Here is a 57671-nt window from a genome sequence, read left to right on the forward strand (position 1 = left end):
CCTGGCTCCACACCTACAATCACCACCGGCAACACACCGCCATCGGCAGGAAGGCCCCCATCAGCCGGTTGACCAACCTGCCTGGGCAGTACACCTAGGACAGCGAGAGGAAGTGTGGACGATGAGCGACGATCCTCGACCCCTCAGCGGCTATACGGCCACGATCCTGGTCTATGCCGGGTCGGTCGGCGCCGTAACGCTGCTGGGCGGTCTCACCGGCCGTCGGCTCCCCGACTCCATGAGTACCCGTGACCTCGTCGTCACAGCTCTTGCCGCACACAAGCTGTCGCGGCTGATGACGAAGGGCACCGTCACCGCTCCCGTCCGCGCCCCGTTCACCCGGCCCACCGGCGACGGCGGTCCCGGGGAGGTCATGGAGCAGCCGCGAGCCGAGGACGGCGTCGGTCACAGCATCGGGGAACTGCTCACCTGCCCCTTCTGCTTCGATGTCTGGCTCATCACCGCCATGACCATCGGCCACGTCTTCGCACCGCGCGCGACCCGACTGGTGACCGAGGCGACGGCGGCACTGGCCGGCGCCGACTTCCTGCACCTCGCGTACGCGACCGCCCAGCAGATAGCCGAAGGGGAATATCCGGCGATCGTCCCGACCGGCGCCCCCGGTGAACCCGGGCGGGCATAGCGCTCGCGCTGATTGCCCGCGCCCGGTCCGCATGCCAGGCTGTTCGACGTGCTGCTAGCCGAGGTCGCCGCCGCATCCGCCGATATCGCGTCGGCGTCGGCGCGGCGTGCCAAGACCGACCGTCTCGCCACGCTGTTGAGTCGCGCCGCGGCAGACGGCGACGCGCACCTGGTCGCGGTGACGGCGTCCTGGCTTTCCGGGGAATTGCCGCAGCGCCAGATCGGCGTGGGCTGGGCCGCGCTGCGGTCGCTGCCACCCCCTGCCGGGACGCCGACGCTCACGGTCGCCGATGTCGACGCGCGGTTCACCCGGATCGGTGCGGTCGCCGGGAAGGGCGCCCGGACCGTGCGCGCCGAACTCGTGCGTGATCTGTTCGAGACGGCCTCCGGCCTCGAGCAGATATTCCTGCGCCGGCTGCTCAGCGGCGAACTACGTCAGGGCGCGCTGGCCGGAGTGATGGCCGACGCGATCGCCGGAGCCGCCGGAATACCCGCCGCCGAGGTCCGGCGCGCGGCGATGCTGACCGGCGCGCTGCCCACCGTCGCGGCCGCGGCTCTCACCGGGGGCCGGCCGGCGCTGGCGGAGTTCCGGTTACGCGCGGGGCAGCCGGTCGGGCCGATGCTCGCCCAGACCGCGACCGGAGTTGCCGACGCCCTCCAACGACTCGGCGGCACCGCCGTTCTCGAAGCCAAGCTGGATGGCGCGCGGGTGCAGATCCATCGCGCCGGATCGGCGGTCTCGATCTATACCCGCAGCCTCGACGAGGTCACCGAGCGGCTTCCCGAAGTCGTCGCGGCCACACTCGCGCTTCCCGCCGCCGATCTCATCGCCGATGCCGAGGCCATCGCGTTGCGACCCGATGGGCGGCCGGATCGCTTCCAGGTCACCGCCGCCCGGTTCGGCCGCAAAAATCCGGGCGATCTCGAACCGCTGTCGGTGTTCTTCTTCGACCTCCTGCATCTCGACGGCCGAGACCTCCTCGATCTACCCACCCGGGACAGGCTCGCCGCCCTCGACGCGCTCGTTCCCCGCGCCCAGCGGGTCGACCGCCTGGTGACCGACGACCCCGGGGCGGCACAACAGTTCCTGGACCGCACCCTGGCCGCCGGCCACGAAGGGGTGATGGCGAAGTCACCGTCGGCGCCGTACGAAGCGGGCCGCCGCGGCGCCGGGTGGCTCAAGGTCAAACCCGTGCACACCGTGGACCTGGTGGTCCTCGCGGTCGAATGGGGTTCGGGCCGGCGCACCGGCATGCTGTCCAATATCCACCTGGGCGCTCGCGATCCGGCCACCGGCGGGTTCGTGATGCTGGGTAAGACCTTCAAAGGGATGACCGACGCCATGCTGGAGTGGCAGACCAGGCGCTTCACCGAACTCGCCGACGGCTCGACCGAAGGCTACGTCGTGCGATTGCGGCCGGAACAGGTCGTCGAGATCGCGTTCGACGGAGTGCAGGGGTCGACGCGCTATCCCGGCGGCCTGGCGCTCCGGTTCGCCCGTGTCGTGCGCTACCGCGACGACAAATCCCCGGCCGAGGCCGATACGGTCGACACTGTCCGCGCGCTCTACGAACGGGGCGGTTGAGCCGCCCGCGGCAGCTGCTTCGAATACCGGCCGATGTCACGTCGTCTCGGCTGCCCGGGCCGGACCGATTCAGCTCCCCACCAACAGAAATTCCGTGACACGGTCGCCGACGGCCGGGAACTCGTCGAAGAAGCCGTGCCTGCCACCGGGAAAGATCTCGACGGCGGCATCCGGGACGGCCGCGGCGAGCAGCTCTGCATTCCGAGTAGGCACCATCTGGTCCTCGCTGCCGTGGAGTACCAGGGTCTGCGCGCGGATCTCGCCCAGCACCGCGGACGCGTCGTGCCGGTTGCTGGCACGCAGATGCCCTCGCGCCGCCCGGGCGCTCATGCGCGGATCCCCCAGCAGGGTCGACCGGCGCGGCGGCGCGGCCAGCCACGCCGGGGTGTACATCAGTTCGAGTAGCACCGTGTGTCTCCCGCGCGGGTCCGGGTCGGCGAGCAGACGGCGGATCTCGGGGCCCCGCTCCCGCGCGAGGCTCCCGCCCGGGGAGGTACAGGCCAACACCAGGCGTTGCACACGCTCCGGATGCCGGGCCGCGAGCCACTGCGCGACCCGGCCGCCCATCGAGGTGGCATAGACGTGGGCGGACGGGTAGCCCAGCGCGTCCAGGACCGCGGCGGCGTCGGCGGCGAAGAGCCGGGTGGTCCAGGCCGCGGCGTCCGTGTCGTCCGCCCGAGTGTTCCCCGTACCGCGGTAGTCGAAGGTGATCGTCCGGAAATTCCGGTCGAGGCCGGGCCGGACGCCGTCCCACCACCGGTGCGAATTGGCCTGGCCCGGGAGGAGCAGTAGCGGCGGAGCGGTGGCAGGTCCGCTCACCTGGCATACGAGAGCGGTCCCGTCGGGACGTACCGCCACCGGGCCGGCCGCGGCGGTGTGGACGGTCTCGCTCATCGCGGCCGCACCGGGACTCGCACCCGGCACCTCATGAGGACCACTCCCGGCCGCGTTCCTCGAGAATGTCCACCAGCCTGTCTCGCTCGCCGAGGATGACCTCCCGTGAGGCGATCACCCCGACGGCGGCGACCGTTCTGCCGTTCTCGCGCACCGCGATGGATACGCCGTCCCCCTGCTCCGAAGCGCCGGGGGCGGCGCAGATCCCGGTGTGCTGGATATCGGGTAGCAGCGCGAAGAACCGGTCCGCGAGAGATTGTTCCGCCGCGGGGAGCGCCTGGATATAGGCCCAGAGGTCGCGTTTTTCCATTCCCGCGAGCAGGACCCAGCCACCGGAGGTGCGCAGCAGCGACCGGCGGACGTAGTTCTCCGCGAGGTAGGCGAACCGGGGATCCGATGAGCAGTAGTCGACATAGAAGATATCCGGGCCGACGGCGATGGAGAGCACGGTGGTCAAACCGGTCCGGCGGTGGATCTCGTCGAGGTCGGCATGCGTCACCGAGGAGACCGGTTGCCGCCCGGCCAGGCGGTTGAGCAGATACGGCGCGCTGCCCAGCGAGTAGCGGCGCTCGCGCTCGTCGAGATACCCGGCCGCGACCAGCCCGTTCACCAGCGACTGTATCGAACTGACCGGTGCCTCGAGCTCCTTGGCGAGGGCACTCAAGGTGATGCCGCCGCGGGTCCGGGCCGCGCTCTCCAGAATCGCGGCAATGCGATCCACGGTGCGATGACGGGTCCGGGCACGCGCGTGCGCAGCGCCTTCCGGTTGCGCCATGACTCCCCTTCCTGTTCGTGCGGAAATCTACGCCACCGACGATATTACATATATACGTAGCTCTTTCCTCTATTGCGTAAATGCAGGCGGAGCTGTCATAGTTCACGGGGTGCTGCCCGTCACAGCGAGGAGAAGTACGCATGCCACTCACCCCTGACGCCCTGGCCGGATTCCGGGTCATCGACCTGACCACGGTGATCATGGGTCCGTTCGCCACCGTCACCCTGGCCGACCTCGGCGCGGACGTGATCAAGATCGAGAACCTCGACGGGGACATGAGCCGCGGAATCGGGTCCCGGCGCCACGAGGGTATGAGCGCGCTGTCGATGAACCTGCAGCGCAACAAGCGCAGCGTCGCTCTCGATCTCGCCTCGGCGGCGGGCCGCCGGATCCTCGACGACCTGGTGCGAGACGCGGATGTGCTGGTCACCAACCTGCGTCCGCGCTCCCGCGACAAACTGGGCCTCACCTACGACCGCCTGTCCGGGATCAATCCGGGCCTCATCCTGTGCACCGCCCAGGCCTACGGCTCGGATACGTCGTATCGGGATCAGCCCGCCTACGACGACATCGTGCAGGCCGCCTCGGGAGCGGCCAAGCTCAATGAACTGGTCGACGGCACGCCTCGCTACGCGCCCTATGTGATCGCGGACAAGGTGGTCGGCCTCTACATCGTCATCGCGATACTCGCCGCCGCCATGGCCAAGAAAGCGACCGGCCTCGGCCAGGCCGTCGATGTGCCGATGGTCGACTCGATGATCGCCTTCAACCTCGTCGAACATTTCGGCGGCCACACCTTCGCCCCCGCGACAGGCGATTTCGGCTGGGCGCGGGTGCTCACCCCGGAGCGGGTGCCGCACCGCACCGCCGACGGCTGGATCTGCATCATGCCGTACTCGGCGCGGAACTGGAACGATTTCTTCGCCTTCGCCGGACGGTCCGACATGGTGGACAACCCCCGGTACACCACCGTCGACGATCGCCACCGGCACATGGGCGAGCTGCTCTCGGCAGTCGGCGAGGCGGCGCCCGCGCACACCACGGCCGAATGGCTGGCCTTCTGCGCGGAGCACGGGATTCCCGCCGCCGATCTGCTCGATCTCGCGGACGCACACCGGAACTCCTATGTGCGTGATCAGGCCCTGATCACCAAATACGAGCACCCCACCGAGGGTGAGTACTACGCCACGCGGACCCCTTTCACCATGTCACGCACCCCGGTCTCGCTGAGACGGCACGCTCCGCTGCTCGGCGCCGACACCGCCGCGGTACTGGCCGACCTCGGTTATTCCGCACAGCGGATCCGGGGTCTGACCGACGCCGGTGTCGTCGCCACCACGGCCCCCGAAACCGCTTCCGCCTGAAGGAATGAACGCCATGACACCGAACCGGCTCGTCCCGCCGGCCGCCGGCGACCCCACCGCGTCGGCCCCGCTGCGCGCGCAGGTGCGCGCATTCCTCGCCGCCCAGTACGCCGAGGGAAGAATCGGCCGCACCGCCGACTCCTGGCTCACCGGCTGGGACGAGGACTTCTCCCGCGCACTCGCCGAACACGGGTGGCTCGGGATGACGGTGCCCGTCGAATACGGCGGTCACGGCCGCACCCATCTCGAACGCTTCGTCGTCACCGAGGAACTGCTGGCCGCCGGCGCACCCGTCGCCGCGCACTGGATCGCCGACCGGCAGATCGTGCCGTCGCTGCTGAAATACGGCACCGAGGAACAGAAGCACACCTATCTGCCCGCGATCGCACGCGGCGAATGCTATTTCGGCATCGGGATGAGCGAACCGGATTCGGGTTCGGACCTGGCCAGCGTGCGCACCCGGGCGACGCGCACCGACGGGGGCTGGTCGATCACCGGCACCAAAGTGTGGACCTCCGGCGCCCATCGCGCCGACGCGTTCATCTGCCTGGCCCGCACCGAACCCGTCGACCCCGCCCACCGGCACGACGGACTCAGCCAGTTCCTCGTCGACCTCCGGTCACCGGGCGTCGATATCCGGCCCATCGTGTCGATGAACGGCGAGCACCATTTCAACGAGGTCGTCCTCGAGGAGGTCTTCGTCGCCGACGACAGGGTGTTCGGCACCCTCGGTAACGGCTGGCAGCAGGTGACCTCCGAACTGAGCTTCGAGCGCAGCGGCCCGGAACGCTTCCTGTCCACCTTCCCACTGCTCACCGCGACCGCGGCGCAGATGGCCGCCGGCACGCTCCCCCGGCATACCGATCTCGGCCGCTATCTCGCCCGGATCACCGGCCTGCACGAGATGTCCACCGCGGTAGCGGGCGCCCTGGAACGCCGCGAGCCCGCGGACACCGCCGCGGCCGTGGTCAAGGTCCTCGGCACCACCACCGAGGGAGATATCGCCGATTTCGCCGACCTCCTGGCCGGGGACGGTACCCCGGTGGGCTCCGAGTACCGCGCGATGCTCGGCCACGCCGTCGTCCAACGTCCCGGGTTCACCCTCCGTGGCGGCACCAACGAGGTTCTGCGCGGTGTTATCGCGCGGGGATTGGGAATGCGCTGATGAACACCCCGACCGCTGTCGACAAGGATCTGGCCGACATGATGTCCGCGGTGTTCGCGGACCACCGGGCAAAGGACGCGCCCGGGGACGGTGCCGCCGCCTGGGACCTGCCGCTGTGGCAGCAGCTCACCGAACTCGGTCTCGTCCGGCTCACCGGCCGCGAAGAGTCGGGCGGCAGCGGCGCCGGCTGGTCCGAGGCGGCCGAACTCCTCCGTGCGGCAGCCTGGCACGGTGTCCGGTTACCGCTCGCCGAACACGATTTGCTGGCCTGCTGGTTGCTGGAGTCCGCCGGTCTGCCCGTCGATTCCGCGCGCCGCACGGTATGCCTGCTCGACGACTCGGGGACCGCGCACGGGGTGCCGTGGGCGAGTGCCGCCGAGCGAATCGTCGTGCTGTGGCAGCAGGACGGGATCTTCCGAGCCGCCGACGCGGAGATTTCGGCACTGACGATCGAAGCGGGTACCAATCTCGCCGGTGAACCACGGGATACGGTCACCGCCGACCCGGCCCGGCTGTCCGGAACACCGGTACCGGACAGCGTCGTCGACGGCGTGCGGCTGCGCGCGGCTCTGGTCCGGGGCCTGCAGGTCTGCGCCGTCCTGGATCGTATTCTCGATCTCACCACCACCCACGCGACCCAGCGGGTGCAGTTCGGACGTCCGCTCGCCCGGTTCCAGGCCGTCCAGCAGCTGGTCGCCGATATCGCGGCCGAAGCCACCCTGGCCCGCGCCGCCACCGAAGCCGCGCTCGCCACCGCCGTGCGCACCGGTTGGTCCGGCGCCGAGGCCGAATTCCGGATCGCCGTCGCCCGCTCCTGCGCCGGGCACGCGGCCTCGGTCGTGGTGCGCAATGCCCACCAGGTGCACGGCGCCATCGGCACCACCAGGGAACACCGGCTGCACGAATTCACCCGGCCCGCCCTGGCCTGGCGCGCGGAATACGGCTCCGTCCACTTCTGGGACGACGCCCTCACCACCACCGCGCTCACCGCCGGACCGGACCTCTGGGCGCTCATCACCTCCTGACCCCTGCCTGCTTCATCCCCGTGCTACGAGCACTGCTTCGCCAACACCTGATCCCCGAGGAGTCCGCCATGCCGGCCACACCCTCCCTCGGCGCCGACGACGTCGCCGATCCCAGAACCCGCGGCTACTACATCAAATCGGTCTTCGCCGGCTCCATCGGCAATATGATCGAATGGTTCGACTGGTTCGTCTACACCACCTTCGCGATCTACTTCGCCGGCCAGTTCTTCCCCAAGGGCGATGCCACCGCCCAATTGCTCAATACCGCCGCGATTTTCGCCGTCGGATTCCTTGCCCGGCCCTTGGGCGGCTGGCTGCTCGGCCGGCTCTCCGACCGGCAGGGCCGCAAGGCGGGCCTCACGATCACCGTCACGATGATGTCGTTCAGCGCGCTGCTCATCGCCGTCGCGCCCGGTTTCGACACGGCCGGCTACCTCGGCGCCGGCATGCTCGTCGTCGCCCGCATCCTGCAGGGTCTGTCGGTCGGTGGTGAATACGCCACCTCCGCGGCCTATCTCACCGAGATGTCCAAGAAGGGCTGGCGGGGACTCGGTGGCAGTTTCCAATATGTGTCGGTCACCCTGGGCCAGATCGCCGGGGTGCTGCTGCTGATCGTTCTGCAGTTCCTGCTCACCGAACAGCAACTGGACTCCTGGGGCTGGCGTATCCCGTTCGTCCTCGGCGCGGTCGCGGCCGTCGCGGTGTTCTATCTCCGCCGCGGTATGCACGAGACCGAGGCCTACGCGGCGGTCGAGCAGGACGACGTCCGGGGCCGCCGCGGCACCCTGGCCGAAGTATGGAAACATCGCCGGGCCGCGTTCCTGGTCCTCACCCTCACCCTCGGCGGTTCCGTCGCCTACTACACCTACACGACCTACCTCACCAGCTATCTGGTCAACAGCGTCGGCCTACCCAAAGAGGACGCCGCCCAGATCAACTTCCTCGCCCTGGTGGTCTTCCTGTTCCTGCTGCCGCTGGGCGGCTATATCTCCGACCGCATCGGCCGCCGGCCCGTGCTCATCTTCTTCGGTCTCGGCACCACCGTGTTCACCTACCCGATCCTGCAGGGTATGCAGCAGTCACCCACCTGGCTGTGGTGCCTGCTCTACACCCTGCTGGGCCTGACCTTCGTCGCCGGCTACTCCTCGGTCAACGCGGTGGTCAAAGCCGAACTGTTCCCCACCGAGGTGCGCACCGTCGGGGTCGCGATCCCCTACAACGTCGCCCAGGCCGTATTCGGCGGCACCGCCTCCTATCTCGCCCTCGCGCTGCGCGACGCCGGACACGAGAGCTACTTCTTCGTCTACGTCTCGGTCTGCGCCGCGATCTCCCTGCTGACCTACGTGTTCATGCGCGAAACCCGTGACGTGAACCTGGTGGGCAGCGCCCCCGCCGCCCCGGCTGCCACCCGCGGCGCCGACCGGCTCGACACCCGTATCTAGACAAAGGACCAGCCATGGCCGACCTCGAGTACACGATCACCGACGGCATCGCCACCATTCTGCTCAACCGCCCGCACCGCAAGAACGCCTTCACCCTGGAAATGCTCGATCACTGGGCCGAAGCGCTGCGTTCGGCGCGGACCGACCCGGAGGTGCGGGTGGTCCTGGTGACCGGTGCCGACAGCGCCTTCTGCGCCGGTGTCGATCTCGACGACTTCGCCGAGATCACCTCCACCCTGGGACGCCAGGAAGTGCTGCGGGACCGAGTGCACCGGGTCGCCGCGGCCGCCCTCGACCTGGACAAACCGCTGATCGCCGCGGTCGACGGGGTGGCGGTCGGCGCCGGTATGGACATGGCGCTGGCCTGCGATATCCGGCTGGCGTCCAGCCGGGCCCGATTCTCCGAAGCCTATGTGCGAGTAGGTCTGATTCCCGGCGACGGTGGCGCTCATCTGCTGCCGCGGATCGTCGGACAGGCCCGTGCGCTCGAACTGCTGTGGACCGGGCGCTTCGTCGAGGCCGAGGAAGCCCTCGAGCTCGGACTGGTGCTGTCCCTGCACGACCCGGCGGAACTGGCCGAGGCCGCTCTCGCGCTGTGCCGCCGCCTGGCCGACGGCCCGCCGGTGGCGATCCGCGCCATCAAACGCCTCGTCCGCCACGGCGAACGAGTCGATTTCGCGACCTCGCTCGCGATGGTCGCCGCCGAACAGGCCGTCGTCCAATCCACCCGGGACTCCGCCGAGGCGATCGCGGCGTTCCGGGAAAAACGCACCCCGCGTTTCCTCGGTGAATGAACCGGCCGGGCCGGAACTCCACCACCCTGCCATGAACTCCTCGGCCGCGGTCACGACGTCGGTGGCGAAAGTTTCGAGGGCCCGGTCAGCCGGCGAGGTGGCGGCTGATGACCAGGCGCTGGATCTGGTTGGTGCCCTCGAAGATCTGGGTGATCTTCGCCTCCCGCATATAGCGCTCGACCCGGAAATCCCGGGTGTAGCCGTAACCACCGAGCACCTGCACCGCGTCGGTGGTGACCTTCATCGCCGCATCGGTGGCGACCAGTTTGGCCACCGAGGCCTGACGCGAATACGGCAGTCCGGCGTCGCGGCGGCGGGCGGCATCGAGATAGGTCGCGCGCGCCGAATCCACCGCGGCGGCCATATCGGCCAGCAGGAAACCCAGCCCCTGATGATCGATGATCCTGCGGCCGAATGCCGTCCGCTCCTGCGCGTAGGCCACCGCCTCGTCCAGCGCGGCCTGGGCCAGCCCGACCGCGACCGCGGCGATCCCCAACCGGCCGGAATCCAAGGCGCTGAACGCGATCTGCAGGCCCTGGCCCTCCGCGCCGATCCGGCGTTCGGCGGGTACGAAGGCCTCGTCGTAATGCGCGGAGGTGGTCGGCACCGCGTGCAGACCCATCTTCTCCTCCGGTTTACCGAAGCTCAGCCCGTCGGTGTCCTTCGGAACCAGGAAACACGAGATACCCTTCGACCCCTCACCGGTCCGCGCGAACACGTTGTAGAAATCGGCGATACCACCGTGGGTGATCCACGCCTTGGCACCGTCGACCCGGTATCCGCCCTCGACCGCGGTGGCCTTACAGGTCAGCGCGGCGGCATCCGAACCCGCCTGCGGCTCGGACAGACTGTAGGCGCCGACCGTGCCGCCGCCCAGCATCTCCGGCAGCCACCGCCGCTGCTGCTCCGCGCTACCGAACTCCATCAGCGGGTAACAGGCCAGACTGTGCACGCTCACCGCCACCGCGACCGCGGCCCAACGCGCGGCGATCTCCTCCAGCACCTGCAGATACACCTCGTACGGCTGGCCACCCCCACCCCACTCCTCCGGGTACGGCAGGCTCAGCAACCCCGCCTCACCCAGCGTGGCGAATACGCCTTCCGGATAGCTCTCGGCCTTCTCGTGTTCGTCGACGATCGGGGCCAGCACCTTATCGGCCACATCGCGGGTCAGCCGGATGAGATCCCGCGCCTCGTCGGTGGGCAGAAGTCGATCGACAGCCACAGGGAATCCTCCGATGGTACGCAGGGCAGTACTTTGCTCCCTGCCACAGTACTGTTCCACAATCAGTACTGCAAGAAGCTTCGCAGTACTATTCCCTGTATGGAGCAGCGCTCGACCTTCGCGACCCCCCGCCGCACCGAACTGTTCGACGAGTTGGTCGGGTTGTTCCTCGCCGAAGGCTTCGCCCACCTCACGCTCGACGCCATCGCGGCACGGCTCAGATGCTCCAAATCCACGCTCTACACCCTCGCCGGCAGCAAGGAACAGCTGGTCAGCGCGGCCACCGTGCATTTCTTCAAACGCGCCACGGAAACCGTCGAAGCCGAGGTGTCCGCGACCACCGGTTCCCTGGAGCGCATCGCCGCCTACCTCACCGCGGTCGGCGGGGCCCTCTCTGCCGCATCGGACCGGTTCATGACCGACCTCGACGCCTTCGCCCCCGCCCGCGAGGTCTACGAACGCAATACCCGCATCGCCGCCCGCCGTGTCCAGGAGCTCATCGACGACGGCGTCGCCACCGGGGAATTCCGCGGCGTGCACGCCGCGTTCGCCGCCGACCTGGCCGCCACCATGATGGTGCGCATCCAGCAGGGGGGCGTCCGCGGCCACACCGGACTCGACGACGCCGCCGCCTACCGCGAACTGGCCGCCATCCTCACCCACGGCATCAGCGCCCGGTAGTTTCGTCGCCGCGCCCGATTCCGCCTACCGGACCGAGCCGGCCGACCCGAGCCGTGTGGCCGGCCGCCACCGGGCCGGACGCGGGTACCGCCACAGCACCCCGGACCGAGCGGACGAGCGGTAGGTTGAACGTCGCAGGTCGCCTCCGCGGGCCGGTCGGCACATACACGAGGAGACCTCGTCCCGAGGAAGGAGCACGGGCTTGACAGAGCGGATCCAGGACGAGCGCAGCATCGGCGAGGACCGCGAAGCGCTGGGCCACCGCCTCCGCGAAGCCAGGAAACGCAAGCGACTCACCATCCGGGAGGTCGCGGCCGCCGTCGGTGTCAGCGTGGGCACTTGGAGCGCGACCGAGAACGGCCTGACCAGGATCACCGAGGAACGGCTCACCGCGGCCGCCCGGCTGTTCGGCGTCGACCGCGACGACCTGTTGTACTCCCTGGCACCCGGGAGCGACGACGCCACGTGGTGGCGTGACTTCCCGTCCCTCCATCTGCCCGCTCCACTGCACGGCGCGCTGGAGGCTTTCGTAGAACTCGGATACCACGGGGCCACCATCCGCGATGTCGCGGAGCGCGCCGACCTCTCCGTCGCCGGGATCTACCACCACTGGCCGACCAAACAGGATCTGCTCATCGCCCTCCTGGATCTGACCATGGCCGACCTGCAGCAGCGCTGCCGCGCCGCCCGCGCCGAGGGCGACGGCCCCATGAACCGGCTGACCCTTCTCGTCGAATGTCTCGCGCTGTTCCACACCTACCGCCGCGAACTGGGTTTCCTCGGGGCCAGCGAGATGCGCAGCCTGGAGGAGCCACACCGGTCGCGGATCGTCCGCGCCCGCCGCGACGTCCAGGACATGGTGGACGACGAAGTCGTCGAGGGCTGCCGACGGGGCCTGATGGACACCCCGGTCCCACGCGAGGCGGCGCGCGCGATCGTCACCCTCTGCACGGCGCTGCCACAGTGGTGGTCACCCTCGGGTGGAATGTCGCCGGAAACGACCGCCCGGCAGTACACCGAGTTCGCGGCGGACCTGGTGCGAGTGCGGCGTTGACGCGGCCCGCAGGCTGAACCTTTGGTGCGACCGATCAATCGATCGGTCTTGTTAGGAGGCGTTCATGGTCGTATACGAGCTTCCCGCTCCCACACCGCATGCCCGCGAGCTACGCGAACGCATCCTCCGGTTTCGGCCGGCCCTGAGCGCCACCAGCCCGAATATGCCCGCCTGACAGCGTAATGCACGTAATGCTGTCGGCGACGGAGGAGGCAGGCAGCGCGGGCGGGGCCCACGCACAGCTTCCCGACACGCGTGACCACGCGGCGCCGGCGGCCGAAGCACCGGCCCCCGGCACCCGCGAGGTTCGCCCACGACGCGCGGAGTCGTACACCGCGCGATAGCCTTCCGCCGCCGTGCCGCTCACCCCCACCCGGAGCCCGGCCGCGTGATCATGGCGGACCCGGCGCGTCGAGGGCCGCGTGACCGCGTTCGACCAGATCGGGGACCATGCCGCCGAGGCGGTCGAACCCTTCGCCGACGGTCAGCCCCTGCCGGGCGCGGTAGTGGATGCCTTCGAAGATCACTGCGACCTTGTAGTAGGCGAAGCCCAGATACCAGGCGAATTCGTCCAGATCCCAACCGGTCTCGCGCGCGTACTCCTCGACCAGGACCTCGCCCGCGGGGAAACCGGGAACATCTCCGGGCACCGCGGCGACCGGACTGTCCAGACCGCTGATCCCGTCCCACCAGATCGCCATCGAGGCGAGATCGGTCAACGGGTCACCGAGCGTTGCCATCTCCCAGTCCAGGACACCGGTCACGCTCGCGCTGTCCGGATCGATGACCACATTGTCGAGGCGATAGTCACCGTGGACGATGCTCGCGCGCTGCTTCCCGGGCAACGCCCGGCCCAGCCGGTCGCCGAGCGCCACGAGATCGGGCAGGTCTCTGCTGTGCGAGGCAGCCAATTGCCGACCCCAGCGGCGGACCTGTCGTTCCAGGTAGCCGACGGGACGTCCGAGATCGCCCAGACGCACGGTCTCCGGGTCGAGCCGGTGCAGCCGGACCAGCACCTCGACCAGGCTTCGGGCCGCCGCTGGGGCCCGATCGGCGAACGCCTCCAGCCGCGCGCGCTCGCGGAGGATCTCCCCGTCCGCGAAGTCCATGATGTAGAAGGGCGCGTCCAGTACGCCGGGTCCGGCGGCGACCAGCGGGCGCGGAACCGGCACATCCGTCGGATACAACGCGCTGAGCAGCCGGTATTCCCGGCCCATGTCGTGCGCGGTGGCCAGCACATGGCCCAGCGGCGGCCGGCGCAGTACCCAGCGCTCGTGGCCGTCGGTGAGCAGGTAGGTCAGGTTCGACCGCCCGCCCGACAAAAGATCGACACGCAAGGGGCCGTTCACCATTCCCGGGCACTCCGCCCGGAGAAACGACTCGAGCGCAGCAGTCACCACTCCCGGTGGTGTCACCGCCTCCGGCATCAGCAAACCTCCGAACCAACCGATCGAACGGTAGATCTGAACATCGATATCGGCAGCTTGGCCGAAAGCACGGGCGGATGTCAAGCGCAGAAGCCTTCGAAATTACGCAACTACCGGCGAATTAGCGCCTCGCGTCACTCCGGGTAGGCCAGCCGGATGGAGGGGGTGCCGACCGGTCCATCATTCTGCCGATCGATTGATCGGCTGTTTTCAGCTTATGACGGCGCCGACTACGCGAATGTCCGTCGGACCGGCACTGCCGCGCAGTTCGTCCAGCACGACCACCGAGCGCGGGTACTTGTACCGAACCTCGCGCTCTGCCCGCAAAGCGTCTGACTACTGCCGGCGCAGACGCGGGTTGGGGGAATGCCCAAGTCGGCAGCCGACACTTCACAAAGCTCGATTTGTATGTAAAAATCTTTTTTTGTGAGGGAAGTTGTCTATCTCGACTCGGTCGAGCAAGCGGAGGTACTGCTCAAACCGCAGCGGATCGAGATCGTGCGTGCCCTGGCCGAGCCCGCAACCTGTGCCGATGTGGCCCGGCTGCTCGACCGATCCCCGCAGCGGGTCAACTACCACGTCAAACGACTGGTGGAGCACGGTCTGGTCCGGCAGATCGCCGAGCGCACGGTGCGCAATCTGCGGGAAGGCGTGTATCAGGCGGCCGGCCGCTCCTACTGGCTCTCGCCCCGACTCGTCGGGCATATCGGCACGCGCCGGTCGAGCGACGCGATGAGCCTGGGACATCTCCTCGACCTCACCGAGGAGGTGCAGCGAGATGTGGCGGATATCGACCTGACCCACCCGGATCTGCCGTCGCTGGGGATCTCCGGGCAGATCGCGCTACACCCGGACCAGCGCGCCGAATTCCTCACAGATCTACAGACCGCCCTGCAAACACTGTTCACCAAATACGGCGGCAGCGACGGCGAATCCTTCAAACTCGCCGTCGCCTGCTACCCCTTCGAGAAGGATCGATCATGACCGAACCTCTTATCATCAGCGTCCGAACCGGCGCCTCGCCCGCCGCCGCGTTCGAGGCACTCACCGACCCGCAGGCGGTGACGACATGGTTCGCCGAGAAGGCCGATATCGACCTGCCGCGGCGATACGACTTCTGGGGGCCTTCCATTCCGGAAGGCGATGCGCCCCATCAGAAGGTCGTCGACTGCACCGATAGATCCATCCGTTTGTCCTGGCTGCTCGACGGCGTGTGGACCACCACCGAGATATCGGTGGGTGTGGAGAACGACGAAACACGGATCACCGTCACGCAGAGTCATTTCGACTTCAACGACATCATCACCGGCGCGAGTATTCGCGGCGTTCTCCAATCGTTCTGGGCGTTGTCGCTGGCCAATCTGGTCGACTACCTCGACGGTCGCCCGCTCACCCCCCGCGGTGACTTCACCGGAGCCGAACTGAGCGCGACCGTCGAGATCGATGCCGCGCCGGCGGCGGTCTACGACTCGCTGATCTCCTCGGAGAAGGTGTCGCAGTGGTTCGGCTACCCGGTCGAGATCGAACCGCATGTCGACGGCCGGTTCGCCATGGGCGGTCTCGATGCCGACCCGCACCCCGCGCACCTCGTCGAGCTGGTACCCGACGAACGCGTCGGTATCGATTGGGGCCCGGGCGGTATCAGCACCTGGGAACTCGCCGGTTCCGACGGCAGAACCCGCCTCACCCTGGTGTCGAGCGGCTTCGACCAGAACAATCCGCCCTATCCCGCCTGGCTCGGCATGCTCAGCGGCCTGGCCGAACTGCGCCGCTTCCACGAGATCGGCGACTGGGCACCGATCACCGCGGCATCCTGATCCCCGAACCCACTCCAGCACAACAAGAACCCGACAAAGGACAACATCATGGACGACAAAGTCACCCAGTACATCACCAAAACACAGCCGTGGCAGGCAACACTGTGCGAGAAGCTGCGCCGGCTCGTCTTCGACACCCTGCCCGGCGTCGAAGAACGCCTGCAGTACGGCAAACCGCACTACCTCATCGACGGCAATCATGTGGCCGTGATCGCCGTCGCGAAGGACAAGGTGTCGTTCATGGTTTTCAACGCCGCCGACATTCCCGAGGAGAAGGGATTCCTGCGCTCGCTGGGCAACGGTGAACGCAAGGCCGCGACCTTCACCGAAGGCCAGGAAGTCGACTACCGCCGGCTGGCCGACCTACTGACCGCGACAACCTGAGTGTTCGACTCGGATGCGGCGGGTTCGGCGTCGCGGGCGTTGCGACCGTATCCTGGTCGCTCGCCCCAGACGGCGCCGCACCACCGCATACCTCCGCGCCGGACAGGCGGGACGGCCCATCGATCCACCCAGGCATGTGCAGGACGACTTCGACGGCTGATCGGTGTCCCCGCAGCCCGAACACGAGGACCCGGCAAGGCTGTGCTCCCATTCGGCGCGGCGCCTCCGGGTACGCCCGGCCGGGTCCGCACGAATGCGCCGGCGCCCTGGTACCCGGCTGGGTATCGTTCCAGCGGAACTATCCCCGCCATATACCGCTGTCGGCGGCAGTGGTGCAACGCATCATCGCCCGCCTCGCCCCCTACTCCTACGATCGTCTGTATACCCTGGGCGGCGACACCATCGATCACGACGCGAAGCAGATCGTCGGCCTCGCCGCCGACCGCCATATACGCTGGGTATCCGGCGAATTCGACCATCTCACGTAAGGCTCCGGCGCCCACCCGGTGCTCACCGCGGACACCGGAGAGCGCATCGGGCAGCAGCGCGGCCACTGTGACGCCGGTCGCACGTAGTTCTTCGTTCGGCAAGTAGGCGAATACCGCCGGCCTCAGAGAACTCACAATGACGAACGTTAACGTCGGCGATCGTGCGTTCACCTGTTGTCACGATATCCGTCGCGGCGGTCGGCCTGATCCTGATCGCGACCGGCTCCACCTTCGCCTACTCCGGCGCTCCGGAGACGACGGCGACCGTAGGCCGGCCGACCGGTCGGTCCGACGACCCGCACGGCGGCGTCGGCGCGGCGCGGCGCACTCTGCAGCAGGCCGGATTGCCGTTGGCGATGCTCGATGCCGGCGTCGGACAACTCACCGACGGCAGCCACCAACTCGACGACGGAGCCCATCAACTCTCCGACGGTCTGCGGCAGGCACGAGACGGCGGCGAGCAACTCGCGACCGGACTCGACCAGCTCGACGGCGGCGTAGCCCTACTCGGTGACGGCGCGGCCCAGATCAGCGGCGGAGTCGACGAGATCGTCGACCGGCTTGCCGATTTCGGGGGCCTTCAAGGCGGAGTGACAGCGCAGCTCGCCACCATCGCCGACACCCTCGGCGGATCACCGGACCCGGCGTCCCGGGCCACCGCCGCGCAGCTCCGCACGCTCGTGGAGACACTGAACACCCAGGGGCTGGGCCCGGCGACTCTCGACCGGCTGGCACAGTTGCGCGACGGCGCACGCCGGCTCGCCTACGAACTCACCGACCCGAATGCCCAGTTCGTGGCAGGGATGGCCCTGGCGGCCGACGGGTCGCGGCAGCTCCGCGACGGACTCGTATTGCTCGACGACGGTGGGCACGCGTTGACGGGCGGCACGGGACAGCTGGTCGACGGTGTCGGGCCGGTCGCCGGTGTCGTCGCCGGGATCTCCGACACCGTGCGATCGGCCACCGACGCACTGCCTCGCACCAGCGCGACGCAGGCGGAACCGGCAATCACGAAGGCCGATCGCGCATGGTGGCCGTATGCGATGATCGCCCTCGGCGCCGCGGCACTCGTCGCCACCGCGGTCCTCCCTCTCGGGCCGAACTCACGGCGAGCGACCGCGCAGGGTCGAGTGGAGCTCGAAGCCTCCCGCCGAGGCGAACCCGGCCATGATGCCCGGGCAGCGCACTCGCCGCGATAGTGCCGGCGTTCGGCGTAAGTGCACGAACACCGGGATCCGGCCGGGGGGCACGACGACGGAAATCGTTCGCATCGCGACCGATCGGATGGCAGCATCCGCGCATGCGTGTTCAGCAGTCGGTGACAGTCGGCGGAATCCAGCTCTCCTACACGGACTTCGGTGGCAGCGCCCCGCCCGCGCTGGCGCTGCACGGCAGTTTCGGTCGCGGCGAGATCTTCTCCGCGATCGCACACGAACTGCGGGGCACGGTCCGCCTCATCGCCCCCGATCAGCGCGGCCACGGGCACAGCGACCGCGCCGACACCTACACCTGCGCGGATTTCGTTGCCGACGCAGCCCGTCTACTCGAACGGCTCGACCTCGGCCCGGCCGTCGTACTCGGGCACTCCCGCGGCGGTATCACCGCCTATCAACTCGCCGCCCGGTATCCCGACCTGGTGTCGGCCTTGATCATCGAAGATATCGGACCGGTCGTGCGTGAGCCGGAGGTCGCGCACCCCGTGCTACCGGTCCGAGGGTGGCCCGCCACGGCCCGCACCGACGCCGACCTGGCGGACGCTCTGCGCGCACGCGGCGTCCCCGATCCGAGCTACTTCCTGCAGAGCGTGGTCGACGCGCCCGACGGCGGGCGTCGCTTCCTGTTCGACTGGGAGGACATGATGGCCGTGCAGACCAGTGGCGTCGGCGACTGGTGGTCGGACTGGCTCGGCTCGACCTGCCCGGCACTGGTACTGCGCGGCGCGAACAGCCCGATGCTGCCGGCGCCGCTGGCCACGGCGATGGCCACCCGAAGGCCCGGCACCAGCCTGGTCGAAATCGCCGGCGCCGGGCACTGGATCCACGACGATGCGCCGCGAGCGATGGCGGCGGCCGTAACGGAATTCCTCGGCTTCCTACCACGCACCCGGACCGTGCCGCACGGGGCTCGACACGGATGATGGCAGCCCCGGTCTGCCGATTCACGACCGGATCGCCCGGCAGCGGCGGGCCGCGGTGCGCGACGAGCGGCCTCGACGACCGATAGGCGGGGACCTGTCACCCCTCGACGTCCGCCGGACTCGTGCCACAACGTCGAAATCGCCACTCACGGTTGCTGCCCCGAATTATGGGGGGTATCGCACGCGACAATCCGCCGATACGTTATTGCCGGAAATGATCAACGGGGTCGGGGAGATTCCTGGTGGGTGTGATGGGTAGGGGTTGGTTCGGGCTGTCCTCGGCGCAGTCCGCGATGTGGCAACTGCAGCAGTTCCATCCGGATGTTCCGATCAATATCGCGATGTACGTGGATATCCATGACGATCTCGACCCGGACATGTTGCGCAGGGCCGGTATCGCCGCGGGACGGGAATTGGAGTCGGCGTACGTGCGAATCGCCGAGAACGGCGCCGGCCCGTCCCAGCTGGTGGACCCGGCGCTGGAGTCGGTACTGCACCGGGTCGATACGCGGAAGGCGGACGACCCGGAGGCGGCGGCGCACGAGTGGATGCGTGCCGATGTGACACATCCGGTGGATCCGGTGCGCGACCGGCTGGTTCGCAGCGCGCTGATCCGGCTCGCCGACGCGCGCTGGTTCTGGTATCTGCGGGCCCACCACCTCGTCCTGGACGGTTACGGCGCCATCACACTGATCGAGCGGATCGGGCAGCACTACTCGGCGCTGGTGTCCGGACAGGCGCCGGAACCGCTGCACGCCACCGCTCTATCCGAAGTGGTGGCGGCCGAAAGGGCCTACCGGGACAGCCCCCGAGCGGCGGCGGACCGGGCATATTGGGCCGAGCGAATGAGGGGATACAGCCCGGGGCCCGGACTGTCCGATCGCCAAGGCCCGCCGTCGGCGATCGGGTACACCGTGCGGGGTGAGCTGTCCGAGCCCGACAGCATGCTGATCACGGCAGCGGCAGAACGGCTGCACTGCACGGACACCGACCTCGTCACGGCGGCGTTCGTCTCGTACCTGGCTCGGCTCACCGGCCGCCACGATGTGCTGGTCGGCCTCACGGTCGCGGCCCGGACCACGGCCGTGCTGCGCCGCTCGGCCGGCGCCGTGTCCAATGTCGTGCCGCTGCGTATCGCCGTCGGCACAGACCTGACCGTGGCCGATCTCGTTCGCTCGATCCGGCTGGCCGTCATCGGCGCCGTGCGGCATCAGCACTATCCGTACGCCGAAATTCGGCGCCATGCCGGATCTACCGTACAGAACACCTCGGGTGAATTGGGTCCGCGAATCAATATCATGCCGTTCTTCGGAGATATTCGGCTGGGTTCCGCCACGGGACGCGTACATACTCTGTCCGCGGGCATGGTCGACGATCTCGTGGTCAATATCCACCCGTCGGGTAACGGTCTCCGCTATCGCATAAATTTCGAATTCAATATGCGCCGGTATTCGGTGGATCGGGCTCACGAACATCATTCGCGCTTCATGTCGTACCTGCGCCGGATGATCTCCGCCGCACCGGATCTGCCGGTGGCGGAACTGGAAGTTCTCGGTGCGAGCGAACAGCGTCTGCTGCTGACCGAGTGGAACGCCACGGACCGTCCGCTGGTGCCGGAGCTGCTGCACGCGGGGTATGCCCGCGCGGCGGCCGCCTATCCGGACCGGGTCGCGGTGGCCGGTGCGGGCGTGACCTGGACGTACCGGGAGTTCGATGCCCGGGTCAACCGGCTGGCCCGGTTGCTGATCGCCGAGGGGGTGGGGCCCGAGTGTGTCGTCGCGGTGACGGCTCGGCGATCGCCCGACTCGATCGTCGCCCTCTACGCGATTCTCACCGCCGGCGCCGCGTTCGTGCCGCTCGATCTCGAGCACCCACGCGAGCGCATCGCCTACGTATTGGATACGGTGCGGCCGGTCTGTGTACTCATCACGGCCGCCGAGTCCGATCAGCTGCCCGGCGCGGTTCCCGTTCTGCGTATCGACACACCCGGCACCGACGAATTCGACAGCACTCCGGTGCGTCCGGGTGAACTGCGGCAACCGGTACGTCCCGGCAATACGGCATACGTGATCTTCACTTCGGGATCGACGGGGCGCCCCAAAGGGGTCGTGGTGTCCCACGCCGCGATCGACAACCAGATCCGGTGGATGCAGGCCGAATACGGGATCACCGCCGGCGACGTGTACCTGCAGAAGACGGCGGCCACATTCGATGTCTCGGTGTGGGGCCATTTCCTGCCGTTGCGGGCCGGCGCAACCCTCGTCGTCGCCGAACCGGATGGTCATCGCGATCCGGACTATCTCGCGGAAACCATTGCGGCGTACGGAGTGACGGTCACCGATTTCGTACCGTCGCTCTTGGCGGCGTTCGCCGCGCACACCCCGGCCGGCGCCGTCCCCACCCTGCGCGATGTCTTCGTGATCGGGGAAACGTTACCGGCGGAGACCGTGGCGGCTGTTTCCGCGATCTCCGACGCGAAAGTGCACAATCTGTACGGTCCGACCGAGGCCGCCGTATCGGTGACCTCCTGGCACGCCGGCGGCACCGAGGACATCGGCGTGCCCATCGGTGTGCCGGAGTGGAACACCCGGGTGTACGTCCTGGATTCCCGGCTCCGCCCGGTACCGCCGGGTGTGGTGGGCGAGTTGTATCTGGCCGGTGTCCAGCTGGCCCGTGGCTATGCGACACGGCCGGATCTGACCGCGGACCGATTCGTGGCCGATCCGTTCGGCACCGGGCTGCGGATGTATCGCACAGGCGATCTGGCGTGTTGGCGCGCGATCGGCTCCCGCGGCGTGCTCGACCACCTGGGCCGGATCGACTTCCAGGTCAAGCTGCGCGGTCAGCGCATCGAACTCGGGGAGATCGAAACAGCCTTGCTGCGACAGCGGTCGGTCGGTCAGGCGGTCGCGGTGGTGGCGGCGGCCGAACCGGGCGACCGGCTGGTGGCCTATGTGGTCCCGGTCCCCGGCGCCCGGATCGACCGGACCGAACTATTGGACGCGGTGCGCGAGACACTGCCCGCCTATATGGTGCCGGCGGCCGTGGTCGTCCTGGACGAACTGCCGTCGACACCGAACGGCAAGGTGGACCGCCGGGCCCTGCCCGCCCCCGAGTTCGTGCCGCGCGAATTCCGCGCCCCGGTCACCGAGGCCGAGAAGGTTATCGCGCAGATCTACACGGAACTGCTGGCCGTGCGGGAGGCCGGCGCCGACGACGATTTCTTCGAACTCGGCGGCGACAGCATCGCCGCGCTCCAGGTGGTATCGCGGGCCCGGGCACAGGGGTGGCGGATCACCGCGCAGGATGTGTTCGAGGCCGGCACGGTGGCCGCGCTGGCGGCGCACGCCACCCGGCAGGACGGTACCGAGGGCCGTTCCGCCCCGGTGCCGGGCCCACGTCCGGAACATGTTCCGCTCTCGCCCGCGCAGCAGCGGATGTGGTTTCTCAACCGGTTCGATTCCGTCGCGGGCGTGGACAATATCGCGGCGGTCGTCGGCCTGGCCGGGCACCTGGACCCGGCGGTACTACGGCAGGCGATGGCCGATGTGATCGACCGGCACGAAGTGTTGCGGACGGTTTACCCGGAGCGGGACGGTGTCCCCCACCAGCAGATCGTGCCGGCCGGGCAGGTGCACGCGGACCTCACCCCGATCCCCGTGACCGAGGAGGAGCTGCGCCCGCGCATCATCGCCGAGATCTCGGCCGGGTTCGATGTGACCGCCGCGGTGCCCGTGCGGACGGTCCTGTTCCGCCGCGCCGAGCGGGATATGCCCGAACATGTACTGGTGTTCGTGGTGCACCACATCAGCGCCGACGGCTGGTCGATGGCTCCGTTGACCCGGGATGTGATGGCGGCGTACGAGGCGCGCACCGCCGGCGTCGCTCCGGCCTGGACACCGCTCCCGGTGCAGTACGCCGACTACGCACTGTGGCAGCGTGATGTGCTCGGCGCGGAGGACGACCCGGGCAGTCTCGGCGCGCGGCAGATCGCCTATTGGCGAGCCGCGCTGGCCGGACTGCCCGACGAGCTGAACCTGCCCGCCGACCGGCCGCGCCCGGCGGTACGTTCGTTCGCGGGTGGACGGGTGCGATTCTCGATCGAAGCGGAGTCGGCACAGGCGCTCGACACGCTGGCCCGGGACAACAACGCGACCTTGTTCATGGTGGTGCACGCGGCGTTCGCGGTGTTCCTGGCGCGCCTGTCGGGGAGCGGCGATATCGCCATCGGCACGCCGGTCGCGGGTCGCGGTGCGGCCGAACTCGACGATATGGTCGGCATGTTCGTGAACACCCTGGTGCTGCGGTCCCGGGTGCCGGGCGCCGCCCCGTTCACGGAGGTGCTGGCCGCGATCAGAGAGAACGATCTGGAAGCCTTCGACCATGCCGACGTACCCTTCGAGCGGCTGGTGGAGCTGCTGAACCCACGACGGTCGACGGCACTCCATCCGCTGTTCCAGGTGGCGCTGTCGTTCGAGAACATGCCGCGGCACGAACTCGAGTTGCCCGGACTGCGCGTGGCGGCCCTCGACATCGATGCCGGCCTCGCGAAATCCGATCTGCTGCTGACCATCGGACAGCGATCCGAGGTCGACGGAAGTCTGGCCGCGGAATTCTCGTTCGCCCGGGATCTGTTCGATCCGGAAACCGTCGAGGTCTTCGGTCAGCGATTCCGGCGACTGCTGGCCGCGATCACCGCCGCCCCGCGGACACCGGTGGGTGACCTGCCCCTGCTCGACGCCACCGAGCACGCGCTCCTCACCCGGGTGCCGGACAATGCGGTCACGGCGACCGGTCTGCTGCCGGAGATGCTGGCCCACGGTGCGGCCCGCGACCCGGCGCAGATCGCGATCCGCTATCGGGGTCGTTCGACCACCTACCGGGAACTGGACGAGTACTCCTCGCGTCTGGCGCGGGTTCTCATCGAGCGGGGTGTGGGGCCGGAGCGGGTGGTCGCTCTGGCGTTCCCACGGTCCGCGACCATGGTGGCCGCGTTCTGGGCCGTGGCGAAGACCGGGGGTGCGCATGTACCGGTGGATCCGGCGTATCCGGAAGCCCGGATACGGCATATGGTCGCCGACTCCGGTGCCGTGCTGGGATTGACCGGTAGCGAGTTCACGGCACGGCTACCCGCCGAGGTGGACTGGTTGTGGTTGGACGATCCGGTGACCGGCGCACAGATCGAGGCGCGATCGGCCGCGCCGGTCGGCGATACCGACCGGGTCGCCGCACTCGAGGTACGGCATCCGGCCTATGTCATCTACACCTCCGGCTCGACCGGTCTACCCAAGGGCGTGACGGTCACCCATTCGGGGCTGCGCGCTCTGGTCGACACCATGACGACGCAGTACGGCCTGCGGCCGCGCCACCGGCTCCTGCACATCTGTTCGCCGAGCTTCGATCCCTCGGTACTGGAGTGGATGTGCGCGGCCGCCACCGGCGCCACCCTGGTCGTCGCGCCCGCGGAGATCATCGGTGGCCCGGATCTGACCGAACTCGTCCGTGCCGAACAAGTGACACATACGATCACCACCCCGGCGGTGCTGGGCACCATGGAACCCACCGCCGCATACGCGCTCCAGGTGGTTTCGGTCGGTGGCGATGTGACCACCGGGGATCTGCTGGCGCAGTGGATACCCGGGCGCACCTACCTCAACACCTACGGTCCCACCGAGACCACCATCATCTCCTCGTTCGCGAAACCGGTTCCGGGCGCGCACATCACCATCGGTGACCCGGTACCGGGCACGTCGGCGCTGGTACTCGACGAGCGGCTGCGGCCGGTTCCACCTGGAGTGCTCGGTGAGCTGTACCTCACCGGTGCCGGCCTGGCCCGCGGCTATCACCACCGGCCGGCCGCGACCGCCGGCCGATTCGTCGCCAGCCCGTGGGGCCCGGCGGGTACGCGCCTGTACCGCACCGGGGATGTGGTGCGCTGGTATGCCGCACCCGGCCGGCGCGCCGGCAATACCGCCGTGGCCGCGGTGCACCGGGAACTCGACTATGTGGGCCGCTCGGACTTCCAGATCAAGATCCGTGGTTTCCGTATCGAACCCGGCGAGATCGATTCCGTGCTGGCCCGTCACCCCGCCGTCGCTTTCGCTCGCACCCTCGGGCGGGAGATGGTCCCCGGTGAAACCACCCTCGTGGCCTATCTCGTCGCCGCGCCGGGCCACCGCATCGATGCCGAGGAAGTGAGACGGTTCGCGGCCACCCTCCTCCCGTCGCATATGACGCCCAGCGCGATCGTGGCGCTGGACGAGGTCCCATTGACCCCGACCGGCAAATTCGATCGGACGGCGCTACCGGCACCCACCCGGTTGCGGCGCGAATTCCGCGCTCCGGCCGGTGCAGTCGAAACGATCATCGCCGGACTCTTCGCCGAGTTCCTGGGCGTCGAGAAGGTCGGTGCCGAGGACGACTTCTTCGATCTCGGTGGCAATTCACTGGTGGCGGTCCAGGTCGCGGCCCGCCTCGGTGCGGCGCTGGACACCCGGGTACCGGTGCGTACGCTGTTCGAGGCGCCGACGGTGACCGAACTGGCGATCCGCGCCGGGGAACTGGCCGGTGCCGGACACGAGGCGCCGACCGCCGGACCGCGTCCCGCACGCATTCCGCCGTCCCCGGCCCAGCAGCGGATGTGGTTGCTCAACCAGTCCGCTCTCGACTCCGCGTCCTACAACATTCCGCTGGCGATCCGCCTGACGGGCGAACTGGATATCGCGGCCCTGCGGGCGGCGATCTCCGACGTCGTGGCCCGCCACGAAACCCTGCGCACCAGCTATCCCGAAGACCCGGGCGGCCCCGTCCAGCAGGTGCTGCCGGCTCCGGTGGGCGACGCGGTGCCACCGCTGATCACGGTGGCCGACGAGACGGAGCTGGCGGCGCGTATCCACGAGGCCACCGTGGCCGGTTTCGACGTCACGGCCGAGGTGCCGGTCCGTATGTTCCTGTTCCGGCGCGCCGATCACACCGGGCCGGGCACCGACCACGTCCTCCTCGTGGTCGCCCACCATATTGCCGTCGACGGGTGGTCGACGGGTCCACTGGCACGCGACCTGATGACGGCCTACACGTCGCGGGCGCGCGGCACGCGGCCGGGGTGGGACCCACTGCCGGTCCACTACGCGGACTACACACTGTGGCATCGGCGACTGCTCGGCGACGCGGGCGACCCCGGCTCGCTCGCCGCCACCCAACTCGCCTACTGGCGTGCGGAACTGGCCGGATTGCCGGAGCAGTCCGGGTTTCCCGCCGACCGCAGCCGCCCGGCCGTACCCTCCGCGTCCGGCGGGTCGGTCGAATTCGTCATCGACTCCGATACCGCCGCGCGATTGCGGTCGCTGGCGCGGAGCAACGACGCGACCGTGTTCATGGTGGTGCACGCCGCCACGGCGCTACTGCTGAGCCGGATGTCGAGCGAGACGGATGTGGCCATCGGTGTGCCGGTCGCCGGACGGGGCGACGCGGCCCTCGAAGATCTCGTCGGGATGTTCGTCAACACCGTGGTCCTGCGCACCCGTATCGATCCGGCCGAAGGGTTCGGCACGCTGCTCACCCGCACCCGCCGTACCGACCTGGCGGCGATGGCGCACGCGGACCTGCCGTTCGACGCCGTGGTGGACGCGGTGCGGGCGAGCCGCCCGCACTCCCGGGCGCCGCTGTTCCGGGCGTTCCTGGCCTACCAGAACCTGCCGTCGGTCGAGGTCGAGCTGCCGGAACTCGACGTCTCGGTGCCGGTCCTACCGGTCCATGCCCCGATGTTCGACCTCACGATCACCTTCGTCGACGGACCTCCCACCGACCGGCTCGATGGACGGATCACCTACGACGCCGACCTGTTCGACGAGTCCACGGTGCGGCGGACGGCCGCGCGGCTGGTACGCCTCCTGTCGGCGGTGGTCGAAGAACCCGAGCGCCCGGTCGGCGATATCGATCTGCTCCTCGACGCCGAACGCACCGAGATTCTCGACATGGAACGCACCGAGGTCTCGGCGCCGTGGGCGCAAGCGGGCGTCGAATCCGGGGCGGCCACCCTGGTCGATCTCGTCGACGCGAGCGTGGCCGCCCATCCCGGGCGGATCGCCGTCACCGACGGCACCACGACCTCGACCTACGCCGAGCTGTCCCGGCGCGCGGAGCCGGTCGCGGCGCGATTGATCCGGGCGGGTGCCGGCCCGGGTGCCCTGGTGGCGGTGGCGCTCGAGCGCACCACGCAGTGGCCGGTCGCGCTGCTGGCCGTCCTGCGGTCGGGCGCGGCATACCTTCCGATCGACCCGCGCTGGCCACGCCGCCGCACGGAAGCCGTACTCGCGGAAGCCCGTCCCGCCCTCGTGCTCACCAGCACCGGCCTGCTGACGGAACTGCCGGTCGGTGACCGGACGGTGCTGCTCGTCGACTCCGTGGAACCGGCCCCGGCCGCCGCCCCCGGAATACCACCGCGGCGTGCCGTCGCTGCCCGGGCCGACGATCCGGCGTATGTCATCTTCACCTCCGGATCCACCGGCAGGCCGAAAGGAGTCGCGGTCACCCATCGCAACGTGGTGCGGCTGTTCGCCGGCGCCCTGTCCTACTTCGAAGTCGGCGAGTCCGACGTGTGGGCGGTGTTCCATTCGTTCGCGTTCGATTTCGCGGTATGGGAACTGTGGGGTGCGCTCGTCACCGGCGGCACCGCGGTGATCGTCGACCACGCGACCGCACGGTCGCCGGAGGACCTGTGGGAACTGCTCGTCCGGGAGCGGGTGACCGTGCTGTCCCAGACCCCGACGGCGTTCTACGGACTGGCCGAGGCAGGTCACCGGACGGGCGGGGAGCCCGCCCACGCGCTGCGCTATCTCGTCTTCGGCGGGGAGGCGCTGGATACGACCCGGCTGACCGAATGGTACGACCGCTTCGAGGAGACCCGGCCGCGGCTGGTGAACATGTACGGGATCACCGAGACCACGGTGCATGTCACGGTGCAGCCGCTGGACCGGGATACGGCCGGCCGGCAGGCGCCGGGCAGCCCCGTCGGCCGCGCAATACCCGGGCTCGCCACCTACATTCTGGATTCCCGGATGCGGCCGGCGCCGGTGGGCAGCCCCGGGGAGATCTACGTCGGCGGTGCGCAGGTCGCACAGGGTTACCTCGGGCGGCCGGGCCTCACCGCGACGCGGTTCGTGGCCGACCCCGCCGGCCCACCCGGCGCCCGGATGTACCGGTCCGGTGATCTCGGGCGCTGGCAGGACGGCCGGCTCCACCACCTGGGCCGCGGTGACCAGCAGGTGCAGTTGCGCGGATTCCGGATCGAAACGGGCGAGATCGAGACGGTGCTGGCGGCGGCCGACGGGGTCGAGGAGGCCCGGGTGATCGTGCGCGACGGCAGGTTGCTGGCCTATGTGCGCGCTACCGGCCCGGCTCCGGCCGAGGGACTCCGGCAACGAGTGGCGCAACAGCTGCCGGAACATATGGTTCCCGCGGCGATCACCCGGGTCCGCACCTGGCCTGTCACCGTCAACGGCAAATTCGATGTGCACGCCCTACCGGAACCGGATTTCGACGCCGGGTCGACCGGCCGGCCGCCGCGCACCGACCGGGAGAAGGTGCTGGCTGCCGTATTCGCCGAGGTGCTGGAGCTGCCCACGGTGGGTATCGACGACGATTTCTTCCGGATGGGCGGCGATTCCGTCCGGGCCGTCCGCCTGCGCAACCGGGTCCGCACGGCTCTCGGTACCGAGGTCAGTGTGGCGGATGTGTTCGAAACCCGCACGGTGGCGGCGCTGGCCACGCTGTCGACGCGCCCGATCGAACTGCCCGCCCGGCTCGACGCCGCCCGTCCCGAGGTCATCCCATTGTCGTATCCGCAACGGCGGCTGGTCGAGCTCAACGAACGCGAACGCGGCGCATCAGGGCCCGGCCGCGCCTACGCGTTCGCTCTCCGCTTCGCCCGCGCCGCGGATCCGGACATCGTCTCGGCGGCCCTGGTCGATCTGACCACCCGCCACGAGGTCCTGCGCACCGTCTTCCCGGGATATCAACGCATCCTGCCGCCGGGTTCGACGGATTTCGCCGTGGTGGCCGGCACCGGTGAGCCCATCGATATCGATGCTCAGCTGAGCCCGTTCGACCTGCGTCGCGAGCTGCCGCTGCGAGTCCGCCTGATCCGGAGCCCGGACGGAACGGACCGGCTGATCGTCGTACTGCATCATGTCGCGGCGGACGGATGGTCGATCGCGCCCCTGATCCAGGATTTCGCCGCCGCGCTGTCGGCCCGCGCCGCGGGGACGCGGCCGGACCGGGAACCGTTGCCGATCCAGTACGCCGAGCACGCGACCTGGCAGCACACCCTGGTCGCCGGTATCGGCCGGAGCGCCGGGATCGATCGGCAGTCGACTTTCTGGATGGAGCGGCTGGCCGAACTTCCGCCGCCTCCGTCGAGGCTCCACCGCCCGCCCGCGGCGCCACAGCCGATCGCCGGGGTGCGCTACATCTATATCGAACCGACCCGCTACCGGGACCTGCGCGGTTTCGCGGATCACCATGTGACGAGTGCGTTCACCGTGGTGCACGCCGCCTTCACCCTGGCCCTGCGTGAATTCGGGTTCGGGGACGATATCGCCGTATGTGCCCCGACCGCCGGGCGAACCGAGACCGGACTCGAAGTCGCGGTGGGCCGATTCACCAACTTCCTCGTCCTACGCTGCGACCTGTCCGGAGATCCGGACTTCCCGAAACTGGTGGACGATCTCGGGCGTATTCGCGTCGCGGCCCTGGATCACCAGGATATTCCGTTCGAATATCTGGCCGACACCCTCCGGATCCGCGACCACCTCCGGGTTCGTCTCGCCTTCCAGAACATCCCGGCCGCCGACCTTCGCGGATCCGATGTGGTTGCGGACCGGGAGCCCGTCACCGTCGTGGCCCCTGCGGATTTCGACCTCTCCCTCATCCTGTCCGAGCAGAAAGACGACCACGGCCGCACGGTCGCGTTGTTCGGATCGCTGGAGTACGCCACCGATGTCGTCGAGCCGGCCGAAGCGGACCGGGTGGCCGGCCGTTTCGAGGAGATCCTCGGTGAGAACGTCGCGGAGTACCCCGGTGCCGGGTGACGCCCGGGGGGAAGCCCCGGCTACCGGTGGCGGATCGGTGAAACGGCTTTTCACCGGTCCCCAGGAATTTGCTGTGCGACTTTCCCGCGACCGGTACCGTGCACAGAGCAGATACCTACGGACTTCATTGCTGATGGCTCGACGCGGACATCGCCGAACGATATGTAGGAATCGGCGAATGTGTCAGTGAAACAGCACTGTTCGCCGAGCGGGCCGCGTCCCTGTCCACAGGGAGCGGTCGCGCTCGGCGAGTACCTGTTCCATCGATTGGAGCCTCGTCTTTGACCGTGCACTACACCTCGATGTTGCCGAAGCAGCGTTTGCCCGCGGGTGCCCGATGATCCACGGCGAACCCACCGGAGGGGTGGGGCCGCGCTTCAGTATCTATTCGGAGGAATTCGCGAACGATCCGCATGGCGCCTATACCGCGATGCGGGATCGCCACGGCGCGCTGGTCCCTATCGAACTGGCGCCGGGCGTCCCGGCCACCCTGGTGATCGGCTACGCCGCCGCTCTTCGAATTCTCAATGATCCCGAACGGTTCCCGGCCGATCCACGGCATTGGCAGAAAAGCATCCCGGCCGATTCACCGGTACGGCCGATGATGGAATGGAACCCGACCGTGCTGCGCAGTAGTGGCGAACTGCATCAGCGCTTTCGGCGGGCTCATGTGTACGCCCTCGACGGAATAGATCTGCACCGGTTGCACCAAGATGTGGAACGGATCGCCGTCCCCCTCGTCAACTCGTTCTGCGAATCGGGAAAAGCCGATCTCGTCTCCCAGTATGCGTTCCCACTGGTTTTCGAGGTACTCAACCGTATGGTCGGATGCACACCGGAGTTGGGGCAGCGGGTGGCGGCCGGGGTGGCGGCGCTTTTCGAAGGTATCGACGCGGAATGGGGGATGAAACATCTCGCCGAGGCGTTGCTGGAACTCATCGTCGAGAAACGAGCCGATCCCGGCGACGATGTCTCGTCGAGGCTGGTCCACCATCCGTCGAATCTGGACGACGAGGAAGCGCTGTACAACCTGAGCACCATATACGGCGCCGGGGTGGAACCGCAGCAGAACCTCATCGTCAACACCCTGCTGTTGATGATGACCGATGAACGTTTCGGCGGGAGCATGCTCGGCGGCAGCCTGTCCACCCGGGATGCGCTGGACGAGGTGCTGTTCAACGATCCGCCGCTGGCGAATTTCTGCACCACCTATCCGCGTCAGCCGGTCCTCGTGGACGATACGTGGCTGCCCGCCGATCAGCCGGTGCTGATCGGTCTGGCCGCGTGTAACAACGATCCGGCCATCCGGGGTGACGAGTTCGCCGGTAACCGGTCCCACCTGGCCTGGAGTATCGGGCCGCACGCCTGCCCGGCCCGGTCGCCCGCGTACCTGGTGGTCGAGGCCGCGATCGACCTGCTGCTCGACGCGCTCCCGGAACTGGAGCTGGCGGTGCCGGTCGAGGAGCTTTCCTGGCGTCCGGGACCGTTCCACCGGGCGCTGTCGGTACTACCGGTCGTGTTTCCGCCCGCGCCGCCGCTGCACCCGCTGTAGCGAAACGGTTCGGCGACCACCGCCCGCGGCCCGAAGACAGTGTGCCGGATCGGAATCGGAGAGTGTCAGGACTTCGCCGCCACCCGGGTGATGAAATAAGCTCGCGGCAACGCGGAAATGGAGAATCGATGCCTTCGACAGGTGAACCGACGACGGCCCGGGATACGCCGGAGGACCAGGAGGTCCAGAACGACGAACTCTTTCGGGCGTGGCTACAGCTGCAACAGGAAGCCATGGAGAACGAGTTCGTCGAAGTCGACGTGCCCGAACTCGCCGGCCACCTCTGGACCCGCGAAGGGCTGGTCACGGCGGAACACGAGATGCTCCGCCGTTATTCGAACTTCGATGATATGGCCGCCGAGGAGAACCTCGAAGTCGCCGTGCGATTCATGTACTTCATCGGCGAGACCTTTCGACGGGCGTTGGAGGGAATCTGGGTGCTCCTGCCGCCGAATCCACCCGAGCGCCCGGATCCCCTGTGTGTCATCGACTCCCCGATGTGGACGTCTTTTCACGAACCGACCCATATGATCGAGCTGGCCTTCGACCGGCGTACCGGAAAAGAGGTCTCCTGGATCTTCGACCGCACGGTGAAACGGCACCAGAAATGGGTGGCGGCCGGGCGGCCGGCCCGCGATAGCTAGCGGCGCTCCGGAGCGCGTCCGGTGTCCGGTGCGCGCTCCGACGATCGCGCCAGCACCCGGCGCGCACCGACCGCCAGCGCTTCGTCGAGCATCCGCCCGTCCAGCCGCGCGGCGCCGGCTCCGGCGGCGGCGGCTTCCTCCAGTGCGACGAGTACCCGGCGTGCCCAGTCGACCTCTGCCGCGCCGGGCGTGAAAATCTCGGTGGCCCCGGCGATCTGGGCCGGATGGATCACCCAGGTGCCGTCGAACCCGAGGTCTCGCACCCACCGTTTCGACGATCGGAAACTCTCGTCGTCGGCCACGGTCAGGTGCGGGCCGTCGATCGCGGACACCCCGGCGGCACGCGCGGCGAGCAGGACCGACTCCTGGACCTGATGCCAGGCATGCGGCGCGACGTCCGCCGCCCGGCCCAGTGCCGCGCCGAGGTCGGCGTAGCCGATGATCACCGCGTCGAGCCGGGCCGGCCCCGCGCAGATCTCGGCCACCCGCAAGATGCCGAGCGGCGTCTCCAGAAGTGCCTGTATCCGGGTGCCGGTGTCGCCGAGACACCGGTCGACCTCGGCGAGCTGGGCGGGTGATTCGGCCTTGGGCAGCACCACCGAGCCCAATGCGGAACCGGCCGTGGCGCAGGCGGCGAGATCCTCGCCCGCCCATGCGGTGGTGAGCGCGTTGATCCGGATCGACACCGCGCGCGCACCACCGAATTCGGCGACGAGCGCGGTGGCGGTCGCCCGGGCCGCGTCCTTACGCTCCGGGGTCACCGCGTCCTCGAGATCGAGTACCACCTCGTCGGCGCCGGAAGCCAGCGCCTTGCGGGCTTTGCGTTCATCGGAGGCGGGTGCCACCAGCACCGCACGTCGTCGTTGCATCATTTCTCCTGCACCATGGCGTGGGCTCCCGGCTCGTGCTCCTGCGTCGGTTCGACTCATGGCGTGACCAGCACATATCCGTATGGCGTAGGTCATGCCGCAAGGCCATCGTGCATCATCACCATTTAAATGCACAAATTGATCAGATCATGCATTATCCGGGCAAGGCCGTGTCTCCCGGCGAACGAGTCCGGCGCCCGATCGTCGCCGGGGCGCCGCTCCCGTCATCGCCGTCGCGCCGCCCTCCGCCACCGACGGCAGCCGGCCTCGGCCGGGGCCCTGGTGATGGTTGCGTGCGCCATGACCGCGCCGGCGCGTTCCTCGCCTGCGATCGCGGGCACACCCGATCCGGCATGCCGAGCGGGCACCGCGACCGGCTCAGTCGACGTGCAGATCGAACGGGTCGGTGGCCGACTCCCCCGCGATGTGGTCGGCGATCGCGAGATAGCCGTTCCGGATGTGCGCCTCGGTCAGGGCGGCGGCCTGCTCGTGATCGCCGGCGCGCACCGCGTCCACGATCGCCTGGTGCTCGCGCTGTGACTCCTCCCGCCGCGCCTTCGTGCTCAGCATGAGATCCCACGGGAACGACCGCCACATCGCGGCGATCTCGTCGCACAGCGCGGGTAGGCCGCACCGCTCGTAGAAATAGAAGTGGAACTGCCGGTTGAGCTCGCGCACCGATACCGGATCACTGTGGACCGCACGGTCTCTCATCCGCACGATCAGATCCTCGGCGGCGGCGATATCGCGCGGGGACATCCGGTCCACCGCTCGCTTCATGGCATAGCTCTCGGCGAGCCGGCGCACGACGTAGCTGCCCTTGACCCGTTCCAGGTCCACTCCCGCCACCCGCACCCCGCGGTGCGGCTCGGCCACCAGCAGTCCCTCGGCCTCCAGCAAGCGCATCGCCTCCCGCACCGGGGTGATCGAGGCATTGAATCGCCGCGCCAGATCGTCCTGAGGAAGCTTTTCCCCGCGACTCAACGCGCCCGTCAGAATCATCCGACGTAACTCGTCGACGATCTGATCCCGCTTGGTCGGTTGAGCAGTCGGCATCCCGTGGAATCATCCTCTCGCTGCGACTCCCGAGAACTATCGCACAGCGCCACCGCGATCGGCGGCCTCGAAGAGCAGCAGCGGGCCGACCACCCGCGGCCCCCGGGCCGCCACACCACGGGCCACCTCGAAGACGGATCGGTGCGGTCCGGCCTCGGCGGCGAGGTCGAAATCGGCCGCGCCGCCGCTCGGCGGCCGGTCGGTGCCGGGGGCGGAAATGCCGCACCTTTTCGCAGGTGAACGCGCCTTTCATTCAATACGGTCCCACCCCGGATTGTCGTGATAGCTTGCTCACCGAAGCGATCTGTTCCAGCCGCGAATCAGCAATTGCGGCGAACTATTCCCCCCTCCTGGAGGTTGAGGTCGTGACTCGTCCCTTTGTTCGTTTTCTGGGTGCGCTCGGCGGTATGGCATGCGCCCTGCTGGTGGCGACACCGGCCGCCGCCGCACCCATCTACCCGGCCCCGGATCCCGACCGGTTCTACGCCGCCCCTGCCGATCTGGCGGCGCACCGGCCGGGCGACGTGCTCGACGTGCGGGTCCTGCCACCGGTGGCCGTCTTCCCCGGCGCCACGGTCCGGCTGGTGAAGTTCCGTTCCACCGATTCGCGGGGCGCACCGATCGCGGCGACCACCACGATCGCCACTCCGGCGGGACATCAACCCGGCGCGCCGCTGCTGTCGTATCAACATTTCATCAATTCGCTCGGCACCGACTGCGCGGTATCGCACCGGCTCTACGGCGCCGACCTGAACCTGTCGGTGATCATGCCGGCGTTGGGCGCGATGCTGGCGCGAGGCTGGAGCGTGGCGCTGCCGGATCATCTCGGACCGGAGTTCGCCCTCGGAGCCGGGCGTCTGGGCGGCCAGATCACCTTGGACGGCGTCCGGGCGGTGCAGCGGATGCCCGAACTCGGCGTCGCGAACAGCCCGGCGGTATTGGCCGGCTACTCCGGTGGCGGGCTCGCCACAGCGTGGGCGGCGGCGCTGCAACCGTCCTACGCACCCGAGCTACGGCTCGCGGGCGCGGCCATCGGCGGAGCCCCGATGAACCTGGTCTCGATGGCGGAGGGGCTGGGCTACAACCCGCACCCGGCCTTCGGGCTGGCGATGGCGGCGGCCATCGGCCTCGAGCGGGAATACCCCGACCGCGTACACGTGAGCGGGAATCTCAATCCCCGTGGTCTCGCCATGCGTGACGCGATGGCCAACCTCTGCACCAATGACATCCTCGCCCTCGGGGCCGGTGGCAGCGCACACGAGTTCGCTACGGGGCCCGCTGTCTTCGAGCAGCCCGAAGCCTGGGCCGTGGTGCGGGAGAACAGCGTGGAACTCTACGACCCTGTTCCACAGATACCGATATTCGAATGGCATTCGCCGACCGACCCGCTGGTGCCGATCAACGCCATCGACAACACCAACCGCCGGTGGTGTGCGGCCGGGGTGCGATTGCAGACGTTGCTGGTCCCCTCGTTCGAGCATTTGTCCGCGGCGGCGGCCGGCGCGCCCGCCATGGTGGCGTGGCTCGAGGGCCGGGTGCGCGGCGAACCCGCGCCCGTCGCCTGCTGACGAAACATCTGTGTACGGCCCGAGTCGCCCGCAGTCGATCGACGGATCGCTGCGGGCGACTCGGTGCCGGCCTTCACACCGTGTCGCGGGCCCGGGCCGGATATCACCGGCGCGGACGGCCTGGTGGGGCGGTGCCTCGACCACACCCCGCGAGGTGACGGCCGAGTTGGCGGAACGGCAGCCCCGGCCACTTTTGTCACAGGCCCTTGACGCACCACAGGGACGCTTCGAGACTTGGAAGTGCCACACGACACTCGCGAGTGCCACCGAAGCATTTCGAAACTACGAGTTTTCGAAGGTGAGTTCGATGTCGATCGAAACCCGGGAGACCCGGCTCGAACATCGCATCGCGGAGCTGTACCGCACCGACGAGCAGTTCGCCGCTGCCCGGCCCGATCCGGCGGTCACCGAGAGAGCCGGGAAACCCGGCTTGCGCGCGTTCGAGATCGCGCGGACCGTGATGGAGGGGTACGCGGACCGGCCCGCGCTCGGGCAGCGTGCGATCGAGTACGTCACCGACGAGCGCACCGGGCGGACCGCGGCGAAACTGCGGCCCGAATTCGAGACTGTCACCTATCGCGAGGTGTGGGACCGAGCCGGTGCGATCGCCGCCGCGCTGACCGCCGACGGCGTGCGCCCCGGCGATCGCGTCTGCCTGCTGGGATTCACCAGTGTCGACTACACCGTGATCGATGTGGCGCTGACCCGAATGGCCGCGGTGGCCGTTCCCCTGCCGACCAGTTCGGCCACGGCCCGGTTGCTGCCCATAGTCGCCGAAACCGAGCCGGTGGTGATCGCGGCGAGTATCGACCGGCTCGCGGATGCCGTGGAACTCGCGCTCACCGGCCACTCCCCGGCCCGGCTGATCGCTTTCGACCACCACCCGCGCGACGACGACGACAACGCGATTGCGACGGCAGCGCGGGCACGGCTGGCGGAGGCGGACGGCACGGTGGTCGCGGAAACCCTGGCCGAAGTCGTCGCCCGCGGTGCGGTGCTGCCGCCCGTGCCGGTGCCGGTGACCGAGGCGGATTCACTGGCGCTGCTGATCTACACCTCCGGAAGCACCGGGGCGCCCAAGGGCGCCATGCTCACCGAACGATTGGTGGCGGACCACTGGCGGGCCGCGAGCAGTGAGAAATGGGGTCAGCGCGGGACCGAACCGGCAATAGGGCTCGGTTTCATGCCGATGAGCCACATCATGGGGCGCGCCATCCTCTACATGACGCTGGGCCGCGGCGGCACCGTCTTCTTCGCCGCCACCAGCGACCTGTCCACCCTGCTGGACGATCTGGCCCTGGTCCGGCCCACCCAGCTCTCCTTCGTACCCCGGATCTGGGAAATGCTCTTCCATCGGTTCGAGGGTGAAGTGGCTCGCCGCGGCGGCGACGGGGCCGACCGCACAGCTCTGGAAGCCGAGGTGGCGGCGGATCTGCGCCGGAACCTGCTCGGCGGCCGGTATCTCGCGGCGACGACGGGTTCGGCGCCGATCTCGGCCGAGATGCGGGCATGGGTCGAGTCCTTCCTCGACATGCACGTGGTGGACGGCTACGGTGCCACCGAAACCGGCAGTATCGCCGTCGACGGCCGGGTGCGCCGACCACCGGTATCCCACTACGAACTCGTCGATGTCCCGGAGTTGGGCTACTTCCGCACCGACCGCCCGCACCCCAGAGGGGAGCTGGTGGTCCGCTCGGACACGCTGGTCCCCGGGTACTACAAGCGTCCGGAAGTGACTGCCCGCGTGTTCGACGCCGACGGCGCCTACCACACCGGAGATATCTTCGCCGAGGTCGGCCCGGATCAACTCGTGTACGTCGATCGCCGCAGCTTCGTATTGAAGCTTTCGCAGGGTGAGTTCGTGACGGTGTCGAAAGTGGAGGCCGTCTTCGCCGAGAGCCCGCTGGTCCGCCAGATCTATGTCTACGGCAACAGCACGCGGTCCTACCTCGTAGCGGTGGTGGTACCGACGGCCGCCGCGCGGGAACGAGCCGGGGACGACAGCCACGTGCTGAAACAGTTGATCAGCGAATCGTTGCAGCAGGTCGCGAAATCCGCCGGCTTGCAGTCCTACGAGATACCGCGTGACTTCCTCCTCGAATACCAGCGGTTCACGCCGGAGAACGGCCTGCTCACCGGTATCCGCAAACTGGCCCGGCCCGCCCTCAAGGAGCACTACGGCCCGCGCTTGGAACAGCTGTACACCGAGCTGGCCGAAGCCGAGGCCGAGGAGCTGCGCGCCGTGCGCCACGGCGCCGGCGACCGGCCCACGATCGAGACGGTCGTGCGCGCGGCCGCGGCCCTGCTGGGCGCCGCCACCGGCGAGGTACGTCCGGACGCGCATTTCACCGACCTGGGCGGCGATTCCCTGTCGGCGCTGACCTTCGGACAGCTGTTGCGGGAAATCTTCGGGGTCGAGGTCCCGGTGGGTTTCCTCATCGGTCCCACCGCCGACCTCCGGGCGGTCGCCCACTACATCGACGAACAACGCGCCGGCGCCCGGCGCCCCACCTTCGCCGCGGTGCACGGTGCGGAAGCGACCGAAGTGCACGCCGGTGATCTGACCCTCGACAAATTCCTCGACGAGCACACGCTCGCGCAGGCACCCCACCTGCCCGGTCCGAGCGCGACAGTACGGACGGTCCTGCTGACCGGCGCGACCGGCTTCCTCGGGCGGTACCTGGCGCTGGAATGGCTGGAACGAATGGCGCGCGCCGGCGGAACATTGATCTGCCTGGTCCGCGCCACGGACGATACCGCGGCGCGGTCCCGGCTCGACGAAACCTTCGACTCCGGCGACCCGGTGCTCACCGCCCGCTACCGGGAGCTGGCCGCCGGCCATCTCGAGGTGATCGCGGGCGACAAGGGCCGGGCCGATCTCGGGCTGGACCACGACACCTGGCAGCGGCTGGCCGATACCGTCGACGTGATCGTCGACCCCGCCGCGCTCGTCAATCACCTCCTGCCCTACACCGAATTGTTCGGCCCCAATGTCGTGGGTACCGCCGAACTGATCCGCCTCGCGCTCACCACAAAGCAGAAGCCCTACACCTACACCTCGACCATCGCGGTGGGCGATCAGGTCGACCCCGCGAATTTCACCGAGGACGCCGATATCCGCGTGATCAGCCCGCACCGCGGCATCGACGACCGGTACGCCAACGGCTACGGGAACAGCAAATGGGCGGGCGAGGTGCTGCTGCGGGAGGCCGCCGACCTGTGTGGTCTGCCGGTGGCGGTATTCCGCTGCGATATGATCCTCGCCGATACCGGTTACGCGGGCCAGCTCAATGTCCCCGATATGTTCACCCGGTTGATGCTGAGCCTGGAGGCCACGGGTACGGCCCCCCGCTCCTTCTACGAACTCGATCCGGACGGCCGGCCGCAGCGCGCCCACTACGACGGGCTTCCGGTCGGTTTCATCGCCGAGGCGATCGTCTCGCTCGGCGCCCGCGCGGGGACCGGGTTCCGCACCTATCACGTGATGAACCCGTACGACGACGGGATCTCGCTGGACACCTACGTCGACTGGCTGATCGAGGCCGGCCATCCCATCCATCGGATACCCGATTACGACAGCTGGTTGCGGCGGTTCGAGACTGCGGTACGCGCGCTGCCGGAACGGCAGCGGCGGTACTCGCTGCTACCGCTGCTGGACAGCTACCGGAAACCGCAGCGAGCGGTCCGCGGTTCGATCGCGCCCACCGAACGGTTCCGCGCGGCGGTGCGGCACGCCGAAATCGGCGCCGACCGGGATATCCCGCACGTGACCCCGGAGATCATCGTCAAGTACACCACCGACCTGCACTTACTGGGTCTGCTGTAACCGTGCTCCGCTGCGCTCTCGGGCTCGGTGCACCGCCGGTCGTCGCCGGCGCCGCACCGAATCGGATGTGGTCATTCGCCCAGGTCCTCCTCGTGGATCCGGAACTCGGGCGAGGTGCCGCTGATGGGGACGCGGTCGCTGCCGGACTTCACCGCGTCGCCGAAGTATCGAATCCGGTAGCTGCCGGGTGTTGCGTCGGCCGGGCTGTGCCAGGTGATGGTGATCCGCGAGCTCGAGGCGGCGCCACGCGACCAGCCGAAGGTGGTCGTCCAGTCGCCGTCGTCTGCGATGAGCCGCCAGCGCTCCCCGTCGCGCCGCTGCACCATGAGATAAGTGCTGCCGCGATGTAGGTCGTGGTTGGGGTACGCGCCGGCGAATTCGACGCTCACCTGCTCCCCCGCGCGATAGGCCGGCGCGGGCTCACTGAGCACGTCGCCGAAGTCGTGCCCCACCGGGGGGAAGTCCACGGGCGGGGCGGCCTTCGCAGGCCGCTGCGCCTCCGACAGATCGGGCGCCTCGGTACCGGACGGTACCGGGCTGCCGTCGTGCATTGCGGTCGCGAGCTGTGCCGCGATCTGCTGCAGGGCCGGCAGCTCCCAGCGACCGAACAAGGTGCTCGCGCCCTCGTAGTGCTGCGCGTCGTACTCCTCGGGAGTGGTGACGTAGTGGATATAGGCGTTGCTGTATCCGGCGACCAGGACGTTGGCCGGTTCGACGCCGAGGATGGCCGCCACCGTGCGCCGCAACCGCAGTCCGGCGGCGATGGTCACCTCGCCCGGGATACCGATCAGATACAGCTCGCCGATCTGGAGGAGTTGGACCGGAACGATCTCCTGCACATAGGGCCCGAGCCGATTGAGCAGCCCACCCGGAGCCACGATCGCCTTGGGCGCCTGCGCATCACGCAGCGACGGCGCGAACCGATAGACCAACCGCGACAACAGATCCCAGCCCGGATTGCGTCCTTCGCGAAAGGTCTTCCAGTGGGTGGGCCCGTCGTATCCCGCGCCGGCGAAGGCGGCCGCACCACCGGCGGGCCGCCCGGTGCGGTGCTCGCGCTCGTCTCCGGTGAATTCCGCGGAGACGGTCACCGCGGACAGATCGACGTGCACCACGCGGTGATCGATACTGCCGGCCATGCGCGGCACGTATCCCGCGGCGAGTTTCGCCGCGGCCTCGTACTGGCGCAGACCGACGGTCCGGGTGTTCTCGAACTCGTTGCCGGCGTCACCGGGCGCACCGTCCAGGTTGGGCGACATATCACCGGCGTTGGTCTGCGCGAAGGCCGCGACGAAGTCGGGATCCGGGTCCGCCAGATAGTTCACGCCCTCGACCACATGCTCCCAGTGGTAGGCCGCGTACCCCTTGTTGTCGCCGCTGATCAGCGTGTTCCGATTGCTCATCGAGGTGCCGTGCGTGGCGAACCAGTTGATGGCGCCGACCGGTTCGCCCTCGCGATCGATACGCAGCAGGGTCGTCTGCGGGTCGATGGCATCGGGGAAGAATTCCTTTTCCTCCTCCGGGTTGCGGTCGAATGCCGCACGCGAGCGATTGACGCTGGCCTCGCGCAACTCACCGTGTACCAAGCGCAGGGTGGCCGGTGCGAGATCCTCGTGTGCTCGTTCGACCGCCTCGAGGATGCCGTCGACGATCGCCGCGAACGTTTTGGGACGGAACCCGGCCGAGCCGTTGTACAACCGGTGGTGCGAATAGCCACCGGGCCCGCAGTGGGTGTGGGTCGCGGTGATCATCACATTGGACTGGGTGTAGGTGTCGCCGAAGCGCTCGGCCAGCCGGCGCAGCACCTCCTGAGTGATGCTGGAGAAGATCAACGGCAGATCGTTCACGATCAACAGCACCCGCCGGTCGACGAGCGGGTCCACGAAGACGAAGGCGCGGGAACGCAGACGGAGGTGTATTCCGGTGGTCTTCTGGTCGGCCTTGCCGTAGCCGAGCATGCCGGCCTCGGCCGGTTCTCCGGTGATGTCGGCAATGGCGCGCCCGACCAGATGGCGGTCGGTCGCATAGTTCGTTTCCGGCATCGACCTCTTCTGTCCTCGTGGATTCGGCCCGCGGCAGCGGTTCGGGTTCATTACACAGACAAACTAGCAAGGACGAAGTCGGGATTCGTATTGCGCGATCGACGGTTTCGCGATCACCGTCATCGGGAAGGACCCGGGCGACCGGGGCACATACGCTACGGTTCCCGGCACCATCGACCCGTTCGTTCGCCTCTCCCGTGAAAGACCATGCACGATGACCGCTTCTGCCCACCCACAGCGGCACCGGCCCGAGCCGTCGGCGGAGCCTACGCCGACCCGGGTATCCGGGCTCGTTCTCGAGATCGGGGCGGGGCTGCGCGCTCGGGAATCGGAGATCGCCGCAGGGATGACTCGACGGATACTCCGCGCGATCGACTACACCCGGGCCGATCCACGGCTATCGGATCTGCGGACCGCCAGCATCCAGGCCAATGTGACCACCATGGTCGAGATCTTGGCCAACAATATTCCGGTCGATCACCTGCAACCGCCGATGGCGGCCGTCGAATACGCGCGGCGGATGGCGCAGCGCGATATTCCCTCCAACTTCCTGGTGCGGGCCTACCACATGGGCCAGAACACCATGATGCGCATCTGCTACGACGAGGTCGCACAGCGGAGCCTGCCGACAGCGCTGGGACTGGCCGTACTCCAGCGCCTCACCGAAAGCGTCTACGCCTACACCGACTGGATCATCGAGTACGTCTCCGCGACCTACGAGACCGAACGCATGCGATGGGTCGACGCCCGCGGCACGGTGCGCTCCTCCACGGTGCACACACTGCTGTCGACGCGGATACCGGATCCGGCCGGGTTCGAGGCCGAGACCGGCTACGGTCTCGACCGGACACACCTGGCGATGATCCTGTGGTCCACGGGCAGCGACGAGGTCGCCACCATGGCCCTGCTGGATTCCGGCGCCCGGGCGATGACACACGCATTGCAGGCCGATGGCCCGCCACTGGTGACAGCCATCGACCGGCGGACGATATGGGCGTGGTTCCCATTCGGCCGGCGGCCTGCCGTCGACGCCGAGGGGATGCGCTCGGCGGCCGATCTCCCGGCACAGGTACGGCTGGCGGTCGGACTGCCGGGCCGGGGGCTCGACGGTTTCCGCCGCTCCCATCAACAGGCCGCCGCCGCCTATTTCGTCGCCACCCTGCCGGGGACACCGTCCGGCCGCCGGTCGATCGGGTTCGGTGACCCGGGCGTGGCGGTGGTATCGCTGCTGGCCAAAGACCTCGACGCGACCCGGGCGTGGGTGCGCGAGGTGCTGGGAACACTCGCCGACGACACCGAGCAGGCAGCAATGCTACGAGAAACTTTGAGCACCTTCTACGAAACCGGCGAAAGCCACGTGCACACCGCACAGCAGATGACCCTGCACCGCAACACCGTCAAATATCGCATCACCAAGGCGGTGGATGCCGTCCGGAACAGTGGCGCCGGCCACGAGAAGCTGGATATCGCACTGGCTCTGCGCATCTGCCGCTTCCTGGGCCGGAGCGTGCTGCGCCCGTCGCCCTGACACCACGGGTGGGCGGCGGGACCACACCACCGCACCGGGCATCATGGTGTGCGACTGTCCTCGACAGCTCGGGTGGCCACGATTCGCCCGTCACCGACACCGGGCACGGCGTCGTTGCGGACGACGGACGAACGCGTACGAGGGGCGTCATCGAGCCGAGTGCGTTGTGCGGCGGGGACAAAGACACCCCACCGAATGTGCACGCCCGACAAACTTTTCGATGGACGGGGCGGTTTCATTGTTCTCGATAAACCATTTCAGTAGAGTCCTCCGGGTCGACAAGGACACGTTGTCCGGCGCCGGTATGCCTCGTGGCCGCCGGAGCCGGTCGGCGATCTGTGAAATGCCGTAGGAGATATTTCGCCGGCGCAGGACCGCGCGGCGGATTACGTCCGTGCACTCGTGCGCAATTCCAAGAATATTTGCTGGAAGTTTTGTGGAGGAGAGAGGCGTGGAACGCCAACTCATTGCCGTTTCCGGCTCGGCGGCAGCACCGCCCGGCGCGGCACAAAAATCTACCCCGGTGGTCGATCCGGTAGAAGTGACCGGCCGGGCCGGAATCGCCGGCCGACTCCGAGGAGCTCGGTAGCAAGATCGATGGCGATCAGGGATATACAGGCATTCGCGCACCGCACCGCCGACGACATCGAGTCGCTCGACCACGAACTGGAGCGGATCCGCACGGATATCGAGAGATCACTCGGACCGCGAGATGCCGCCTACATTCGGCAGGTCTTCGCCTTTCAGCGCGGCCTCGAAACGCCGGCGCGCCTGATGCTGTTGCGCGGCGCGCGGTACCGGGGCACGTGGATCGCCGGTAGCGTGATGCCGGCGTGGTCCAAGGTCATCGAGATGATGGTGGCCGGGCACAATATCGGTCACGGACGGCGGGACCGGATGAACGACCCGGAAATCCAATCCGCGAACCGGGAACGGGATTTCGCCGGACCGTCCGCCCATTGGAAACGCGCACACAACCATATTCACCACACCTACACCACTGCCTCGCTACCCGCGCAGTTCTGGTTGTCCTCTCGCACTCTCTGGAAGCTCGCGCTACCGGACCGCTTCCTGCGCAGCACCTCCGCGGATGCCGCCGAAACACGGTCCGAGCGGAAGTTCCCGAGTAATGCGCCGCGCGGAGGCAGGTGGCCCGGCGGGCAACCCGCCGACTCCGTCACCGGCGAGCGGGGACGACAGTGACAGATCGATCGGCGACAGCCGAACGCCCTATCGTCCGGCTCCTCGCCGGGGTCGCCGGCCGCAGTCTTGCCTTGATGGTCGGAATGGCCATCGGGTCGATGGAGGCACTCACCACCCGGCGAGCCCGGTACATCGGGCAATCCGATCCAGCCCTGCAACCGGTCGTCGTGGGCGTCAGTGGTGGCGCGCTCGCGGCGACCGCGGTAGCGCTGGGCATGACACGTGACCACGCCCGCAGGATCGCGGTCGATCACCCCGAGCACGAAATCCTCGGTGCCAGAAGCCTCCGCGGCCTGATGACACGACGCGCCCTCTACCCGCAGGCCCGGATTCGCGAACTCGCCCACGCCTTCGCCGGAGACCGCACTTTTGCCGACTTCGCCCTCGGGCCCCCGGGAAACGAACCGCACCGCGCGGCCTCGTCGCTGCTGATCCCCGTCTACGCGGCCCGCCACGGCACCCTCCTGCTACCGCGGGACCTGCCGAAGCTGGGCCTGGTCGATCTGCCCGTCGCGGACGCGATCGTCGCCGCCACCCGGATACCCGGGGCCCTGCCCGCGGCCGCCGGACTCGACGACGTCTTCGACGGCGGCTGCCAGTACCGGGTCCCGCACGATATCTTCGCGCGACATCCCGCTCTCGTCCTGGACCTCTACGGACCGGAACCGTACGACAGCCGGGGCGGACTGATCTTTCCGCTGCTCCACCCGTCGCTGCCCACCATCGCGCACCGCCCGCGACCGTTCCGCGACCGGGCCCTCCGCGAGTCGACCATCTTCGCCCACCAGCGCTACGGAGCAGCGCTCAACGCACCGGCACAAACCTCCGAGGAGCTGTTCGACACCGGCTATGACATCGCCTCCACCTGGATCCGGACCCGCACCGATGAGCAACTCCGGCGCGTCGTCGACGCGCACGTTCTCCGGCCCGCGGGGGAGGCCCCGCGCCCGATCGGCCGCTAGGCGATGACCGGTCACACGCCATGGCCGGACAGCGGCCGGGTGTGCCGCCGGGAAATCCGGGACCGACCGCAGCCGCCCGGTGACCGCGTGGATTGTCATCGGCCGGCGTCCGCGCGCTTCCCGGGGCAGTTACCTGTGCGGACACGGGTCGGATGCGGCTCGCTATCGAGCATCGGCAGCGGCTCGGCCGATGTCGGCGGGATCCGGTTGGATGAGCCCGTGACCGTCCACGACGTAGCCCGCCGGCTTCCACCCATCGCCGACCTGCGAAACCTGTGCCGCTCGCTGGCGATGCTCGACGCGATCCTGAGCCCGGACCGGGAAAGCCGGTACCACTTCTTCGACACCGCGTGGGGCGAAGGCGCGGAGATGGCCGCCATGAGCAATGGATCGGGAGACGAGTACTCCATCGTGTTCTCGGCGGCCGGTGTCTATATCCGCGGCTTCGGCCACGAATCGCCCATGAGCCCGTATCGCCAGGACCACGCGCCCTGGCCGGGAGTGATCGACGACGTTCCCGATGTCTTCCGGTCCTTCGCCGAGGAGCCGGCGTTCACCGACGAGGACGGCGTACCCGTCGTGACGGCCTGCCTGTGGCGGGAGGCAACCGATGATCGGTGGCACCACGGCACGATCGATTTTCCCTCCGATCATGCCGATCCCGACGGGACGACGAGCCTGTTCCACCTACTGGTCGACCGCTCACCCGGCGCGTTCCAGCGCTTCGCCGAGGACTATTACGAGGTCGCTGTGAACCTGGCAGCGGTGAGTGACGTCTACGGGTCGCGGCCGCTGGACCGGGAACTCGTGTCGTCGTTGAACGAGGAGATCACCCTGGCGGACTTGGCCCGAGACCTCTCCGAAATCGGCTATCCGCGGGCCCGCTGAGAGCGACCCGGCGGGTCCCGCGGCACCCGCCGGCCACCGGCACCGACGGCGCCGGTGGGGGTCTGCCGAGCCGCCCGTTCAGGGACCCGGCAGCGATCCCCGACTGCGCAGATGGGCACGGCCCGCGTGTCCGCCGCCGGATGGATCAGGGCCGCCCTGCCGCCGGAAACCGCACCGGGTCCACCCCGGCACCGGGCTGCCGGTGGATCAGTCGTCGAGAATCTCGACCTGATTCTTGTAGAAGGCGACGTAGTTCTCGATCTCGGCTGCTTTGGTCTTGGGTTCGGGATAATACCAGGCCGCGTCGGTCAACGGCTCGGCGTTGCCGACGTCCACCGTGTAGTAGCTGGCCCGGCCCTTCCACGGACAGAACGTATGCGTATCGGTGGGCTCGAAGAACTCCTTCCGTAACGAGTCCGGCGGGAAGTAGTGATTACCTTCGACGATGACGGTGTCGTCGCTGGACGCGATCGTTACGCCGTTCACGACTGCCTTTGTCATCCCTAGATTCTGCCTCAGCTCCCCGGCACGATCGACTACGGGCGCCCGGGATGTGAGGGCCGCAAATTCCGTGCCGGTAGTACCGTCATGCCCGGCCACGCCATCCTCGACCGCCTGGTTGAACGAGAAATCGGGCGGCCGTGTGGCTCGGGCGACCGGGAGGTCTACCGGGTTCGCGTTACGGGTGGGCGTGCTCCCGGCGCCACGGCCGGGAGGCGGCCGATCTGCCGGCCGATGCGGGTCAGCAATTGCCGGGTCAGTTCGGGGTCACCGGCGGTATCCCTGTCGGTGTAGTCGCCGAGGGAGTAGATGGTCGTGAATCCTGCCGGGCCCCATCGGTCCGGGGACAGCGTGTTCCGGCCGGCGACGGCGACGACCGGAACGGGGTGGGAGCGGCGAGCCAGTACCGCGGGTAGTTTGCCGTTCGCGGTCTGCTCATCGATACTTCCCTCCCCGGTGACGACCAGGTCGGCATGGGGCAGGCGCCGGTCGAACTCGAGCAAGTCGAGAAAATACTCGGCGCCCGACACGATCGTGCCGCCGAGCAGTAACGCCGCGAATCCGATTCCACCCGCGCTGCCCGCTCCGGCCGCCGCCGCGCAGGCCGTCGCGTCCGGGTAGCCGCTGCGGGCGAATGCTCGGACGAGGTTGTTCAGTCCGGCGTCGAGAAAACGCACCTCATCGTCGGTGGCGCCCTTCTGCGGCCCGTACACCGCCGCAGCGCCGTCCGGTCCGAGCAAGGGATTGGTGACATCACCGGCGACCACGATCTCGACCCCGGTCGGCGGTGCCGCCCGCGACGAGTCGACGGTGTGGACGCGCCCCAGGCTTCGTCCGCACGCCCGCAGTCGTACTCCCTGCGCATCGGCGAAGGTGAAACCGAGCGCCGCGAGCAGTCCCATCCCGCCGTCGGTACTCGCACTGCCACCGAGGGCGAGGACCAGCCGGTGCGGCCGGAACCGCAACGCCTGCGAGATGGCCTGCCCCAAACCCAGGCTGCTCGCGTCCAGTGGCAGTGTGCGGCCGTTGGGCAGGGTGGTGAGACCGCAGGTATTGGCGACCTCCACCACGGCGGTACCGTCGCCGACGGCGATCCGCCCGTATCGCGGTGTCCCCGCCGCGCCGGCCACCGTCACCGGATGCGGCGTGAAACCGGCCGCCACCGCGGCGTCGACGCTGCCGTCACCGCCGTCGGCCAGCGGCAATCTGTCACTGTCGATCCCCGCCGCCGCCAAGCCCTCCGCCAGCCGGTCGGCCACCTCGGCGGCGGAGAGGCTTCCTTTGAACTTGTCCGGAGCAACCAGAACCCTCACGCGGTCGCCTTCCTGTCGGTGAGTCGGCGGGGATCGAATTTCAGTCCGCCTGCGCCACCGCGCCGAGCAGATCCCGGACCCGGTTGGCGACCGTGATGAATTCCGGCGTCTCCATCGTTGTGGCGTAGTTCCGGTGCGCGGGCAGATCGACGTCGAGCAGTTCGATGATCCGGCCCGGCCTCGGGCTCATCACGACCACCCGATTGGCGAGGTATACGGCCTCGGCCACCGAATGGGTGACCAGCAGCACCGTGGTGCCCGTTTCCCGCCAGATCCGATGCAGTTCGACATTCATCCGTTCCCTGGTGAGCGCGTCGAGAGCGCCGAACGGCTCGTCCATCAGCAGCACTTCCGGTTCGTGCAGCAGGGCCCGGCACAGCGAAACCCGCTGCTGCATACCGCCGGAGAGTTCGTGCGGCAGGGCGTCCTCGAATCCGCTGAGTCCGGTCATCTCGATGAGACGCGCGCATTCGGCCGCGGCCGCCCGTTTGTTCATGCCGCGCATCTCGGCCTGGAGCAGGATGTTCTTGCGGACGGTCCGCCATTCCAGCAGTGCGGCGCGCTGGAATACGTAGCCGATATTGCGCTGCGGCCCACGGACGGGGGCGCCGCCGAGTTCGACACTGCCCCCGCTCGGATCGGTGAGACCGGCGACGACTTTCAGCAGCGTTGATTTGCCGCAGCCGGACGGACCGACGATCGAAACGAATTCGCCCCGGCGGACCCGCAGGTCGACATCGTGCAGTGCGGTGACGTCCCCGCGCTTGGACGAGAACCGTACGGTCAGGTCGGCTACCGCGACCGCGGTATCGGTGCCCGCGATGGTGTCGGTGGATGTGCTCATATCGTCACCTGCTCACGGCTTGCCGGTGGGTGTGAACTGCGCGTCCCAGTACTTTGCCGGGTCCTCGGCCTTGTCGAGGAGCTTCGCACTGCTGAGGACATCGATGGTGGCGCGCCAGTTCGCTTCGGAATTGGTTCCCGGCGCCTTACCGGCGGTTTCCGGGGTGCTGAGCAGCGGGATCGTCTGCTGCCACTGCTGCAGCAGTACCTGCCGCGGCGGCAGTTGCGGATCCTTACCTTCCATCGCGGCGACCGCGGCCTCCGGATTCGCGACGGCGGCGGCGAAGGCCTCACTCGTCGCGTCCACCATGGCCTGGACCAGTTCGGGAGAGGATTCGATGGTGGCCTCGTTCGCGATCAGCCCGTTGCTGAAGAAGTTCAGGCCCTGGTCCGAATACCGCAGGTAGCGGACTTCCCTGCCGCTCTTGTTCGCGATGGTGGGGCCCTGGTCGTGCGCGAATCCGATGAGCCCGTCGACGCGACCCGAGAGCATCGCCGACATCTTGCCCGCCGAGTCGAGGCTCTGCTGGGTCACCTGATCCGCCGGAACGCCAGCCTTGTCGAGATAGACCGGGAAGGTCGTGGTCGGCGCGTCACCCGCGGAGACGGCAATGGTCTTACCCGCCAGATCGGCCGGTGTCCGGATATTCGAATCGGCGAATACCTGCACTGCCGACGGCGTGGTCTGGAGGTAGACGCCGACGCTCTTGACCTTGACGCCTTTATCGATATTGCTGAGAACGGCGGGAGTATCGGCCCAGCCGAAGTCGGTCTGCTTCGAACCGGTGGCCTGCGCGGTTTTCGTCGAGCCCTGGCCGGCCGAGATCTGCAGATCGATACCGTGCTCGGCGAATATCCCTTCTTGCACTCCGTAGTAGAACGGGGCGTGCTCGCCATAGGGGTACCAGTTGAGCATCAGCGACACCGCGGTGGTCTTCCCGTCGGTGCCGGGGTCCTTCGCCTCGCTGCCGCCGCTTCCGCAGCCGGCCAGTACCAGGACCGATGCCACCGCGGCGGCGCCGATCGTCGTGAGTCTGCGAATTCCGAATTTCATGCGAGTTTCTCCAGCTGTGGCGCGAATACGGTGGTTCGGCGTGCTCATGCCGCGCCGACGGCCGAGGCCGTGGATCGACGGGAGGCATGCCATGGAATGAGGAACTGCTCGGCGATTTCGATGATCGCGAACAGGATGATGCCCAGTACGGACATGATGATGAGGGCGGCGAACAGCATCGCGGTGTCGATATTCCCGTTGGCCTGCAGGATCACATAGCCGAGCCCCTCGTTCGCGCCGACGAATTCGCCGACGACGGCGCCGGTGACCGCGAGAGTGGCGGCGATCTTGAGGCCGGACATCAACTGTGGCAGTGACGCCGGGAAGCGAACCTTCACGAATGTCTTCCAATTGCTCGCCCCCATGGTGGAGGTGAGCTCGAGGATTTCGGGATCCACCGACCGCAGCCCCGCCATCCCGGCGATGACGATCGGGAAGAATGCCATCAGTACGGCGACGAGGATTTTGGGGCTGGTGCCGAACCCGAGCCATACGATGAACAGCGGGGCGATCGCGATCTTGGGGATGACCTGTGCGAAGAGGATCAGCGGGTACATCGTTCGCTCGATACCGCGCGAGTAGATCATCACCAGTGCGACGGCTTCGCCGATCAGCGCGGCGATAACGAAGCCGACCACTGTCTCGTAGGTCGTCACCCAGGTGTTCTGGAGCAGATATGCCGAGTTGTCGGCGGCGGTGCGCCAGGTATCCGCCGGCGACGGCAGAATATAGGGCTCGACGAGCTCGAACTCGGTGACGGCCCACCAGGCGACGACGAGCGCCGCCACCAAGGCGAGCGGCCGCCACACGGTCGACCACAGAGCGGAGGGGGAGGGGAGCTTCCGACGCCGCGTAGGGACGGGTTGCGCGGCTTTCGGTGGGGAGGAACCGGCCTCGACGGACGTGACTACCGCCATCTGGAGTCCTAAAGCTAGTAGTGGAGCGGGGTTCGCACTACACCCGCCGGGAATGCGCTTTCCGAAGCTGCCTCCGAGGCTAATGTGACCGGACCCACAGTGTCAAGGGTTCGTAATTTTCGCAGTTCAGGCGGGCCGCGGAATGCTGCTGTCGCGCAGGATCACGCATCCGGGCACGAATTCGTGGACTTGCGCGGTCGTCGCGGAGTCGTCGAGCGCGAGCCGGACGGCACGCTCACCGATCTCCACCAGCGGCAGCGCCACCGTCGACAGACCGGGCACATGGTCACGCAGCGTCGGGATATCGTCGAATCCGGCGACGCAGACATCATCGGGGACCACGAGGCCCAGCTCACGCCACGCCGCGATCGCCCCGATCGCCATCACATCGCTCACCGCGAAAACGCAGGGCGCGGCATTGCCGGACCGCCCCGGGCACAGATCCAACGCGGCGGAAAGGCGGCGGGCGGCGCCGGCACCGCCGTCACGGGAGAAGTCCCCCGCGATCTCCACCAGCGGTGTCACCCCCCGCGTCGCGAGCGCCTCGACGAACCCGTTGCGCCGGTCGACAGCGGTCCGGATATTGCCCGGCCCGCCGATGACGGCGAAGTCCCCGTGCCCCTGCGCGAGGAGCGCATACGCCAATTCCGCTGATGCCGCGTGATTTTCGGGTTCCACGGCGGCTCCGAAGGACAGTGGCTGGCCTATCACGACAACCTTGCCGCTATTGTCCAGGTACCGCGCGCATTCCTTCTCGAGATCGCGGTCGAGATCCCCGCTCTGGCGTGAGCCCGCCAGGATGATCGCGTCGGCACGGTGCGAGATGAAGGTGCTCACGGATTCGCGTTCGATATCGAAATCGCGTTGCGTACTGGCCAGCAGGACGAGTTTGCCCGCCCGGCGTGCGGCCGCCTGGACGCCCTGCACGATCGAGGAGAAGTAAGGGTCGGCGATATCGTGCACCACGAGTCCGATGAGCCCGGTCGACGCCCGCGCGAGGGCCTGGGCCTGCGCATTTGCCACATAACCCAGTTCGGCGGCGGCGGCGCGCACCCGGTCGGCGACACCTTCGCCGGGCACCCGCGACGAACCGTTGAGCACCCGGGAGGCGGTCGCCAGGGAGACGCCCGCCCGGGTCGCGACATCTTGCAATCTCACAGCCGCCATGGCCAGGTGCCTCGTTCTCTCGTCGGGCGTGGGGGTTGACCGGACTTCGGGACTAGCATAGCTTGGAAAGCGCATTCCGACGCTGACTCGTCCACTCGACGTATGCGGGTCCCTCCGTACCGTCCACGACCCATTCTGCGGTCGTCAGCCACGCAAATCAGAAGAGGCACAACCAATGCCCGATTCCACTGCCCCGCGCACGCTCCGCATCGCCATGAACGGCGTCACCGGTCGCATGGGCTACCGCCAGCACCTGATGCGATCGATCCTGCCGATCCGCGACGGCGGTGGGCTGCTGCTCCCGGACGGCACCCGCGTCCTGGTGGAGCCGGTCCTGGTCGGCCGCAATGCCGCCAAGCTCGCCGAGCTCGCCGAACAGCACGGCATCGCCGAATGGAGCACCGACGCCGCCGCCGTCATCGCCGATCCGTCCATCGATATCTACTTCGACGCACAGGTCACCTCCCGGCGCGCCGAGGCGCTCGCGGCGGCGATGAAGGCCGGTAAACACGTCTTCACCGAGAAGCCGACCGCGGAAACACTGACCGAGGCCGTCGAACTCGCCCGGGTCGCGGCGGACGCCGGCGTCACCGCGGGAGTCGTGCACGACAAGCTCTACCTGCCCGGCCTGGTGAAATTGCGCAGGCTCGTCGACGAAGGCTTCTTCGGCCGAATCCTCTCGCTACGCGGCGAATTCGGGTACTGGGTCTTCGAAGGCGACGGCCAACCCGCCCAGCGACCCAGCTGGAACTACCGGGCCGAAGACGGCGGCGGCATCGTCGTGGACATGTTCTGCCACTGGAACTACGTGCTCGAGGGCCTGCTCGGCAAGGTCGAGGCGGTCACCGCGAAGGCGACAACCCATATCCCCACCCGATGGGACGAACAGGGGACGCCGTACCCTGCCACCGCCGACGATGCCGCCTACGGAATCTTCGAGATGGAGAACGGCGTCGTCGCGCAGATCAACTCGTCCTGGGCGGTGCGCGTGTACCGCGACGAGCTCGTCGAGTTCCAGATCGACGGCACGCACGGCTCTGCCGTCGCCGGCCTGCGCAAATGCGTCGCCCAGCATCGCTCGCACACGCCCAAGCCGGTCTGGAACCCGGACCTCCCGGTCACCGAGCCGTTCCGTGATCAATGGTTGGAAGTCCCGGCGAACGCGGATCTGGACAACGGTTTCAAGTTGCAGTGGGAGGAGTTCCTCACCGACGTGGTGAACCGACGACCGCACCGCTACGGACTGCTCTCCGCCGCACGCGGTGTCCAGCTGGCCGAACTGGGGCTGCGCAGCTCGGCCGAAGGCCGCCGGATCGAGATCCCGGAGGTCACGCTGTGACCGCGATATCCACGGGCGTGTCGGTCGCACTGCCCACGGATGGCCGGCTCGAACCGTACGTCCTCGGTACACCGGGCGCCTGGACGCGGCCGGCGCGGCCGATCACCTCGCGCGTGGCTTTCGCTGCCGCACACGTCATTCCGCGGGTAACCGGCGACAACACACCGGGCGCGCCCGCGGCCGTCGACTGGGACGCGACGCTGGCCTACCGGCACGAACTGTGGTCCTACGGGCTCGGGGTCGCCGATGCCATGGACACCGCACAGCGCGGAATGGGTCTCGACTGGCAAGCCAGCGCGGAACTGATCCGGCGATCCGGCGCCGAGGCGGCCGCGGTCGGTGGCAGGCTCGCCTGCGGAGCCGGAACCGATCAGATCGACCTCGCGGGACTCCCCTCGGGATCGGCCGGCCTCGCCCGGATCGTCGATGCCTATCGCGAGCAGATCGACGTGGTGACCGACGCCGGAGCCCAGGTGATCCTGATGGCCTCGCGGGCACTCGCACAGGTCGCCCGTTCGGCCGCGGACTATCTCTTCGTCTACGAGAAGTTGCTGGCCGGTGTGGATCGGCCGGTGATCCTGCACTGGCTCGGCACCATGTTCGATCCCGCGCTGCACGGATATTGGGGCAGCGCCGATATCGATACCGCCACCGAGACTTTCCGCATGCTCGTCGAGAACAATCGGTCGAAGATCGACGGAGTCAAGGTCTCGCTGCTCGACGCGGCACACGAGATCGCGCTGCGCCGCGCGCTGCCCGGTGGGGTACGGCTGTACACGGGCGACGATTTCAACTATCCCGAGCTGATCATCGGCGACGCGCAGGGTCATTCGGATGCACTGCTGGGTATCTTCGCGGCGATCTACCCCGCCGCGTCCACCGCGCTACAGGAACTCGACAACGGCAATGTGACGCGTGCGTCGGAGATCCTCGGCGCCACCCAGGCACTCGGTCGGCACATCTTCGCCGCGCCGACCTACTACTACAAGACGGGTATCGCGTTCTTGTCGTGGCTCAACGGCAAGCAACCGGGTTTCTCGATGGTGGCGGGACTGTCCACGGGCCGATCCGTACCTCATCTGGCCGAATTGTTCCGGCTCGCGGACAAGGCCGGCTTGCTGTCGGACCCGGAACTGGCCGCGCACCGGATGCGGGTCTACCTCGAACTGAATGGATCGTTCTCATGACATCGGTTGCGGCACAGCACACGCCATTCGATCCGGCCGACCCTTACCGGTCGCTGTCGCTGAATACGGCGACGACGAAACGGTGGACTCTCACCGAGGCGGTGGACGGCGCTGCCCGGGCGGGACTCGGCGCAATCGGGCTGTGGCGCGATCGGGTCGACGAAATCGGTGCCGCCGCCGCAGCGAAGATCGTCGCCGATGCGGGGTTGCGTGTCTCCAGTCTGTGCCGCGGCGGCTTCTTGACCGAGCCGGGTGACGGTCAGGCGGCACTCGATGACAACCGCCGTGCCATCGACGACGCGGCGACACTGGCCACGCGGGAACTGGTGATGGTGGTCGGCGGCATACCGGACCGGGATCTCGTCGCCGCGCGGGCGCGGGTGGACGAGCGGCTCGCCCGGCTGGTCCCGTATGCGGCCGAGCGCGGTGTCCGCCTCGCCCTGGAACCGCTGCACCCGATGTTCTGTGCCGACCGTGCGGTGATCTCCACCCTGGCGCAGGCATTGTCGATGGCGCAACCGTTTCCGGCGGAGGCCGTGGGCGTCGTGGTCGACACCTTCCATATCTGGTGGGATCCGACCGTGGAAGAGCAGATCGCACAGGCCGGTGCCGCCGGACGGATCAGCTCGTATCAGGTGTGTGACTGGCTGAACCCGATGACCGCCGATCCGCTGCTGTCGCGCGGCATGATGGGCGACGGCGTCATCGATTTCGCGACCATCGGGCAGTGGGTTCGCGACGCCGGTTACCGCGGCGATGTCGAGGTCGAAATATTCAATGCCGAGCTATGGGCCGCCGACGGCCACGAAGTGATCGAGACGATGAAGCAGCGCTACCGAGATCTGGTTCTACCGTCCCTCGTGGACTGAACGCGACAGGGCAGCCGGCCCAGGACCGAAGCCCTGGGCCGGACCGGCCGATCTGCTCGCCATTGTGGGCGGAGCGCGCCCGGGTTCAGCCCGCCAGTTTCGTTCGCAGCGCCGCGAGGGTGGCGTCGTCGGCGCCGAGCCCGCTTCTGACGAAGTCGTCCATCGAGCCGAACGACTGCCGTACCTGATCGAAGGCGGCGTCCAGGAAATCGCGCTGGACACCGAGCACCGGCTCCCACAGCGCCCGATCCTCGACCAGGCCCTGCTGCACCAGCGCATCCATCAGCGCTTTGTTCCCAGCGGCCAGATTGTCGTTCGAGCGCAGATAATCCTGATAGATCTGCCCGTCGGGTACGCCGAGCACGGACATCAGTATCGCGGTCATCCACCCGGTGCGGTCCTTGCCGGCGGTGCAGTGATACAGCACCGCGCCCGGTTCCGTGGCGATATCGCGCAGCGCCGCCGCGAACCGGGTGCGGGAGCCCGGGTCGGTGACGAGCCAGCGGTAGTAGTTCCGCATGTACTCGGCACCCTTACCGTCGCCGAGTGCTGCCCGCTGCGCCTCGGGGCCGCCGGCGATCAACTGGTTCATCATCACGTAGAGATCGTTCTGCGCGTCGTACACCGGATATTCGGTGCGTTGTATCCCCGCCGGAAGGCGATCCTGCCCTTGGGACACCTCGGTCGGGCTACGGAAGTCGATCACCCGGGTGATACCCAGATCCACCAGTTTCTGCTGTTCGCCGGCATCCAATTTCGCGAGGGCGTCGGCGCGGTAGACAACACCGAACCGCACCTTGTTCCCGCCCCGTATCGGATAGCCGCCGATATCGCGGGCATTGGGCGCATGCGGCAAACCCAGCGCCCGATCCGTCTTTCCAGGGGCCTCCAGCACGGGAACCGCCGGGCCGGCCAGAGCCGGGGCGGTCGTGAGAGGCAGAACACCGACGAGGACAGCGGCGGAAGCGGCCAAAACACCGCGGGCGGTATGTGAAAACGTCACCGGGTATTCCTTTCGAGCGTGAGCCGAGCCGGTCCGAAGGGTTCCGGCAACGAACGGGCGCAGCACACCGTCCCGGTCCGCCGGAACGAACGCGATGCGCCCGGTCACGGCCGGGACGGTGGTGCGACTCACACCGTAGGGACACCGGACGGACCACGATCCCGGTCTTCCCGATCAATGGGCAGGTTCGAGGCGAACCGATTCCCGGAAGCTCCGGCCTTTCCGTCACAGGCCGGTCGGGGCCCGGTGCGCGCGCTCGATCACCCGACCTTCAGATCATCGCCCCGCTCGACGACACGGAACACCGCGATGCGCTCCGCGCTGGCGGCCACATCGTCGGGTGCCGGACTCGGCGACAATCCGTTGTCGGCGTAGCGCTTCCCGACGCCGGCCGGGCTCTGCTCGACCAACTGACGCAGCACGGGGCGGCGGCTCTCGACCGGTAGCTCCACCAGTCGCGCCTGCGTCGAGCGACGACCGCGGGTCAGGGTGACCTGCTCGGCCGCCCGCGCATTCGCCACCCAGGCCGCCTTCGGAAACGCCTGCACGATATAGCGCTGACCAGCTACCACCACGACCGCGATCGCAAACGTGCGCATTCGGCCGGTTCGCCTGCCGGCGACGGTCAGCAACTGCATGGGTCCGAACGCTATTCCGACTCGCTGCAGCGCGATGATCACGAAATTCACCGCATTGACCAGGCGACGCTTGCGTTGCTGATTCAACATGAATGACCCTCTCCAGGTAAGTAAGTGCTTACTCACCAAGGATGAGTGAGTACTTGCTAGCCTGTCAAGACACGATGAGTGCGAGGAGGCAGATCCGGATGAGCCCAGTGACGGCGGGGGTAACGCCCCGGGCACAGTCGACCCGTATCCGGATCCTCGATGCCGCCGCGGCGGTGATGAGCGCGCGCGGCCTGGCCAACGCCACCACCAAGGAAATCGCCCGCGCCGCGGGTTTTTCCGAAGCCACGCTGTACAAGCACTTCCAGGACAAGGAGGATCTGTTCCTCACTGTCATGCGCGAACGGCTACCCACCGATTTCGTCGGCCATCTGGCCGGACTGGCCGACCGCGCGGGCACCAGCACGGTCCGCGTCCTGCTACAGGAGGTCGCCGCCCGCGCGCTGCCGTTCTACCGGGACCTCACGCCGATGCTGGGCGCGGCATTCGCCCAGCCGGACCTCCTCGCCCGGCACCAGGGTGTCCTGCGCGCCACCGGTCTGGGTCCGCATCTGGCGGTCTCGGCACTCGCCGAATACCTGCGCGCCGAGCAACGGCTGGGCCGGCTCACCGAGCGAGCACTACCCGACGCACTCGCCGCGCTGCTGCTCGGCGCCTGTTTCCAGCGG

43 protein-coding genes (1 of these 43 running past the window's edge) are annotated in these 57671 nt (G+C 68.2%); 28 read left to right on the plus strand and 15 right to left on the minus strand.

Annotated features, from left to right (window positions below; all coding sequences use genetic code 11):
* Window positions 1-121 precede the first annotated feature (121 nt).
* Together IG75_RS0108850 and IG75_RS0108855 are read left to right on the plus strand one after the other, a co-directional pair.
* Entirely contained in the window at window positions 122-643 is a 522-nt protein-coding gene (locus IG75_RS0108850; protein ID WP_063916146.1) for a DUF1360 domain-containing protein, read from the plus strand.
* A 48-nt stretch (window positions 644-691) separates the two neighbouring features.
* The gene (locus IG75_RS0108855) at window positions 692-2227 is read left to right on the plus strand and encodes an ATP-dependent DNA ligase (RefSeq protein ID WP_030520697.1); all 1536 of its coding nucleotides are present in this window, start codon (window positions 692-694) and stop codon (window positions 2225-2227) included.
* Between the two features lie 69 nt (window positions 2228-2296).
* Here IG75_RS0108855 and IG75_RS0108860 read toward each other — a convergent pair whose 3' ends face one another.
* A complete protein-coding gene (locus IG75_RS0108860) occupies window positions 2297-3121 on the minus strand; it encodes an alpha/beta fold hydrolase (RefSeq protein ID WP_051714502.1) in 825 nt (274 codons plus the stop codon).
* Between the two features lie 31 nt (window positions 3122-3152).
* Window positions 3153-3896: an IclR family transcriptional regulator gene (locus IG75_RS0108865; RefSeq protein WP_030520699.1), complete on the minus strand. Its 744-nt coding sequence runs from the start codon at window positions 3894-3896 to the stop codon at window positions 3153-3155.
* Window positions 3897-4036: 140 nt separating this feature from the next.
* Here IG75_RS0108865 and IG75_RS0108870 point away from each other — a divergent pair, with 140 nt between their 5' ends.
* From IG75_RS0108870 to IG75_RS0108890, 5 genes are all read left to right on the plus strand, one after another.
* Window positions 4037-5260, plus strand: a complete 1224-nt coding sequence (locus IG75_RS0108870; protein WP_030520700.1) for a CaiB/BaiF CoA transferase family protein — start codon at window positions 4037-4039, stop codon at window positions 5258-5260.
* Between the two features lie 13 nt (window positions 5261-5273).
* Complete coding sequence (locus IG75_RS0108875) at window positions 5274-6425, plus strand: acyl-CoA dehydrogenase family protein (RefSeq protein WP_030520701.1); 1152 nt, start codon at window positions 5274-5276, stop codon at window positions 6423-6425.
* Window positions 6425-7450: an acyl-CoA dehydrogenase family protein gene (locus IG75_RS0108880; RefSeq protein WP_030520702.1), complete on the plus strand. Its 1026-nt coding sequence runs from the start codon at window positions 6425-6427 to the stop codon at window positions 7448-7450. Before IG75_RS0108875 ends, IG75_RS0108880 begins: the two co-directional genes overlap by 1 nt.
* 68 nt (window positions 7451-7518) lie before the next feature.
* Complete coding sequence (locus IG75_RS0108885; protein ID WP_030520703.1) at window positions 7519-8892, plus strand: MFS transporter; 1374 nt, start codon at window positions 7519-7521, stop codon at window positions 8890-8892.
* Window positions 8893-8906: 14 nt separating this feature from the next.
* Complete coding sequence (locus IG75_RS0108890; RefSeq protein ID WP_030520704.1) at window positions 8907-9686, plus strand: enoyl-CoA hydratase/isomerase family protein; 780 nt, start codon at window positions 8907-8909, stop codon at window positions 9684-9686.
* A gap of 85 nt (window positions 9687-9771) precedes the next feature.
* Here the strand turns inward: IG75_RS0108890 and IG75_RS0108895 are convergent, their stop codons facing one another.
* Complete coding sequence (locus IG75_RS0108895; protein ID WP_030520705.1) at window positions 9772-10911, minus strand: acyl-CoA dehydrogenase family protein; 1140 nt, start codon at window positions 10909-10911, stop codon at window positions 9772-9774.
* 99 nt (window positions 10912-11010) lie between these two features.
* Here IG75_RS0108895 and IG75_RS0108900 point away from each other — a divergent pair, with 99 nt between their 5' ends.
* Both IG75_RS0108900 and IG75_RS0108905 read left to right on the plus strand, forming a co-directional pair.
* The gene (locus tag IG75_RS0108900) at window positions 11011-11592 is read left to right on the plus strand and encodes a TetR/AcrR family transcriptional regulator (protein ID WP_030520706.1); all 582 of its coding nucleotides are present in this window, start codon (window positions 11011-11013) and stop codon (window positions 11590-11592) included.
* Between the two features lie 202 nt (window positions 11593-11794).
* Window positions 11795-12646 carry a TetR-type transcription factor C-terminal domain-containing protein gene (locus IG75_RS0108905; RefSeq protein ID WP_051714421.1) on the plus strand — a complete coding sequence of 284 codons (852 nt, stop codon included), beginning with the start codon at window positions 11795-11797 and terminating at the stop codon, window positions 12644-12646.
* 392 nt (window positions 12647-13038) lie between these two features.
* On the opposite strand, the gene IG75_RS0108910 is transcribed toward IG75_RS0108905, so the two are convergent.
* Window positions 13039-14073 carry a phosphotransferase family protein gene (locus tag IG75_RS0108910; RefSeq protein WP_030520708.1) on the minus strand — a complete coding sequence of 345 codons (1035 nt, stop codon included), beginning with the start codon at window positions 14071-14073 and terminating at the stop codon, window positions 13039-13041.
* Between the two features lie 426 nt (window positions 14074-14499).
* Here IG75_RS0108910 and IG75_RS0108920 point away from each other — a divergent pair, with 426 nt between their 5' ends.
* From IG75_RS0108920 to IG75_RS0108960, 9 genes are all read left to right on the plus strand, one after another.
* Window positions 14500-15057 (plus strand): transcriptional regulator, encoded by a 558-nt coding sequence (locus IG75_RS0108920; protein ID WP_030520709.1) that lies wholly within the window; start codon window positions 14500-14502, stop codon window positions 15055-15057.
* A complete protein-coding gene (locus tag IG75_RS0108925) occupies window positions 15054-15890 on the plus strand; it encodes an SRPBCC family protein (RefSeq protein WP_030520710.1) in 837 nt (278 codons plus the stop codon). The genes IG75_RS0108920 and IG75_RS0108925 overlap by 4 nt, the downstream gene beginning before the upstream one ends.
* 48 nt (window positions 15891-15938) lie before the next feature.
* Window positions 15939-16274 (plus strand): DUF1801 domain-containing protein, encoded by a 336-nt coding sequence (locus IG75_RS0108930; protein ID WP_030520711.1) that lies wholly within the window; start codon window positions 15939-15941, stop codon window positions 16272-16274.
* A gap of 332 nt (window positions 16275-16606) precedes the next feature.
* A complete protein-coding gene (locus IG75_RS37260; protein WP_245713391.1) occupies window positions 16607-16762 on the plus strand; it encodes a hypothetical protein in 156 nt (51 codons plus the stop codon).
* Between the two features lie 161 nt (window positions 16763-16923).
* Window positions 16924-17961, plus strand: coding sequence for a hypothetical protein (locus IG75_RS0108940; protein WP_081876763.1), 1038 nt, complete (start codon window positions 16924-16926; stop codon window positions 17959-17961).
* 101 nt (window positions 17962-18062) lie between these two features.
* Window positions 18063-18899: an alpha/beta fold hydrolase gene (locus IG75_RS0108945; RefSeq protein ID WP_051714422.1), complete on the plus strand. Its 837-nt coding sequence runs from the start codon at window positions 18063-18065 to the stop codon at window positions 18897-18899.
* Between the two features lie 251 nt (window positions 18900-19150).
* The gene (locus IG75_RS0108950) at window positions 19151-29986 is read left to right on the plus strand and encodes a non-ribosomal peptide synthetase (RefSeq protein ID WP_156058788.1); all 10836 of its coding nucleotides are present in this window, start codon (window positions 19151-19153) and stop codon (window positions 29984-29986) included.
* A gap of 337 nt (window positions 29987-30323) precedes the next feature.
* Window positions 30324-31538, plus strand: coding sequence for a cytochrome P450 (locus IG75_RS0108955; protein WP_051714424.1), 1215 nt, complete (start codon window positions 30324-30326; stop codon window positions 31536-31538).
* A gap of 128 nt (window positions 31539-31666) precedes the next feature.
* Complete coding sequence (locus IG75_RS0108960) at window positions 31667-32182, plus strand: hypothetical protein (RefSeq protein WP_063045403.1); 516 nt, start codon at window positions 31667-31669, stop codon at window positions 32180-32182.
* Here the strand turns inward: IG75_RS0108960 and IG75_RS0108965 are convergent.
* Window positions 32179-33051: an HpcH/HpaI aldolase/citrate lyase family protein gene (locus IG75_RS0108965; RefSeq protein WP_245713390.1), complete on the minus strand. Its 873-nt coding sequence runs from the start codon at window positions 33049-33051 to the stop codon at window positions 32179-32181. The two genes, IG75_RS0108960 and IG75_RS0108965, sit on opposite strands and share 4 nt — an antisense overlap.
* Before the next feature lie 378 nt (window positions 33052-33429).
* Window positions 33430-34107, minus strand: coding sequence for a GntR family transcriptional regulator (locus IG75_RS0108970; protein WP_081876764.1), 678 nt, complete (start codon window positions 34105-34107; stop codon window positions 33430-33432).
* Between the two features lie 407 nt (window positions 34108-34514).
* Between IG75_RS0108970 and IG75_RS0108980 the strand changes: the two genes are divergently transcribed.
* On the plus strand, window positions 34515-35675 hold the full coding sequence (locus IG75_RS0108980) for a lipase family protein (RefSeq protein WP_036513220.1): 1161 nt from the start codon (window positions 34515-34517) through the stop codon (window positions 35673-35675).
* Between the two features lie 307 nt (window positions 35676-35982).
* Window positions 35983-39501: a carboxylic acid reductase gene (car, locus tag IG75_RS0108985; RefSeq protein ID WP_030520721.1), complete on the plus strand. Its 3519-nt coding sequence runs from the start codon at window positions 35983-35985 to the stop codon at window positions 39499-39501.
* A 71-nt stretch (window positions 39502-39572) separates the two neighbouring features.
* Here car and IG75_RS0108990 read toward each other — a convergent pair whose 3' ends face one another.
* Window positions 39573-41543 carry a neutral/alkaline ceramidase gene (locus tag IG75_RS0108990; RefSeq protein ID WP_036513222.1) on the minus strand — a complete coding sequence of 657 codons (1971 nt, stop codon included), beginning with the start codon at window positions 41541-41543 and terminating at the stop codon, window positions 39573-39575.
* A 214-nt stretch (window positions 41544-41757) separates the two neighbouring features.
* On the opposite strand from IG75_RS0108990, the gene IG75_RS0108995 reads away from it, so the two are divergent.
* The 4 genes from IG75_RS0108995 to IG75_RS0109010 all read left to right on the plus strand — a co-directional run bounded on the left by IG75_RS0108995 (window position 41758) and on the right by IG75_RS0109010 (window position 46124).
* Entirely contained in the window at window positions 41758-43071 is a 1314-nt protein-coding gene (locus IG75_RS0108995; protein ID WP_030520723.1) for a PucR family transcriptional regulator, read from the plus strand.
* 597 nt (window positions 43072-43668) lie between these two features.
* Window positions 43669-44274 (plus strand): hypothetical protein, encoded by a 606-nt coding sequence (locus IG75_RS36190; protein WP_030520724.1) that lies wholly within the window; start codon window positions 43669-43671, stop codon window positions 44272-44274.
* Window positions 44271-45236 carry a patatin-like phospholipase family protein gene (locus IG75_RS0109005; protein ID WP_156058790.1) on the plus strand — a complete coding sequence of 322 codons (966 nt, stop codon included), beginning with the start codon at window positions 44271-44273 and terminating at the stop codon, window positions 45234-45236. The genes IG75_RS36190 and IG75_RS0109005 overlap by 4 nt, the downstream gene beginning before the upstream one ends.
* A gap of 219 nt (window positions 45237-45455) precedes the next feature.
* Window positions 45456-46124, plus strand: coding sequence for a hypothetical protein (locus IG75_RS0109010; protein WP_030520726.1), 669 nt, complete (start codon window positions 45456-45458; stop codon window positions 46122-46124).
* Between the two features lie 207 nt (window positions 46125-46331).
* Here the strand turns inward: IG75_RS0109010 and IG75_RS0109015 are convergent, their stop codons facing one another.
* The 6 genes from IG75_RS0109015 to IG75_RS0109040 form a co-directional block, all read right to left on the minus strand.
* On the minus strand, window positions 46332-46625 hold the full coding sequence (locus IG75_RS0109015) for a DUF427 domain-containing protein (RefSeq protein ID WP_030520727.1): 294 nt from the start codon (window positions 46623-46625) through the stop codon (window positions 46332-46334).
* Between the two features lie 164 nt (window positions 46626-46789).
* On the minus strand, window positions 46790-47938 hold the full coding sequence (locus IG75_RS0109020; protein WP_030520728.1) for a glycerate kinase: 1149 nt from the start codon (window positions 47936-47938) through the stop codon (window positions 46790-46792).
* A 40-nt stretch (window positions 47939-47978) separates the two neighbouring features.
* Window positions 47979-48782, minus strand: coding sequence for an ABC transporter ATP-binding protein (locus IG75_RS0109025; protein WP_030520729.1), 804 nt, complete (start codon window positions 48780-48782; stop codon window positions 47979-47981).
* A gap of 12 nt (window positions 48783-48794) precedes the next feature.
* Entirely contained in the window at window positions 48795-49835 is a 1041-nt protein-coding gene (locus tag IG75_RS0109030) for an ABC transporter substrate-binding protein (protein WP_030520730.1), read from the minus strand.
* Window positions 49836-49879: 44 nt separating this feature from the next.
* On the minus strand, window positions 49880-50752 hold the full coding sequence (locus IG75_RS0109035; RefSeq protein ID WP_030520731.1) for an ABC transporter permease: 873 nt from the start codon (window positions 50750-50752) through the stop codon (window positions 49880-49882).
* A 126-nt stretch (window positions 50753-50878) separates the two neighbouring features.
* Window positions 50879-51919 carry a LacI family DNA-binding transcriptional regulator gene (locus IG75_RS0109040; protein ID WP_030520732.1) on the minus strand — a complete coding sequence of 347 codons (1041 nt, stop codon included), beginning with the start codon at window positions 51917-51919 and terminating at the stop codon, window positions 50879-50881.
* Between the two features lie 175 nt (window positions 51920-52094).
* Between IG75_RS0109040 and IG75_RS0109045 the strand changes: the two genes are divergently transcribed.
* From IG75_RS0109045 to IG75_RS0109055, 3 genes are read left to right on the plus strand one after another with little or no spacing between them, the layout of a single operon-like run.
* On the plus strand, window positions 52095-53258 hold the full coding sequence (locus tag IG75_RS0109045; protein ID WP_030520733.1) for a Gfo/Idh/MocA family protein: 1164 nt from the start codon (window positions 52095-52097) through the stop codon (window positions 53256-53258).
* Window positions 53255-54445, plus strand: coding sequence for a dihydrodipicolinate synthase family protein (locus tag IG75_RS0109050; protein ID WP_030520734.1), 1191 nt, complete (start codon window positions 53255-53257; stop codon window positions 54443-54445). Before IG75_RS0109045 ends, IG75_RS0109050 begins: the two co-directional genes overlap by 4 nt.
* Window positions 54442-55314, plus strand: coding sequence for a sugar phosphate isomerase/epimerase family protein (locus IG75_RS0109055; protein ID WP_051714425.1), 873 nt, complete (start codon window positions 54442-54444; stop codon window positions 55312-55314). Before IG75_RS0109050 ends, IG75_RS0109055 begins: the two co-directional genes overlap by 4 nt.
* An 85-nt stretch (window positions 55315-55399) precedes the next feature.
* Here IG75_RS0109055 and IG75_RS0109060 read toward each other — a convergent pair whose 3' ends face one another.
* Both IG75_RS0109060 and IG75_RS0109065 read right to left on the minus strand, forming a co-directional pair.
* Entirely contained in the window at window positions 55400-56317 is a 918-nt protein-coding gene (locus IG75_RS0109060; protein WP_245713389.1) for a tyrosine-protein phosphatase, read from the minus strand.
* 260 nt (window positions 56318-56577) lie between these two features.
* The gene (locus IG75_RS0109065; protein ID WP_210436791.1) at window positions 56578-57045 is read right to left on the minus strand and encodes a nitroreductase/quinone reductase family protein; all 468 of its coding nucleotides are present in this window, start codon (window positions 57043-57045) and stop codon (window positions 56578-56580) included.
* A gap of 98 nt (window positions 57046-57143) precedes the next feature.
* Here IG75_RS0109065 and IG75_RS0109070 point away from each other — a divergent pair, with 98 nt between their 5' ends.
* A protein-coding gene (locus IG75_RS0109070) for a TetR/AcrR family transcriptional regulator (protein WP_051714426.1) crosses the window boundary here: on the plus strand, window positions 57144-57671 show its 5' portion. 93 nt of this gene lie beyond the right edge of the window; only the first 528 of its 621 coding nucleotides appear in the window; it begins with the start codon at window positions 57144-57146; its stop codon lies beyond the right edge, outside the window.

It is taken from the genome of Nocardia rhamnosiphila NBRC 108938 (genome assembly GCF_000720425.1).
Classification (GTDB): domain Bacteria; phylum Actinomycetota; class Actinomycetes; order Mycobacteriales; family Mycobacteriaceae; genus Nocardia; species Nocardia rhamnosiphila.

Coding starts and splice junctions, on each gene's coding strand:
- IG75_RS0108980 (WP_036513220.1), top strand. CDS start 34,515: ATGGCATGCGCCCTGCTGGTGGCGACACCGGCCGCCGCCGCACCCATC.
- IG75_RS0109030 (WP_030520730.1), bottom strand. CDS start 49,835: ATGAAATTCGGAATTCGCAGACTCACGACGATCGGCGCCGCCGCGGTG.
- IG75_RS0108890 (WP_030520704.1), top strand. CDS start 8,907: ATGGCCGACCTCGAGTACACGATCACCGACGGCATCGCCACCATTCTG.
- IG75_RS0109015 (WP_030520727.1), bottom strand. CDS start 46,625: ATGACAAAGGCAGTCGTGAACGGCGTAACGATCGCGTCCAGCGACGAC.
- IG75_RS0108990 (WP_036513222.1), bottom strand. CDS start 41,543: ATGCCGGAAACGAACTATGCGACCGACCGCCATCTGGTCGGGCGCGCC.
- IG75_RS0109055 (WP_051714425.1), top strand. CDS start 54,442: ATGACATCGGTTGCGGCACAGCACACGCCATTCGATCCGGCCGACCCT.
- IG75_RS0109045 (WP_030520733.1), top strand. CDS start 52,095: ATGCCCGATTCCACTGCCCCGCGCACGCTCCGCATCGCCATGAACGGC.
- IG75_RS0108875 (WP_030520701.1), top strand. CDS start 5,274: ATGACACCGAACCGGCTCGTCCCGCCGGCCGCCGGCGACCCCACCGCG.
- IG75_RS0109040 (WP_030520732.1), bottom strand. CDS start 51,919: ATGGCGGCTGTGAGATTGCAAGATGTCGCGACCCGGGCGGGCGTCTCC.
- IG75_RS0109035 (WP_030520731.1), bottom strand. CDS start 50,752: ATGGCGGTAGTCACGTCCGTCGAGGCCGGTTCCTCCCCACCGAAAGCC.
- IG75_RS0108870 (WP_030520700.1), top strand. CDS start 4,037: ATGCCACTCACCCCTGACGCCCTGGCCGGATTCCGGGTCATCGACCTG.
- IG75_RS0108995 (WP_030520723.1), top strand. CDS start 41,758: ATGACCGCTTCTGCCCACCCACAGCGGCACCGGCCCGAGCCGTCGGCG.
- IG75_RS0108860 (WP_051714502.1), bottom strand. CDS start 3,121: ATGAGCGAGACCGTCCACACCGCCGCGGCCGGCCCGGTGGCGGTACGT.
- IG75_RS0109065 (WP_210436791.1), bottom strand. CDS start 57,045: ATGTTGAATCAGCAACGCAAGCGTCGCCTGGTCAATGCGGTGAATTTC.
- IG75_RS0108965 (WP_245713390.1), bottom strand. CDS start 33,051: ATGCAACGACGACGTGCGGTGCTGGTGGCACCCGCCTCCGATGAACGC.
- IG75_RS36190 (WP_030520724.1), top strand. CDS start 43,669: ATGGCGATCAGGGATATACAGGCATTCGCGCACCGCACCGCCGACGAC.
- IG75_RS0108945 (WP_051714422.1), top strand. CDS start 18,063: ATGCGTGTTCAGCAGTCGGTGACAGTCGGCGGAATCCAGCTCTCCTAC.
- IG75_RS0108900 (WP_030520706.1), top strand. CDS start 11,011: ATGGAGCAGCGCTCGACCTTCGCGACCCCCCGCCGCACCGAACTGTTC.
- IG75_RS0108925 (WP_030520710.1), top strand. CDS start 15,054: ATGACCGAACCTCTTATCATCAGCGTCCGAACCGGCGCCTCGCCCGCC.
- IG75_RS0108930 (WP_030520711.1), top strand. CDS start 15,939: ATGGACGACAAAGTCACCCAGTACATCACCAAAACACAGCCGTGGCAG.
- IG75_RS0108950 (WP_156058788.1), top strand. CDS start 19,151: ATGGGTAGGGGTTGGTTCGGGCTGTCCTCGGCGCAGTCCGCGATGTGG.
- IG75_RS0108955 (WP_051714424.1), top strand. CDS start 30,324: ATGATCCACGGCGAACCCACCGGAGGGGTGGGGCCGCGCTTCAGTATC.
- car (WP_030520721.1), top strand. CDS start 35,983: ATGTCGATCGAAACCCGGGAGACCCGGCTCGAACATCGCATCGCGGAG.
- IG75_RS0108910 (WP_030520708.1), bottom strand. CDS start 14,073: ATGCCGGAGGCGGTGACACCACCGGGAGTGGTGACTGCTGCGCTCGAG.
- IG75_RS0108865 (WP_030520699.1), bottom strand. CDS start 3,896: ATGGCGCAACCGGAAGGCGCTGCGCACGCGCGTGCCCGGACCCGTCAT.
- IG75_RS0108885 (WP_030520703.1), top strand. CDS start 7,519: ATGCCGGCCACACCCTCCCTCGGCGCCGACGACGTCGCCGATCCCAGA.
- IG75_RS0108850 (WP_063916146.1), top strand. CDS start 122: ATGAGCGACGATCCTCGACCCCTCAGCGGCTATACGGCCACGATCCTG.
- IG75_RS0108960 (WP_063045403.1), top strand. CDS start 31,667: ATGCCTTCGACAGGTGAACCGACGACGGCCCGGGATACGCCGGAGGAC.
- IG75_RS0109025 (WP_030520729.1), bottom strand. CDS start 48,782: ATGAGCACATCCACCGACACCATCGCGGGCACCGATACCGCGGTCGCG.
- IG75_RS0108970 (WP_081876764.1), bottom strand. CDS start 34,107: ATGCCGACTGCTCAACCGACCAAGCGGGATCAGATCGTCGACGAGTTA.
- IG75_RS0108880 (WP_030520702.1), top strand. CDS start 6,425: ATGAACACCCCGACCGCTGTCGACAAGGATCTGGCCGACATGATGTCC.